The 57,209-nt window shown below is 39.0% G+C and carries 62 protein-coding genes and 5 pseudogenes (1 of these 67 cut by a window edge); 22 read left to right on the top strand and 45 right to left on the bottom strand.

Features of this window, described 5'->3' with window-relative positions; translation table 11 throughout:
• Positions 1–24: 24 nt before the first annotated feature.
• The 10 genes and pseudogenes from ltrA (BuS5_RS04480) to BuS5_RS04435 form a co-directional block, all read right to left on the bottom strand.
• Complete coding sequence (gene ltrA, locus BuS5_RS04480; protein ID WP_036019348.1) at positions 25–1,398, bottom strand: group II intron reverse transcriptase/maturase; 1,374 nt, start codon at positions 1,396–1,398, stop codon at positions 25–27.
• Positions 1,399–2,106: 708 nt separating this feature from the next.
• A complete protein-coding gene (locus tag BuS5_RS04475; RefSeq protein WP_274428029.1) occupies positions 2,107–2,298 on the bottom strand; it encodes a hypothetical protein in 192 nt (63 codons plus the stop codon).
• Entirely contained in the window at positions 2,295–3,167 is an 873-nt protein-coding gene (locus BuS5_RS04470) for a DUF4338 domain-containing protein (RefSeq protein ID WP_274427633.1), read from the bottom strand. The genes BuS5_RS04475 and BuS5_RS04470 overlap by 4 nt, the downstream gene beginning before the upstream one ends.
• 53 nt (positions 3,168–3,220) lie before the next feature.
• Positions 3,221–3,583, bottom strand: coding sequence for an IS66 family insertion sequence element accessory protein TnpB (tnpB, locus tag BuS5_RS04465; RefSeq protein ID WP_274427634.1), 363 nt, complete (start codon positions 3,581–3,583; stop codon positions 3,221–3,223).
• Positions 3,580–3,966, bottom strand: a complete 387-nt coding sequence (locus BuS5_RS04460; protein WP_274427635.1) for a hypothetical protein — start codon at positions 3,964–3,966, stop codon at positions 3,580–3,582. Before BuS5_RS04460 ends, tnpB (BuS5_RS04465) begins: the two co-directional genes overlap by 4 nt.
• A gap of 67 nt (positions 3,967–4,033) precedes the next feature.
• Positions 4,034–4,345: a hypothetical protein gene (locus BuS5_RS04455; protein WP_274428037.1), complete on the bottom strand. Its 312-nt coding sequence runs from the start codon at positions 4,343–4,345 to the stop codon at positions 4,034–4,036.
• A 53-nt stretch (positions 4,346–4,398) separates the two neighbouring features.
• Entirely contained in the window at positions 4,399–4,761 is a 363-nt protein-coding gene (gene tnpB, locus BuS5_RS04450) for an IS66 family insertion sequence element accessory protein TnpB (protein ID WP_274427634.1), read from the bottom strand.
• Positions 4,758–5,144 (bottom strand): hypothetical protein, encoded by a 387-nt coding sequence (locus tag BuS5_RS04445; RefSeq protein ID WP_274427635.1) that lies wholly within the window; start codon positions 5,142–5,144, stop codon positions 4,758–4,760. The genes tnpB (BuS5_RS04450) and BuS5_RS04445 overlap by 4 nt, the downstream gene beginning before the upstream one ends.
• A 672-nt stretch (positions 5,145–5,816) precedes the next feature.
• The gene (locus tag BuS5_RS04440) at positions 5,817–7,235 is read right to left on the bottom strand and encodes an N-6 DNA methylase (protein WP_255342841.1); all 1,419 of its coding nucleotides are present in this window, start codon (positions 7,233–7,235) and stop codon (positions 5,817–5,819) included.
• A gap of 26 nt (positions 7,236–7,261) precedes the next feature.
• Positions 7,262–8,414, bottom strand: a pseudogene (locus tag BuS5_RS04435) (IS4 family transposase).
• Positions 8,415–8,747: 333 nt separating this feature from the next.
• Between BuS5_RS04435 and BuS5_RS04430 the strand changes: the two are divergent.
• Both BuS5_RS04430 and BuS5_RS04425 read left to right on the top strand, forming a co-directional pair.
• A complete protein-coding gene (locus tag BuS5_RS04430; RefSeq protein ID WP_274428035.1) occupies positions 8,748–9,359 on the top strand; it encodes a hypothetical protein in 612 nt (203 codons plus the stop codon).
• Positions 9,360–9,580: 221 nt separating this feature from the next.
• Positions 9,581–9,814, top strand: coding sequence for a hypothetical protein (locus tag BuS5_RS04425; protein WP_274428034.1), 234 nt, complete (start codon positions 9,581–9,583; stop codon positions 9,812–9,814).
• Between the two features lie 142 nt (positions 9,815–9,956).
• Here the strand turns inward: BuS5_RS04425 and BuS5_RS04420 are convergent, their stop codons facing one another.
• The 16 genes and pseudogenes from BuS5_RS04420 to BuS5_RS04345 form a co-directional block, all read right to left on the bottom strand.
• Positions 9,957–10,247, bottom strand: a complete 291-nt coding sequence (locus BuS5_RS04420; protein WP_027355191.1) for a HigA family addiction module antitoxin — start codon at positions 10,245–10,247, stop codon at positions 9,957–9,959.
• Complete coding sequence (locus BuS5_RS04415; protein WP_027355190.1) at positions 10,247–10,525, bottom strand: type II toxin-antitoxin system RelE/ParE family toxin; 279 nt, start codon at positions 10,523–10,525, stop codon at positions 10,247–10,249. The genes BuS5_RS04420 and BuS5_RS04415 overlap by 1 nt, the downstream gene beginning before the upstream one ends.
• Positions 10,526–11,068: 543 nt before the next feature.
• Positions 11,069–11,377, bottom strand: a complete 309-nt coding sequence (locus BuS5_RS04410) for a group II intron maturase-specific domain-containing protein (protein ID WP_274427764.1) — start codon at positions 11,375–11,377, stop codon at positions 11,069–11,071.
• A 38-nt stretch (positions 11,378–11,415) separates the two neighbouring features.
• Positions 11,416–11,682, bottom strand: coding sequence for a reverse transcriptase domain-containing protein (locus BuS5_RS04405; RefSeq protein ID WP_274428033.1), 267 nt, complete (start codon positions 11,680–11,682; stop codon positions 11,416–11,418).
• Positions 11,683–11,991: 309 nt separating this feature from the next.
• Positions 11,992–13,147, bottom strand: a pseudogene (locus BuS5_RS04400) (IS4 family transposase).
• A gap of 702 nt (positions 13,148–13,849) precedes the next feature.
• Positions 13,850–14,968: pseudogene (locus BuS5_RS04395) on the bottom strand (IS3 family transposase).
• A 22-nt stretch (positions 14,969–14,990) separates the two neighbouring features.
• A complete protein-coding gene (locus BuS5_RS04390; RefSeq protein ID WP_274428032.1) occupies positions 14,991–15,422 on the bottom strand; it encodes a hypothetical protein in 432 nt (143 codons plus the stop codon).
• Between the two features lie 167 nt (positions 15,423–15,589).
• Positions 15,590–15,895: a hypothetical protein gene (locus BuS5_RS04385; RefSeq protein WP_274427721.1), complete on the bottom strand. Its 306-nt coding sequence runs from the start codon at positions 15,893–15,895 to the stop codon at positions 15,590–15,592.
• Positions 15,896–16,326: 431 nt separating this feature from the next.
• Positions 16,327–16,782: an IS66 family transposase gene (locus BuS5_RS20355; RefSeq protein ID WP_274428031.1), complete on the bottom strand. Its 456-nt coding sequence runs from the start codon at positions 16,780–16,782 to the stop codon at positions 16,327–16,329.
• The gene (locus tag BuS5_RS20350) at positions 16,731–17,741 is read right to left on the bottom strand and encodes an IS66 family transposase (RefSeq protein WP_274428030.1); all 1,011 of its coding nucleotides are present in this window, start codon (positions 17,739–17,741) and stop codon (positions 16,731–16,733) included. Before BuS5_RS20350 ends, BuS5_RS20355 begins: the two co-directional genes overlap by 52 nt.
• 137 nt (positions 17,742–17,878) lie before the next feature.
• Positions 17,879–18,187, bottom strand: a complete 309-nt coding sequence (locus BuS5_RS04370; protein ID WP_274427764.1) for a group II intron maturase-specific domain-containing protein — start codon at positions 18,185–18,187, stop codon at positions 17,879–17,881.
• A gap of 38 nt (positions 18,188–18,225) precedes the next feature.
• Positions 18,226–19,251 carry a reverse transcriptase domain-containing protein gene (locus BuS5_RS04365; protein ID WP_274427991.1) on the bottom strand — a complete coding sequence of 342 codons (1,026 nt, stop codon included), beginning with the start codon at positions 19,249–19,251 and terminating at the stop codon, positions 18,226–18,228.
• Between the two features lie 708 nt (positions 19,252–19,959).
• Positions 19,960–20,151, bottom strand: a complete 192-nt coding sequence (locus tag BuS5_RS04360; protein ID WP_274428029.1) for a hypothetical protein — start codon at positions 20,149–20,151, stop codon at positions 19,960–19,962.
• Complete coding sequence (locus BuS5_RS04355) at positions 20,087–21,019, bottom strand: DUF4338 domain-containing protein (RefSeq protein ID WP_274428028.1); 933 nt, start codon at positions 21,017–21,019, stop codon at positions 20,087–20,089. Before BuS5_RS04355 ends, BuS5_RS04360 begins: the two co-directional genes overlap by 65 nt.
• A 53-nt stretch (positions 21,020–21,072) precedes the next feature.
• Positions 21,073–21,435 (bottom strand): IS66 family insertion sequence element accessory protein TnpB, encoded by a 363-nt coding sequence (gene tnpB, locus BuS5_RS04350; RefSeq protein WP_274427634.1) that lies wholly within the window; start codon positions 21,433–21,435, stop codon positions 21,073–21,075.
• Positions 21,432–21,818 carry a hypothetical protein gene (locus BuS5_RS04345; protein WP_274427635.1) on the bottom strand — a complete coding sequence of 129 codons (387 nt, stop codon included), beginning with the start codon at positions 21,816–21,818 and terminating at the stop codon, positions 21,432–21,434. The genes tnpB (BuS5_RS04350) and BuS5_RS04345 overlap by 4 nt, the downstream gene beginning before the upstream one ends.
• 751 nt (positions 21,819–22,569) lie before the next feature.
• On the opposite strand from BuS5_RS04345, the pseudogene BuS5_RS04340 reads away from it, so the two are divergent.
• A pseudogene (locus BuS5_RS04340) lies at positions 22,570–23,689 on the top strand (IS3 family transposase).
• 866 nt (positions 23,690–24,555) lie between these two features.
• A complete protein-coding gene (locus BuS5_RS04335; protein ID WP_157487511.1) occupies positions 24,556–24,750 on the top strand; it encodes a hypothetical protein in 195 nt (64 codons plus the stop codon).
• Between the two features lie 151 nt (positions 24,751–24,901).
• Here BuS5_RS04335 and BuS5_RS04330 read toward each other — a convergent pair whose 3' ends face one another.
• The 3 genes from BuS5_RS04330 to ltrA (BuS5_RS04320) form a co-directional block, all read right to left on the bottom strand.
• Positions 24,902–25,174, bottom strand: coding sequence for a hypothetical protein (locus BuS5_RS04330; protein WP_027355186.1), 273 nt, complete (start codon positions 25,172–25,174; stop codon positions 24,902–24,904).
• Positions 25,171–25,479, bottom strand: coding sequence for a toxin (locus tag BuS5_RS04325; RefSeq protein ID WP_198012353.1), 309 nt, complete (start codon positions 25,477–25,479; stop codon positions 25,171–25,173). The genes BuS5_RS04330 and BuS5_RS04325 overlap by 4 nt, the downstream gene beginning before the upstream one ends.
• 494 nt (positions 25,480–25,973) lie before the next feature.
• On the bottom strand, positions 25,974–27,347 hold the full coding sequence (ltrA, locus tag BuS5_RS04320) for a group II intron reverse transcriptase/maturase (RefSeq protein ID WP_036019348.1): 1,374 nt from the start codon (positions 27,345–27,347) through the stop codon (positions 25,974–25,976).
• A gap of 290 nt (positions 27,348–27,637) precedes the next feature.
• Here ltrA (BuS5_RS04320) and BuS5_RS04315 point away from each other — a divergent pair.
• The 4 genes and pseudogenes from BuS5_RS04315 to BuS5_RS04300 all read left to right on the top strand — a co-directional run bounded on the left by BuS5_RS04315 (position 27,638) and on the right by BuS5_RS04300 (position 30,560).
• A protein-coding gene (locus BuS5_RS04315) for an IS3 family transposase (RefSeq protein WP_245266731.1) occupies positions 27,638–28,757 on the top strand; the annotation gives its coding sequence in 2 pieces (ribosomal slippage) (positions 27,638–27,910 and positions 27,912–28,757; 1,119 coding nt in all).
• Positions 28,758–28,991: 234 nt separating this feature from the next.
• Positions 28,992–29,189, top strand: coding sequence for a hypothetical protein (locus BuS5_RS04310; RefSeq protein WP_274427654.1), 198 nt, complete (start codon positions 28,992–28,994; stop codon positions 29,187–29,189).
• Between the two features lie 363 nt (positions 29,190–29,552).
• Positions 29,553–30,128 (top strand): annotated as a pseudogene (locus BuS5_RS04305) (IS3 family transposase); the annotation flags it as partial.
• Between the two features lie 234 nt (positions 30,129–30,362).
• Positions 30,363–30,560 (top strand): hypothetical protein, encoded by a 198-nt coding sequence (locus tag BuS5_RS04300; RefSeq protein WP_274427654.1) that lies wholly within the window; start codon positions 30,363–30,365, stop codon positions 30,558–30,560.
• Positions 30,561–31,230: 670 nt separating this feature from the next.
• Here the strand turns inward: BuS5_RS04300 and BuS5_RS04295 are convergent.
• The 4 genes from BuS5_RS04295 to BuS5_RS04280 form a co-directional block, all read right to left on the bottom strand.
• Positions 31,231–32,385 (bottom strand): IS4 family transposase, encoded by a 1,155-nt coding sequence (locus BuS5_RS04295; RefSeq protein ID WP_036019371.1) that lies wholly within the window; start codon positions 32,383–32,385, stop codon positions 31,231–31,233.
• Between the two features lie 435 nt (positions 32,386–32,820).
• Entirely contained in the window at positions 32,821–33,126 is a 306-nt protein-coding gene (locus BuS5_RS04290) for a hypothetical protein (protein ID WP_274427721.1), read from the bottom strand.
• 667 nt (positions 33,127–33,793) lie between these two features.
• On the bottom strand, positions 33,794–33,991 hold the full coding sequence (locus BuS5_RS04285; protein WP_274427654.1) for a hypothetical protein: 198 nt from the start codon (positions 33,989–33,991) through the stop codon (positions 33,794–33,796).
• A gap of 234 nt (positions 33,992–34,225) precedes the next feature.
• Positions 34,226–35,345, bottom strand: a protein-coding gene (locus tag BuS5_RS04280; RefSeq protein ID WP_245266731.1) for an IS3 family transposase whose coding sequence is annotated in 2 segments (ribosomal slippage) — positions 34,226–35,071 and positions 35,073–35,345 — 1,119 coding nt in all. Because the reading frame shifts where the segments join, the coding sequence is not laid out codon by codon here.
• Between the two features lie 15 nt (positions 35,346–35,360).
• Here BuS5_RS04280 and BuS5_RS04275 point away from each other — a divergent pair.
• From BuS5_RS04275 to BuS5_RS04260, 4 genes are all read left to right on the top strand, one after another.
• Positions 35,361–36,077, top strand: coding sequence for an AAA family ATPase (locus BuS5_RS04275; protein WP_051375187.1), 717 nt, complete (start codon positions 35,361–35,363; stop codon positions 36,075–36,077).
• A gap of 225 nt (positions 36,078–36,302) precedes the next feature.
• A complete protein-coding gene (locus BuS5_RS04270; protein ID WP_274428027.1) occupies positions 36,303–37,868 on the top strand; it encodes a DNA methyltransferase in 1,566 nt (521 codons plus the stop codon).
• 1 nt (position 37,869) lies between these two features.
• Positions 37,870–38,925, top strand: coding sequence for a TdeIII family type II restriction endonuclease (locus BuS5_RS04265; RefSeq protein ID WP_027355024.1), 1,056 nt, complete (start codon positions 37,870–37,872; stop codon positions 38,923–38,925).
• An 81-nt stretch (positions 38,926–39,006) separates the two neighbouring features.
• On the top strand, positions 39,007–39,396 hold the full coding sequence (locus tag BuS5_RS04260) for a GTPase (RefSeq protein WP_027355023.1): 390 nt from the start codon (positions 39,007–39,009) through the stop codon (positions 39,394–39,396).
• Positions 39,397–39,718: 322 nt separating this feature from the next.
• On the opposite strand, the gene BuS5_RS04255 is transcribed toward BuS5_RS04260, so the two are convergent.
• Both BuS5_RS04255 and BuS5_RS04250 read right to left on the bottom strand, forming a co-directional pair.
• A complete protein-coding gene (locus BuS5_RS04255) occupies positions 39,719–39,916 on the bottom strand; it encodes a hypothetical protein (protein ID WP_274427654.1) in 198 nt (65 codons plus the stop codon).
• Positions 39,917–40,150: 234 nt separating this feature from the next.
• Positions 40,151–41,270 (bottom strand): IS3 family transposase gene (locus tag BuS5_RS04250; RefSeq protein ID WP_198028380.1). Its coding sequence is split into 2 segments (ribosomal slippage): positions 40,151–40,997 and positions 40,996–41,270, totalling 1,122 coding nucleotides; the frame shifts between segments, so codons are not numbered across the junction.
• Between the two features lie 289 nt (positions 41,271–41,559).
• On the opposite strand from BuS5_RS04250, the gene BuS5_RS04245 reads away from it, so the two are divergent.
• On the top strand, positions 41,560–43,044 hold the full coding sequence (locus tag BuS5_RS04245) for an IS1634 family transposase (protein WP_274428026.1): 1,485 nt from the start codon (positions 41,560–41,562) through the stop codon (positions 43,042–43,044).
• Positions 43,045–43,350: 306 nt separating this feature from the next.
• On the opposite strand, the gene BuS5_RS04240 is transcribed toward BuS5_RS04245, so the two are convergent.
• The 3 genes from BuS5_RS04240 to BuS5_RS04230 all read right to left on the bottom strand — a co-directional run bounded on the left by BuS5_RS04240 (position 43,351) and on the right by BuS5_RS04230 (position 45,152).
• Positions 43,351–43,722 (bottom strand): hypothetical protein, encoded by a 372-nt coding sequence (locus BuS5_RS04240; protein WP_274428025.1) that lies wholly within the window; start codon positions 43,720–43,722, stop codon positions 43,351–43,353.
• Positions 43,723–43,828: 106 nt separating this feature from the next.
• Complete coding sequence (locus BuS5_RS04235; protein ID WP_274428024.1) at positions 43,829–44,506, bottom strand: OmpA family protein; 678 nt, start codon at positions 44,504–44,506, stop codon at positions 43,829–43,831.
• Positions 44,496–45,152, bottom strand: coding sequence for a hypothetical protein (locus BuS5_RS04230; protein WP_274428023.1), 657 nt, complete (start codon positions 45,150–45,152; stop codon positions 44,496–44,498). The genes BuS5_RS04235 and BuS5_RS04230 overlap by 11 nt, the downstream gene beginning before the upstream one ends.
• Before the next feature lie 273 nt (positions 45,153–45,425).
• On the opposite strand from BuS5_RS04230, the gene BuS5_RS04225 reads away from it, so the two are divergent.
• From BuS5_RS04225 to BuS5_RS04190, 8 genes are all read left to right on the top strand, one after another.
• Positions 45,426–46,580: an IS4 family transposase gene (locus BuS5_RS04225; RefSeq protein WP_036019371.1), complete on the top strand. Its 1,155-nt coding sequence runs from the start codon at positions 45,426–45,428 to the stop codon at positions 46,578–46,580.
• A 510-nt stretch (positions 46,581–47,090) separates the two neighbouring features.
• On the top strand, positions 47,091–47,318 hold the full coding sequence (locus BuS5_RS04220; protein WP_027355178.1) for a type II toxin-antitoxin system Y4mF family antitoxin: 228 nt from the start codon (positions 47,091–47,093) through the stop codon (positions 47,316–47,318).
• Positions 47,308–47,634 carry a HipA N-terminal domain-containing protein gene (locus tag BuS5_RS04215; RefSeq protein ID WP_027355177.1) on the top strand — a complete coding sequence of 109 codons (327 nt, stop codon included), beginning with the start codon at positions 47,308–47,310 and terminating at the stop codon, positions 47,632–47,634. The genes BuS5_RS04220 and BuS5_RS04215 overlap by 11 nt, the downstream gene beginning before the upstream one ends.
• A gap of 229 nt (positions 47,635–47,863) precedes the next feature.
• Entirely contained in the window at positions 47,864–49,735 is a 1,872-nt protein-coding gene (locus tag BuS5_RS04210) for an IS1634 family transposase (protein WP_274428022.1), read from the top strand.
• Positions 49,736–49,873: 138 nt separating this feature from the next.
• Positions 49,874–50,806 (top strand): type II toxin-antitoxin system HipA family toxin, encoded by a 933-nt coding sequence (locus tag BuS5_RS04205; RefSeq protein WP_027355137.1) that lies wholly within the window; start codon positions 49,874–49,876, stop codon positions 50,804–50,806.
• Positions 50,807–51,154: 348 nt separating this feature from the next.
• On the top strand, positions 51,155–51,373 hold the full coding sequence (locus BuS5_RS04200) for a hypothetical protein (protein ID WP_027355136.1): 219 nt from the start codon (positions 51,155–51,157) through the stop codon (positions 51,371–51,373).
• Positions 51,374–51,673: 300 nt separating this feature from the next.
• Positions 51,674–51,949: a hypothetical protein gene (locus BuS5_RS04195; RefSeq protein ID WP_274428021.1), complete on the top strand. Its 276-nt coding sequence runs from the start codon at positions 51,674–51,676 to the stop codon at positions 51,947–51,949.
• A 9-nt stretch (positions 51,950–51,958) separates the two neighbouring features.
• Positions 51,959–52,555, top strand: a complete 597-nt coding sequence (locus BuS5_RS04190) for a tyrosine-type recombinase/integrase (protein WP_274428020.1) — start codon at positions 51,959–51,961, stop codon at positions 52,553–52,555.
• Positions 52,556–52,577: 22 nt separating this feature from the next.
• Here the strand turns inward: BuS5_RS04190 and BuS5_RS04185 are convergent, their stop codons facing one another.
• The 6 genes from BuS5_RS04185 to BuS5_RS04160 all read right to left on the bottom strand — a co-directional run bounded on the left by BuS5_RS04185 (position 52,578) and on the right by BuS5_RS04160 (position 56,497).
• Positions 52,578–52,832, bottom strand: coding sequence for a hypothetical protein (locus BuS5_RS04185; RefSeq protein ID WP_027354959.1), 255 nt, complete (start codon positions 52,830–52,832; stop codon positions 52,578–52,580).
• On the bottom strand, positions 52,829–53,029 hold the full coding sequence (locus BuS5_RS04180) for a hypothetical protein (RefSeq protein ID WP_027354958.1): 201 nt from the start codon (positions 53,027–53,029) through the stop codon (positions 52,829–52,831). The genes BuS5_RS04185 and BuS5_RS04180 overlap by 4 nt, the downstream gene beginning before the upstream one ends.
• Before the next feature lie 769 nt (positions 53,030–53,798).
• Complete coding sequence (locus BuS5_RS04175; RefSeq protein ID WP_274428019.1) at positions 53,799–54,158, bottom strand: HigA family addiction module antitoxin; 360 nt, start codon at positions 54,156–54,158, stop codon at positions 53,799–53,801.
• 9 nt (positions 54,159–54,167) lie between these two features.
• Complete coding sequence (locus BuS5_RS04170) at positions 54,168–54,446, bottom strand: type II toxin-antitoxin system RelE/ParE family toxin (protein WP_274428018.1); 279 nt, start codon at positions 54,444–54,446, stop codon at positions 54,168–54,170.
• A gap of 181 nt (positions 54,447–54,627) precedes the next feature.
• The gene (locus tag BuS5_RS04165) at positions 54,628–54,957 is read right to left on the bottom strand and encodes a recombinase family protein (protein ID WP_274428017.1); all 330 of its coding nucleotides are present in this window, start codon (positions 54,955–54,957) and stop codon (positions 54,628–54,630) included.
• 169 nt (positions 54,958–55,126) lie between these two features.
• The gene (locus BuS5_RS04160) at positions 55,127–56,497 is read right to left on the bottom strand and encodes a hypothetical protein (RefSeq protein ID WP_274427912.1); all 1,371 of its coding nucleotides are present in this window, start codon (positions 56,495–56,497) and stop codon (positions 55,127–55,129) included.
• A 405-nt stretch (positions 56,498–56,902) separates the two neighbouring features.
• On the opposite strand from BuS5_RS04160, the gene BuS5_RS04155 reads away from it, so the two are divergent.
• Positions 56,903–57,208, top strand: a complete 306-nt coding sequence (locus BuS5_RS04155; protein WP_274427721.1) for a hypothetical protein — start codon at positions 56,903–56,905, stop codon at positions 57,206–57,208.
• On the opposite strand, the gene BuS5_RS20345 is transcribed toward BuS5_RS04155, so the two are convergent.
• Positions 57,165–57,209, bottom strand: partial view of a recombinase family protein gene (locus BuS5_RS20345; protein ID WP_443112703.1) — the 3' portion only. Its footprint extends 291 nt past the window's final position; the window shows 45 of its 336 coding nt (coding positions 292–336); its start codon lies beyond the right edge, outside the window; its stop codon occupies positions 57,165–57,167. The two genes, BuS5_RS04155 and BuS5_RS20345, sit on opposite strands and share 44 nt — an antisense overlap.

Below are 57,209 nucleotides of genomic sequence, written 5' to 3'. Positions count from 1 at the left end.
TATAACTTTGCAGCCCTTACGGCATCAAATATTATGGACTATTCTGGGTAATGGCAGTGGGTATGTTGTGCGCAAGTCCTCGAACATTACTTCGCCCTTGTGACTTCTTCGGCTTAACCATCGACGCCATGCTTTCTCAGTATATTCAAACACAACTTCCAGCACTTTGTAGTTACTTATTACTCCAAAGTACTGGTAAAAACCTCGCAGTTTACTGCAAAGAATCTCATACTGCTCGGCCATTGGCTTATGACGGTTATCCTTGCACCATATCCATATTCTCTTCATAAAACGGCTTGAACGCTTTCTTGCCGTCTTTTTCTTTATTACCATGTACCCTTTTAATGATTTTGACCAGTAAAATGTAAACCCTAAAAAATCAAACGTCCCGTTTCCCTTTCCGCTAATGCGTTTGGAAAATCGAATCAGTTTTGTCTTTTCCGGGTGAAGTGACAGCTCGAACTGTTCGAACCGCCTGGGTAATACATCCATGACACGCAATGCGTCTTTTTCATACTCGAACCCGAGGATGAAATCATCCGCCCAGCGTATGATGGAGCATCTCCCTTTCATCCGGGGGATCACTTCTTTCACGTACCAGTCATCTAAAACATAATGAAGAAAGATATTACTGAGCACAGGGGAAATTACTCCTCCCTGTGGAGTGCCCGTTTCAGAGTACGTCAGGTTGCCTTCCTCCATTACGCCTGCATTCAACCACTTCCCTATCAGGCGAATCATTCCGCCGTCACTTACTCTCCGACGTATCATGTCTTTAAGTAACTCGTGATTAATATTGTCAAATAGTCCTGTAATATCTGCGCTTACTATCCAGCTGATATTCTGCTTCAAGCATTGCTCACGTAAATCTTTGATTGCCATGTGTTGGCTCCGACCTTTTCTGAATGCATGGGAAAAATTGTAAAAATTCCTGTCAAATATGACATTCAATATGGCTGCTGCTGCTTTCTGGACAATTTTATCCTCAAGTACAGGTATGCCAATTGGACGCTTTTTCCCTCCTTCCTTGTCTATCCAGATACGCTTTACAGGAGACGCAACGTACTGTCCTCTCCGCAGTCGTTCATACAGATTATAGAGGTTTTGATCAAGATTTTCGGCATACTCCTTTGCCGTAACCTTGTCCACTCCTGCAGATTTGCTTTTCCGAATTTTACGAAAGGATTGTTTCAGTAAATCAAAGTCTATCCGATGGACTACTGATGTAAATACCAGTTCAGGATTACTTTGAGCAAGCAGCTCGATTTTGATAAGGGATGACCCACCTGTTAACACCGGTGGTTGTCCCCATTCTATCGGTCTGGAATTGCAAGCGACCGTTCTTGCAATTTCTCGGCTTTTTGTTGATATGGTTTGTGACATCTGTGTATCTCCCATAATTCCTGCCAAAAAAACGTTATACCCTGCTTCACCTTCCCTGCAGTGGGTCGCTTGGGCATCACTTCCCCACCTTTCCGATCAAGATAGTTCAATTCTTAATCATCGGTACTATGATCTGCTAAGACTTCCGAATGTTTATCTCAGGTTCGTTCGCTCTTCGCTATCCTCCCCTGATACCTTGTATCGCCCATCTTTTAATGTTTGTGTTTCTGCCAATGGCAGACTCGTTGCAAGGCGGGACATTCCTATGCAACGCCGGGATTTCGCTTGCGCTGGATTTCCTGTTACCGTTCTTTTTACCCAAGGAAACATCCGGGTCTCCCAAGTTCCCGAGCTACCCCTTTGAGTACATGCCCTGGTCTAAGACCCCGGTGGTGTCCTGAATACTTGCCTTAGCATATTCAGGACTGCTGCCTTCCGCTGTCTCCAAAGCGTCGGCTTTTTCCTGCAAGCAGGATTATCACAATGACCACAACCATACATTTTTCGGGGCTCAATACAGAGCCTGCAATCTTGCTCCGTCCAGCTCCAGACTCCCGTTACCGGGTTTACCTGTGGACTTCGCTACTGACCTGCTGGTTAGTCTTTAGTCAGGTGGGACTATCTTAACATCAATGCCAGAGCAAGCCCTGCAGAGATGAAGGAAACAAACCGTTTCCCGAGCACCCACTTGGTAACAATATCGAGTTTCAAAGACCTTGTGTCTTATCCCAACGATTCGGATTTATCTTGGCACGAGGAGGCGGCTTTATTGTCCACACACTGACTTAAAAGGTAGATAGTGTCAGCCATAGCCTTGATGAGTTCATAGTCCTCAGGTGGCAACAGTTCTTTAACACGCTTTAAAAGAGCATCTAACTGCTTGACGTCCAGGTCTATACGTTCCGGGGTCTTCACTGTGTGTCCCCCCGTAAAAGGCTGCGAAAATTTTTGGCTAATGGATATCCCCAAACAGCCTTTATAGATCGGTTCGGTTTAAATGTTTGATCATTTTTACCCCTGCCGGTGGTGTCTCCAAGATACTTCCAGTTCGCAGCCTTGTAACAGGTACCGGCAAAACGGGTTTTGTCCACAAAAGTTTCAAGGTACCAGATGGGATGATTGTAGATTTTACGCCAATCCAGGGCCAAGATTTTTATCATGTGACCAAGAAGATGGGAGGCCAGATGTGGTACGCGCACCCATGGTAGAATTAAAAATCGTGTATTATACGCCAAAAGGTGCAGATTTTTTTTACGCGTCTTCGCATCCCAGCCGATAAACCTGTCCCTGCAGCCTATATGCCTCGCTGCAGAAGACCAGGCAAAACATGCTATTGGCCGCCCATCAGTATAAACGATGTATTTCAGCTGTTCGCCCACTGGATGGCAGTAACCCAGATAATGGTAATACTCGATCAGGCTGTTGAACATTTTTTCATGCGGGCTTCTGCGTACCTGGCAAAATTCAAGCGGCCGTATTTTGGCTAATTTTGTTTCCAGTAAAGTTTGATTGATCTGAATTTTTTTAGGTTTTCTACGTTCTACAAATGGATTATGGGGATTACATTTTTTGTCCGGCAGACGTATGAATCCTGCACGGTGCAGTTCTAACATCATACCCCGACAGACCATATCACGCAATGCCCCATTGGCCTGGACCCAATTCCAGGCTATGCACAGTTTTCTGGAAAGCGCCCGGCGGCTGGCATCCGGATTTTGAGCAATAAGCTCCTTGATAAAAATAATATCTTTGTCAGTAACGACTCTGCCTCTATACGTAAACATGGGCATCAAATATCACATTTTTTACTGGAACGCAAGTCATTAAATATTTTTTTCTATTTTTTTACAGGAATTGGCCGCCACAATGGTGCAACATGAGCCTTTACAGGATTACCGTTCCAGATCAGAAGCTGCAGTTCATGAACGGCCAGAGGCCTGACCGCCTCACCGGATTTGTTTGGCCACCAGTTGAAACGTCCCTTAGACAGCCTTTTCTGACACATCCAGAATCCTTGGCCATCATACATAATGATCTTTATGGCAGTTGCCTTTTTATTACGAAAAATAAAAACATACCCTGAAAATGGATCGGAGCGCAGCACCTGCCGACAAACAGCATTTAGACCGTCGATACCTTTTCTGAAATCCACCGGGTCTATGGCCAGCAGGATACGCATTTGCGGAGTTATCTGAATCATGGCTGACTCCAAAACTGTTGGGTTATATTGATCAAGTCAGAACTGTCCGCAATTTGCATTGTCATCCTGGCACCGTTCTGATGTTGCATCTCGATAATGCCCTTGAAAGGCAAAGGGGCTTGGGCTACATCAAGTTCGATGAAAGATGCCGTCGGCACGGACGGATTTGGTGATATATTCTGGACGTAATGCTTTAGCTTGGTATGGTTGAGGCTCAAGGCTTTTGATATACGGTGCAGAGAATAGGCAGGGTATAACGAGGCAGCGGCTTCCCATAATGCTTCCGGAATGGCTTTACCTCTATCCCGGCTGTTACGCCATTGTTTAAATTTTTCCCGTACTTCATCCAGACTGTACTCGCCTGAAGGCTGCATAAGATTCATCGGTCATCCTCCTTATATAATATTACGTGATTTGAATGACCGATACTACCTTATTTGAATTTGTTTTTCATGCACGCTTGCCGAAAGGACACAGTAAAGTTTGATTGATCTGAATTTTTTTAGGTTTTCTACGTTCTACAAATGGATTATGGGGATTACATTTTTTGTCCGGCAGACGTATGAATCCTGCACGGTGCAGTTCTAACATCATACCCCGACAGACCATATCACGCAATGCCCCATTGGCCTGGACCCAATTCCAGGCTATGCACAGTTTTCTGGAAAGCGCCCGGCGGCTGGCATCCGGATTTTGAGCAATAAGCTCCTTGATAAAAATAATATCTTTGTCAGTAACGACTCTGCCTCTATACGTAAACATGGGCATCAAATATCACATTTTTTACTGGAACGCAAGTCATTAAATATTTTTTTTTATTTTTTTACAGGAATTGGCCGCCACAATGGTGCAACATGAGCCTTTACAGGATTACCGTTCCAGATCAGAAGCTGCAGTTCATGAACGGCCAGAGGCCTGACCGCCTCACCGGATTTGTTTGGCCACCAGTTGAAACGTCCCTTAGACAGCCTTTTCTGACACATCCAGAATCCTTGGCCATCATACATAATGATCTTTATGGCAGTTGCCTTTTTATTACGAAAAATAAAAACATACCCTGAAAATGGATCGGAGCGCAGCACCTGCCGACAAACAGCATTTAGACCGTCGATACCTTTTCTGAAATCCACCGGGTCTATGGCCAGCAGGATACGCATTTGCGGAGTTATCTGAATCATGGCTGACTCCAAAACTGTTGGGTTATATTGATCAAGTCAGAACTGTCCGCAATTTGCATTGTCATCCTGGCACCGTTCTGATGTTGCATCTCGATAATGCCCTTGAAAGGCAAAGGGGCTTGGGCTACATCAAGTTCGATGAAAGATGCCGTCGGCACGGACGGATTTGGTGATATATTCTGGACGTAATGCTTTAGCTTGGTATGGTTGAGGCTCAAGGCTTTTGATATACGGTGCAGAGAATAGGCAGGGTATAACGAGGCAGCGGCTTCCCATAATGCTTCCGGAATGGCTTTACCTCTATCCCGGCTGTTACGCCATTGTTTAAATTTTTCCCGTACTTCATCCAGACTGTACTCGCCTGAAGGCTGCATAAGATTCATCGGTCATCCTCCTTATATAATATTACGTGATTTGAATGACCGATACTACCTTATTTGAATTTGTTTTTCATGCACGCTTGCCGAAAGGACACGAATGATGCACTGTAATTTTTTCGAATTTTACCCATTAATGAGCCTCCTTTTTGTTGATCAGGATATACTCATTTTACACCTTAAACAACTGTCCAGTTTTTGGGGAGTATTATACATTCCTATGCAACGCCGGGATTTCGCTTGCGCTGGATTTCCTGTTACCGTTCTTTTTACCCAAGGAAACATCCGGGTCTCCCAAGTTCCCGAGCTACCCCTTTGAGTACATGCCCTGGTCTAAGACCCCGGTGGTGTCCTGAATACTTGCCTTAGCATATTCAGGACTGCTGCCTTCCGCTGTCTCCAAAGCGTCGGCTTTTTCCTGCAAGCAGGATTATCACAATGACCACAACCATACATTTTTCGGGGCTCAATACAGAGCCTGCAATCTTGCTCCGTCCAGCTCCAGACTCCCGTTACCGGGTTTACCTGTGGACTTCGCTACTGACCTGCTGGTTAGTCTTTAGTCAGGTGGGACTATCTTAACATCAATGCCAGAGCAAGCCCTGCAGAGATGAAGGAAACAAACCGTTTCCCGAGCACCCACTTGGTAACAATATCGAGTTTCAAAGACCTTGTGTCTTATCCCAACGATTCGGATTTATCTTGGCACGAGGAGCGCTTTGTTATGTGATTTATATTTATTGTTGCTTCTATTTTTGATAGTATTCTTTTTGCTTCATTTCTTAATTTAAAGCTTTTCTCCATACGCAAAATTATATCATCCATTTCTTTTTGTGGTGGCAAATAAACCAGTATATTGAAAAAATCTTTATCAGAAATTGCTGGAATTGCAGCACCTGTTCTATACATAAGTATTTGTTTTAAAAATAAATCACTTTGAAGGTAATACAGCAAATAATAATGATTAATTTTGACATTTCTTAATATCCTAAAACCATTTGTACAAATAGCGCTATTATATTCTTCTGTAACATAGGCTGTAGCATGTTTACGTGAACCAATAGAATTGCCAGCAACTGCCGTGATAATATCACCTGTTTTTATTTCATAACTTGCTCTGCTTGGTAATTCTGTGGTTAAAAGAGTTGTACTATTAATTATCTCAAATGTTTTTGTATAAATATCGGATAATTCTACATATTCAACAATGGTGTTCTGCTTTAGTAGTGGAGATTTTTCTCGTACAATAGTTACGATCTCTCCAAGTTTTACAGCTTTGAGTTTTCGCAAATTTTCAATTAATTCTCTGTGTTCCGGTAAGTAGTAATTGTAATCTAAACGGTTATTTAATTTTGAAGCCTCTATCGAAAACGATTTTTCAGTTTTTATATAGAAAGACTTTATGAATTTTTTATAATCATTAATTGATTTAGTAAAATCCTCGTCAATTATTTTTTTACCATTATTTATAATAATATTTCCTTGTTTGTCTTTTTTGTAAATAGGTGTGCCATTTTTATTTCCAACATAACCAAGTTTATTTATTTTGCTAAAAAATACTTGATTATTATTGATAGCCATCCCGTTCTTCTTTTGCAAAAATAGCAATGAAACTTTGACTCCAGTTCCATAAGGAATGAAAGTTTCGTGAGGTAGTAATACAATACCTGTTATAAATGCCCTTTTTTTAATATACTCTCTTACATAATCCATTGAAGGGTTTTCAAAAAATCCATTGGGTAAAACTATACCCATTCTACCACCCGGTTTTAAAAGATTTAAGCATTGTTCAATGAACAATACATCCGGCACTTGTCCTTTTAAAATTTTATTTGATTTTGAATAACCGTCTTTATACTTATTCCATTTATGGCCTAAATCATAATATTCCAATATCTTTCGATGAGTAATTTTACCTTGACTTCCAAAGGGAGGATTGGTTAAAATAATATCGAAAGAGTTTGCCAGCCCGGCTTTGCCTTTTAATAGAGTTATCTCACTTAAATCTTTTAGGGAATTTTCACATATAATATTTGGTTCTGAGTTGGTTTCAATTAAGAATTTTATCTTTGCTATCTGTGAAATTCTTCTATTTATTTCTATTCCAAATCAGTAGTGTCCGGTTAAGTTTTTGCATATAGCATTTGCTCTTTGATAATCAGATTATTAGACCATACGTTTTTTTCGTCAGTACGTAATTCGTTCTGGATGGTATTTCTAAGCTGACGAATCCTCTTTATTGATACAGGTTCATTAAACTGTTCATGGCAGTATATGGCCATAAGCAGGTAGGTTATTAACCCCGCAAGGATTTGAACCATCAGGCCATATCTACTGTGAGCAATCAAGTGGTACACTTTTAAATGTTTCTTCCACCATTTGAAAAAGTTTCGATATCCCATCTAAGCTTATAAACGGTTGCAACCTGCTCGGCTGTAAGATCATAACGATCAGTTGCCACAAAATATTTGACACCGGCAATTTTATAACCAACCAGTCGAACCGGCTTTCTGGTCTGGTTTACCCCAGGAGTGCCAAGAAGAACCACAGCATCATAAAAAATATAGCTGTCGGGATCAACAGGCTGCTCTTTGATAATAGTTCTTGTTGTTTTCGCTTTGATGCGGCAAACAAAATGTTTTTTTCATCCTGAAGAAGATCAAAATCCTTATGTGATTGATACCCCCGATCCATGATTCCTGTTTGGCCTTTTGTAAGGATAGACCTGACAAAGGGGCGTTCAGCGCCATTTCCATTTGTCAGATGAATTTTTATAGGAATCTTGCGATTGACATCAAAGCCGAAATGGCCTTTTGCTTTTTTAGCGCCTTTTCTGTAATCAGCCCAGTACATGGACAGAACTGCATCAATTAAAGATCCATCAATGGAAACGAGTTCACCGAGATCTGAATAATTTGATGGTAAAGCATTTTGTGCCTGGCTGCAAAGAGCTTGAAAAACATATTCAAGCTGTTCAAGCCCTCGAGAATTGATAATTTCGGAAAAACTGCTACGACTGATCCCTCCATCTGGAGCGACACATTCTTTGGCAAAATCGTCTTCTTTAAGGTGTTGAATAAGATCACGAGCTGATTCATGTTCTTGTAGATGGAAAAATATCAGTGCGTGAAGCTGATCTTCAAAAGTCATTTTCAATGGCCTGTGACCTCGGGATTTAAGCTGTGGCGTGTCAGGAAAAATCTTTTGCAAAGGTTTGAGAAATCGAGCATGAGATTGGGGATTAAAATTCTTTTTTGGGATATTGAATATGTCCATTTTTGTCTTAACTCCTTGTTATAATTATATTTTATAACAAAACGATAAAAAATTTTTATTTGGTTTGTCAAGTAAAAAATGAACATTTTTCTAATTTTTTTATCCCATATAACATGCAAAAACCTAACCGGACACTACTGAAATGAAAGAGGATTTTCAAGTTTCTCCATTGATGATATTTCTCATGTTGTTGCCAATCTATTAAAAAAAGAATATACAAAACATCCTTCGTATGACTGTTTTATCTCTGCTTGCGGACAAGCCTCAAAAAAATTTAAGCAAACAGTACTTGCATTTTTTGCACCCCCAAAGGTTTCGACAAAAGCTCGATTCATGAATATTCATCGAATGGTGAAATGGGCTGAAATGGTTCTTAAGCACTCACCACGGGGGCGAGTTTCAAAGGACTCTGTAGTTTCAAAACTTAGGAATTATCTTGGTAAACTTCCTGAATATAAACAGTTTATCAAGCGATTTCTTCGTGATGCATCTCCTCTTTTAAAAAGCCAGGAAATTCTTAAAGCTCAAGGCTTGAATATGAAAACCTACAAAGAGTGCAAAGGACTTTTAAAAAATATCCCTCAAAGCTCTCAAGTACGTATCGGTTTTATTACCTGGATGGAAAAACAATTAATAGTCGCTGAATCATTGGGCATGGGCAATACTGGAATGCCTATTTGTTCTGATAATATTGAATCCCTGTTTGGACTTGGTAAAACACATGGTACAGGAGAAGTAAAAGATGCAAACCGAATTGCACTTCGTTTACCGGCTTTTTGCGGATCTGTGAATAGAGAATCCGTTCGGATGGCAATGGGCGTTACAGTAAAGGAACAACAGGAAGTTGAAAATAAGTTGTTGTCTTTAACTCGGCAGCGCCGAAAAATTTTACCAACCCCGGAAGCCTTACAGATAGTTTGTCAACTGAGTTTGACTGTGGTTTAACTCTTCTACCGGTGCCAAAAAATGATGAAAATCAAAAGATGTAACTGATATTACAGCAAATTTTGAACAATTAGGTGGGCCCGTAAATAAGTTTACAAAACAACCTTATGCGCCCAATAATGCCGAATATAATAACCGTGCCGCAGCTTAATAAGCATTTGTTTAACCACATTCAAATATAAATAATGGGTATTATCAACATGTTAATGCTTTGTTTATAAATGGAGCAAATTGACATACATAACTTATATTCTGAAGGGGGGGGGCCAAATCCTGAGCAAGCTAATTATGGGGATTTAGACACCCCACCTTTAAACCATGGTGATTTAATGATTCCACCTATAATTATCAGCGGAATTAAATACCAGAAAACATGGAACATCTGGTTAATTATTGGTGAAATATCCATGATAAATTTCTTTTTTGTATTGTTGCGTCATGGTTTCGGCACATAACGACCGAGCTGAGGGGCTGGGCAGAGCCGACCCAACAGCGCTGATTAAATTGTAAAATCCCGTTAAAAATTGCTTTTCCGGAATGCCGAGCTCCTGTCCAGTCCCTTCCAGCGTTTTGTTCTGTGCAATTTTAAATTGGAGGCTAAGCTGGGATTGCCAAAGGTTCTATGTCTGAGAGATCAACATTTTGTTTAGCTTTCCATAAATCATAACTATCCTGCATAAGAAGCCAGCTTTCCGGGCTGCGACCCAAACATTTGGATAGGCGCAGAGCCATGCCAGGGCTAATTGAACTCTGTCCTTTTATAAGTCTGGAAAAAGTCGAAGGTGCAACTTTAAGCCGTAATGCAACACCTCTTGGGGTCACTCCCAACGGCTCCAAATATACATCTTTGATAAATTCCCCTGGATGGGGTGGGTTATACATAGCCATTAGTGATAATCCTCATAGTCTACAATATAGGCATTACCATCTTTAAATTTAAAAACGATACGCCAGTTTCGATTGACATCAATCGCCCATAATCCTTTGTGATCACCTTTCAAACTGTGAAGCCGCCATCCTGGAATATTCATATCTTCAATACAGGTAGCAGTGTCAAGAGCTATAAGTCGAAGTCTAAGTTTTTGCCGGTGCCCGGGCTTAATGCCAGCCAAATTACCATTTTCAAAGAATTTCCGCAGTCCTTTGTGCTTGAAAGTTTTTATCATAGATATATTATACAGCATGGTGCGCAATACGCAATGCTGTTTTTATTAATTCTCTGTTATCAAAATTTTGTAGCAAGTACAGAACGCGGCTGTTGAGCCGCGAGAATCGCAGGCACTGGCTGAAAAAGGCATTTTTTTTTCAGCCAGTGCTGAGAATCGCAGTCGGCTCCAACGTCCTTGATAGGTGGAGCGTGAGCGGGAACCTATCAAGGACGTTGGAGGAACTCGACAGCCGCGATAAGTGGACCGTGTGCGTAGCGCAGCGGAGCTCACGGTCCACTTATCGATGAACTCACCGGCCGCCAACATGCGGGGCAAGACCTTCCGCAAACGACAACATTTATGCGGAAGAGAGCGTTTCAAAAAAGCACCGCTGTTGGCGGTCGGGTTCCAGGTAGGAGCATCGGTTACCCGACGCCCCCCCTACAGACCCGTACGTGAAGATTTCCCTCATACGGTTCCTCGGTTCAAATCCTTTTTACCGGATTATCAACCAAACAGGCGACACCCCGTTTGGCGTATAACTTTGCAGCCCTTACGGCATCAAATATTATGGACTATTCTGGGTAATGGCAGTGGGTATGTTGTGCGCAAGTCCTCGAACATTACTTCGCCCTTGTGACTTCTTCGGCTTAACCATCGACGCCATGCTTTCTCAGTATATTCAAACACAACTTCCAGCACTTTGTAGTTACTTATTACTCCAAAGTACTGGTAAAAACCTCGCAGTTTACTGCAAAGAATCTCATACTGCTCGGCCATTGGCTTATGACGGTTATCCTTGCACCATATCCATATTCTCTTCATAAAACGGCTTGAACGCTTTCTTGCCGTCTTTTTCTTTATTACCATGTACCCTTTTAATGATTTTGACCAGTAAAATGTAAACCCTAAAAATCAAACGTCCCGTTTCCCTTTCCGCTAATGCGTTTGGAAAATCGAATCAGTTTTGTCTTTTCCGGGTGAAGTGACAGCTCGAACTGTTCGAACCGCCTGGGTAATACATCCATGACACGCAATGCGTCTTTTTCATACTCGAACCCGAGGATGAAATCATCCGCCCAGCGTATGATGGAGCATCTCCCTTTCATCCGGGGGATCACTTCTTTCACGTACCAGTCATCTAAAACATAATGAAGAAAGATATTACTGAGCACAGGGGAAATTACTCCTCCCTGTGGAGTGCCCGTTTCAGAGTAAGGTACTCCCCATTGTCAAGACAAAAAACAAGGTTTTTTAAGGTGCGCTTTTGAGCTATAAATAATCCTGAAAATTAAAAAAATAATAGTAAATAAAAAAAATATGTTTCTGTTTATCATAAAAATGTTCATAAACAACTTAACTAATTGATTTAATAAATAATAATACCATTCTAAAATGTTCATAACTTATTGATAAAATGTTTATAACTTTTTTGTATCTCATTAACATACTGTTAAAATTCAATATTAATCAGTAGTGTCCGGTTAAGTTTTTGCATATAGCATTTGCTCTTTGATAATCAGATTATTAGACCATACGTTTTTTTCGTCAGTACGTAATTCGTTCTGGATGGTATTTCTAAGCTGACGAATCCTCTTTATTGATACAGGTTCATTAAACTGTTCATGGCAGTATATGGCCATAAGCAGGTAGGTTATTAACCCCGCAAGGATTTGAACCATCAGGCCATATCTACTGTGAGCAATCAAGTGGTACACTTTTAAATGTTTCTTCCACCATTTGAAAAAAAGTTTCGATATCCCATCTAAGCTTATAAACGGTTGCAACCTGCTCGGCTGTAAGATCATAACGATCAGTTGCCACAAAATATTTGACACCGGCAATTTTATAACCAACCAGTCGAACCGGCTTTCTGGTCTGGTTTACCCCAGGAGTGCCAAGAAGAACCACAGCATCATAAAAAATATAGCTGTCGGGATCAACAGGCTGCTCTTTGATAATAGTTCTTGTTGTTTTCGCTTTGATGCGGCAAACAAAATGTTTTTTTTCATCCTGAAGAAGATCAAAATCCTTATGTGATTGATACCCCCGATCCATGATTCCTGTTTGGCCTTTTGTAAGGATAGACCTGACAAAGGGGCGTTCAGCGCCATTTCCATTTGTCAGATGAATTTTTATAGGAATCTTGCGATTGACATCAAAGCCGAAATGGCCTTTTGCTTTTTTAGCGCCTTTTCTGTAATCAGCCCAGTACATGGACAGAACTGCATCAATTAAAGATCCATCAATGGAAACGAGTTCACCGAGATCTGAATAATTTGATGGTAAAGCATTTTGTGCCTGGCTGCAAAGAGCTTGAAAAACATATTCAAGCTGTTCAAGCCCTCGAGAATTGATAATTTCGGAAAAACTGCTACGACTGATCCCTCCATCTGGAGCGACACATTCTTTGGCAAAATCGTCTTCTTTAAGGTGTTGAATAAGATCACGAGCTGATTCATGTTCTTGTAGATGGAAAAATATCAGTGCGTGAAGCTGATCTTCAAAAGTCATTTTCAATGGCCTGTGACCTCGGGATTTAAGCTGTGGCGTGTCAGGAAAAATCTTTTGCAAAGGTTTGAGAAATCGAGCATGAGATTGGGGATTAAAATTCTTTTTTGGGATATTGAATATGTCCATTTTTGTCTTAACTCCTTGTTATAATTATATTTTATAACAAAACGATAAAAAATTTTTATTTGGTTTGTCAAGTAAAAAATGAACATTTTTCTAATTTTTTTATCCCATATAACATGCAAAAACCTAACCGGACACTACTGAATATTAATATGTTTATAACTTATGCCGCACGTTGAATAGGGCATTCACCAAAATATATTATTTTTACAACCTCACATTGATCACCATTGCTGATAAATCTTGCCTGTTACTTCCTTTAATTTGTCCGATCTTAACTATCAATTTCGTAATCATCCGGCAAATTCAAAAAATCTTTTTTCGCCAATTGACTCTCAATTAAATAACCAATTTGACCATTCCTCTTGAGCTGTGAAATCATCCACTGTGGTAATCTAATTGTCACAAGCTCTCGTTTCAAATGGTCTGGTTTCTTTTTCGACCAGCCCCTGCACGTTTTCCTCCTCTCATTTTTTTACCTCCAAAACATATAGTATGTTGAATTAAGTGCAACGCTATTCAAAAAATCATCCTAAAAATACGCTATATATTTGATTAGCGTTATGCAATATTCAAACAAACTCTACTACCAACTGATTATGTGTTGGATAGTACGCTTTTATCTTGTTTGCAGCAGGAAACATTTTTTATAATATCAATACGACTTAATGGTATTCTAATTAATTATACAAAGTGGTTCTGAAATTACCCTGGAAAAGTTTTAAAATATATCTCTGCCGGGGTCTGGTAATCCAAAGATTGATGGAGTCGTTCATTATTGTAAAAGCCAAAATATTCTCCAATGTTTTGAATAGCCTCCCTGACGGTCTCATAATTGTGAAGATAAACACGTTCATATTTCACGGTACGCCAAAGGCGCTCTACGAAAATGTTATCCAGAGCACGGCCCCGGCCGTCCATGCTGATCTTCACATCGGCTTTTTTAAAACGCCGGTAAAGGCATCACTGGTAAACTGACTGCCTTGATCCGTGTTAAAAATCTTAGGTTTTGCAATTTTTAAGGCACCCTGTAAGGCTTTTATACAAAAATCCTTATCCAATGTGGTTGAAAATTCGTAGCTCAGGACATACCGACTAAACCAGTCTATCACTGCTACAAGATAGATAAAACCTGAATTCAAACGGATATAGGTAATATCCGTTGACCACACCTGGTCAACTTGCTCAATGGAAACGCCTCGCAGCAAGTATGGATAAATTTTATGCTCTTTTGATGCTTTGCTCAAATTTGGTTTTGGATATATAGCTTCAAGTCCCATAAGCCGCATCAAACGTCTTATTCGTTTAGGATTAACAGTGTGCCCTTGTCGCTTTAATACGGCCGTCATTTTTTCAACACCGTAGAACGGATATCGGGTATATTCTTCGTCTATCAATCGCATGAGAGCCAGGTTATAGCTCTCATCTTTGCAGGATTGATAGTAATAGGTTGATCTGTTTATTCCCAAAAGATCACACTGGCGCATTACCGGTATCAAAGAATGATTCGGCTCAATGTATTGACGCTTTATATCAATTGAGAAGGTTAGATTTTTTTTTTAGCCAGTCCAATTCGACCTTTAATTGGCCGATTTGTTGGTAAAGCTCCGCCTGGAATTCTTCAGCGTCTTTTTCTTTTTTTTGACGCTTTTTTGAAAATATATCGGGCAATTCTTCTAATAGACGCTTTCGCCATTGATTTATTTGATTTGAATGAACTCCATATTCACTAGATAGTTGAGAAATCGTCTTTTCCTTTTTAACCGTTTCAAGCGCTACTTTAGCTTTGAATGATGCACTGTAATTTTTTCGAATTTTACCCATTAATGAGCCTCCTTTTTGTTGATCAGGATATACTCATTTTACACCTTAAACAACTGTCCAGTTTTTGGGGAGTATTATATTCCTTGTCTATCCAGATACGCTTTACAGGAGACGCAACGTACTGTCCTCTCCGCAGTCGTTCATACAGATTATAGAGGTTTTGATCAAGATTTTCGGCATACTCCTTTGCCGTAACCTTGTCCACTCCTGCAGATTTGCTTTTCCGAATTTTACGAAAGGATTGTTTCAGTAAATCAAAGTCTATCCGATGGACTACTGATGTAAATACCAGTTCAGGATTACTTTGAGCAAGCAGCTCGATTTTGATAAGGGATGACCCACCTGTTAACACCGGTGGTTGTCCCCATTCTATCGGTCTGGAATTGCAAGCGACCGTTCTTGCAATTTCTCGGCTTTTTGTTGATATGGTTTGTGACATCTGTGTATCTCCCATAATTCCTGCCAAAAAAACGTTATACCCTGCTTCACCTTCCCTGCAGTGGGTCGCTTGGGCATCACTTCCCCACCTTTCCGATCAAGATAGTTCAATTCTGGGGTGTCCAAAAACTCAGTTTTGTGGCTACTTTTTTTGCTCAACTTTTGGCCCTATCATGAGTGCGATTAATATCTTGGCACATTGTTGGGGTCATGAAATGCAGCATTAAAATTATCTTCCCCAACCAAATCCCGGCATTCTTTGCACTCCTGCCATATCCCTGAATGGCTGTTATTGTAATGAAAATGGCAGAGACCCTCGTGCTCGTGATGATATTGGCAATAATCTCCACCTTTTATAGATGCAAAAGAAGTGTCACAGCAAATCCATTGGTCACAACATTTTGTTTTTATTAAAGGAACAGAATCGTTTCCACAAAAGCTACAATGTTTGCCAGGGATTATTTTTGCTTGCAATCTATCATATGTCATTCAGGCACCTTCAATATTTTCAGTAAAATTTGCGTAGACCATAACAAAATGCCGTCAATAATTCAAAATTGCTGATTGAAAAAAATTATTATTCCCTATATATTCAAATATTTTAACCAAAAAGATGGTTATTGCTATGAGTAAAGTTTCAAAATTAAAAAAAGTAGAACTGCCTGGAAAGACAAAGCAGTTGATCGTACTCGTATAATTAAGTATCAGAAAGCTGAGCTGAAACGTACTAAAAATGAACGAAATAAATACAAGTCTGAACTCCGGAAAAATAGACAAGAATTAGAACAAGAACGTGTCCTTTCGGCAAGCGTGCATAGCGCAAAAAAAAATTTAGCGTAGGTAAGCAGTCAGCAGTTAGGTGCCTGTTTTTTTGCAGGCACCCGGCTGATTAATCAGGATGGAAATATTAAAAAGTGATTTTATGCTTCAGGATTGTCCGGTTCAATCAGTGCGGATTTATAATTCCACGGCATCCATTTGTCTGGGGATTCTGACAACTCAGAGGCATGTTCCAGCAGTGCTGTCAGGTAATCAAAAGGATTGGTACCGGATAAATTACAGGTATGAATCAGACTCATGAACAGATCACCTACCATGGCACCATGCTCAGTTTTATAAAACAGAGCATTCTTGCGATGCAGAACGACCTTTTTCAAAGCCTGTTCGCAAATATTGTTGTCCAAAGGTACACCTGGTTCCCTGAGAAAAAGGGTCAACGCCTCCCAATGTTTGAGCATGTAGCCAATAGCCTGGCCCAGCCCGCTGTTGGGCTCCACCAAATGTTGGTCTATTTGTTTGTGAAACCAGGTGTTGAGCTTTTTCATCAGCGGACCGCTGTTGTCCTGATGAAACCGTAGCCGTTCTTCAGCTTCCATGTTCTGTTCTTTGGTAATCTTATCATTTTTATATACCTCTGCGAGGATTTCAGTACATAACTGCACTCTTCCGGGAAGCTTTGCAGTACGTCAACAAACTGTCTTCGTCCATGTGTAAGACAATTTGCCAGCAGAGTTTCGAATTCTTTGGGAACATTTCTGGACAGAGCATCACACATCTGAATGGGTGGGCTCAGACCAATACGACGCTTAAGTAAATCCATCAAGTTTTCTCCGGCATGCTGACGGCCGGTAAAAAACAGTGCAATTTTATGATCATCGGTTTTTGACAGTATACCCGTGGTAAATATACCTTTACGTTCCGGGTTATTTTCTTTGTTTTCCTTCATCAGGGACAAAACCTTCATAGTGGTGTCATCATTATGAATGATATCGCCCTGAGCGCCCTGACGGATAAATTCCTGATAAATCGGAGTAAGTTCCATTGCCATTTGATCGACAATCTCGAACTGTGTCGATGCAGGCAATGGTATGCCAAGACTTTGCTGAAGATCTTTAAGTCTGTTAAATGGCATACCGGTACCATATTTCAAAAGAGCAATCATGGCCTTGGCTTTTGCATCATATTTGTCTTCACCCACATTTTCAGGTGTCGATGCGGTGAAAATTGCTCCACAGAGATTACAGCGTAAACGATGCATTTCATAGACAGTTCCACTTAATGGAGCGTTTCCGGTGATGCGTATGATTCGCTGCGGCTCCTTTAATTCATATACCTTGCCCTTTAAACATTCAGGGCAGTTGTCTCCAGGTTTAAGAGTATCATGGAAGACTCTGACTTTTTTTGCCCCGGTATAATCTTTAGCAGGTTTGCGGCCATGACCTTTTTTAGCTTTAACAGAATTCTTCTTTTTTGGGGTGAGCCTTTGTTTTTCCAGTTTTTCGGTAGTTGCACCAAACAGCATGCGCAACAGCCGTCGTATTCCAGGTAGGAGCATCGGTTACCCGACGCCCCCTACAGACCCGTACGTGAAGATTTCCCTCATACGGTTCCTCGGTTCAAATCCTTTTTACCGGATTATCAACCAAACAGGCGACACCCCGTTTGGCGTATAACTTTGCAGCCCTTACGGCATCAAATATTATGGACTATTCTGGGTAATGGCAGTGGGTATGTTGTGCGCAAGTCCTCGAACATTACTTCGCCCTTGTGACTTCTTCGGCTTAACCATCGACGCCATGCTTTCTCAGTATATTCAAACACAACTTCCAGCACTTTGTAGTTACTTATTACTCCAAAGTACTGGTAAAAACCTCGCAGTTTACTGCAAAGAATCTCATACTGCTCGGCCATTGGCTTATGACGGTTATCCTTGCACCATATCCATATTCTCTTCATAAAACGGCTTGAACGCTTTCTTGCCGTCTTTTTCTTTATTACCATGTACCCTTTTAATGATTTTGACCAGTAAAATGTAAACCCTAAAAATCAAACGTCCCGTTTCCCTTTCCGCTAATGCGTTTGGAAAATCGAATCAGTTTTGTCTTTTCCGGGTGAAGTGACAGCTCGAACTGTTCGAACCGCCTGGGTAATACATCCATGACACGCAATGCGTCTTTTTCATACTCGAACCCGAGGATGAAATCATCCGCCCAGCGTATGATGGAGCATCTCCCTTTCATCCGGGGGATCACTTCTTTCACGTACCAGTCATCTAAAACATAATGAAGAAAGATATTACTGAGCACAGGGGAAATTACTCCTCCCTGTGGAGTGCCCGTTTCAGAGTACGTCAGGTTGCCTTCCTCCATTACGCCTGCATTCAACCACTTCCCTATCAGGCGAATCATTCCGCCGTCACTTACTCTCCGACGTATCATGTCTTTAAGTAACTCGTGATTAATATTGTCAAATAGTCCTGTAATATCTGCGCTTACTATCCAGCTGATATTCTGCTTCAAGCATTGCTCACGTAAATCTTTGATTGCCATGTGTTGGCTCCGACCTTTTCTGAATGCATGGGAAAAATTGTAAAAATTCCTGTCAAATATGACATTCAATATGGCTGCTGCTGCTTTCTGGACAATTTTATCCTCAAGTACAGGTATGCCAATTGGACGCTTTTTCCCTCCTTCCTTGTCTATCCAGATACGCTTTACAGGAGACGCAACGTACTGTCCTCTCCGCAGTCGTTCATACAGATTATAGAGGTTTTGATCAAGATTTTCGGCATACTCCTTTGCCGTAACCTTGTCCACTCCTGCAGATTTGCTTTTCCGAATTTTACGAAAGGATTGTTTCAGTAAATCAAAGTCTATCCGATGGACTACTGATGTAAATACCAGTTCAGGATTACTTTGAGCAAGCAGCTCGATTTTGATAAGGGATGACCCACCTGTTAACACCGGTGGTTGTCCCCATTCTATCGGTCTGGAATTGCAAGCGACCGTTCTTGCAATTTCTCGGCTTTTTGTTGATATGGTTTGTGACATCTGTGTATCTCCCATAATTCCTGCCAAAAAAACGTTATACCCTGCTTCACCTTCCCTGCAGTGGGTCGCTTGGGCATCACTTCCCCACCTTTCCGATCAAGATAGTTCAATTCTTAATCATCGGTACTATGATCTGCTAAGACTTCCGAATGTTTATCTCAGGTTCGTTCGCTCTTCGCTATCCTCCCCTGATACCTTGTATCGCCCATCTTTTAATGTTTGTGTTTCTGCCAATGGCAGACTCGTTGCAAGGCGGGACATTCCTATGCAACGCCGGGATTTCGCTTGCGCTGGATTTCCTGTTACCGTTCTTTTTACCCAAGGAAACATCCGGGTCTCCCAAGTTCCCGAGCTACCCCTTTGAGTACATGCCCTGGTCTAAGACCCCGGTGGTGTCCTGAATACTTGCCTTAGCATATTCAGGACTGCTGCCTTCCGCTGTCTCCAAAGCGTCGGCTTTTTCCTGCAAGCAGGATTATCACAATGACCACAACCATACATTTTTCGGGGCTCAATACAGAGCCTGCAATCTTGCTCCGTCCAGCTCCAGACTCCCGTTACCGGGTTTACCTGTGGACTTCGCTACTGACCTGCTGGTTAGTCTTTAGTCAGGTGGGACTATCTTAACATCAATGCCAGAGCAAGCCCTGCAGAGATGAAGGAAACAAACCGTTTCCCGAGCACCCACTTGGTAACAATATCGAGTTTCAAAGACCTTGTGTCTTATCCCAACGATTCGGATTTATCTTGGCACGAGGAGGCGGCTTTATTGTCCACACACTGACTTAAAAGGTAGATAGTGTCAGCCATAGCCTTGATGAGTTCATAGTCCTCAGGTGGCAACAGTTCTTTAACACGCTTTAAAAGAGCATCTAACTGCTTGACGTCCAGGTCTATACGTTCCGGGGTCTTCACTGTGTGTCCCCCGTAAAAGGCTGCGAAAATTTTTGGCTAATGGATATCCCCAAACAGCCTTTATAGATCGGTTCGGTTTAAATGTTTGATCATTTTTACCCCTGCCGGTGGTGTCTCCAAGATACTTCCAGTTCGCAGCCTTGTAACAGGTACCGGCAAAACGGGTTTTGTCCACAAAAGTTTCAAGGTACCAGATGGGATGATTGTAGATTTTACGCCAATCCAGGGCCAAGATTTTTATCATGTGACCAAGAAGATGGGAGGCCAGATGTGGTACGCGCACCCATGGTAGAATTAAAAATCGTGTATTATACGCCAAAAGGTGCAGATTTTTTTTACGCGTCTTCGCATCCCAGCCGATAAACCTGTCCCTGTAGCCTATATGCCTCGCTGCAGAAGACCAGGCAAAACATGCTATTGGCCGCCCATCAGTATAAACGATGTATTTCAGCTGTTCGCCCACTGAATGGCAGTAACCCAGATAATGGTAATACTCGATCAGGCTGTTGAACATTTTTTCATGCGGGCTTCTGCGTACCTGGCAAAATTCAAGCGGCCGTATTTTGGCTAATTTTGTTTCCAGTAAAGTTTGATTGATCTGAATTTTTTTAGGTTTTCTACGTTCTACAAATGGATTATGGGGATTACATTTTTTGTCCGGCAGACGTATGAATCCTGCACGGTGCAGTTCTAACATCATACCCCGACAGACCATATCACGCAATGCCCCATTGGCCTGGACCCAATTCCAGGCTATGCACAGTTTTCTGGAAAGCGCCCGGCGGCTGGCATCCGGATTTTGAGCAATAAGCTCCTTGATAAAAATAATATCTTTGTCAGTAACGACTCTGCCTCTATACGTAAACATGGGCATCAAATATCACATTTTTTACTGGAACGCAAGTCATTAAATATTTTTTTCTATTTTTTTACAGGAATTGGCCGCCACAATGGTGCAACATGAGCCTTTACAGGATTACCGTTCCAGATCAGAAGCTGCAGTTCATGAACGGCCAGAGGCCTGACCGCCTCACCGGATTTGTTTGGCCACCAGTTGAAACGTCCCTTAGACAGCCTTTTCTGACACATCCAGAATCCTTGGCCATCATACATAATGATCTTTATGGCAGTTGCCTTTTTATTACGAAAAATAAAAACATACCCTGAAAATGGATCGGAGCGCAGCACCTGCCGACAAACAGCATTTAGACCGTCGATACCTTTTCTGAAATCCACCGGGTCTATGGCCAGCAGGATACGCATTTGCGGAGTTATCTGAATCATGGCTGACTCCAAAACTGTTGGGTTATATTGATCAAGTCAGAACTGTCCGCAATTTGCATTGTCATCCTGGCACCGTTCTGATGTTGCATCTCGATAATGCCCTTGAAAGGCAAAGGGGCTTGGGCTACATCAAGTTCGATGAAAGATGCCGTCGGCACGGACGGATTTGGTGATATATTCTGGACGTAATGCTTTAGCTTGGTATGGTTGAGGCTCAAGGCTTTTGATATACGGTGCAGAGAATAGGCAGGGTATAACGAGGCAGCGGCTTCCCATAATGCTTCCGGAATGGCTTTACCTCTATCCCGGCTGTTACGCCATTGTTTAAATTTTTCCCGTACTTCATCCAGACTGTACTCGCCTGAAGGCTGCATAAGATTCATCGGTCATCCTCCTTATATAATATTACGTGATTTGAATGACCGATACTACCTTATTTGAATTTGTTTTTCATGCACGCTTGCCGAAAGGACACTGAATACTTGCCTTAGCATATTCAGGACTGCTGCCTTCCGCTGTCTCCAAAGCGTCGGCTTTTTCCTGCAAGCAGGATTATCACAATGACCACAACCATACATTTTTCGGGGCTCAATACAGAGCCTGCAATCTTGCTCCGTCCAGCTCCAGACTCCCGTTACCGGGTTTACCTGTGGACTTCGCTACTGACCTGCTGGTTAGTCTTTAGTCAGGTGGGACTATCTTAACATCAATGCCAGAGCAAGCCCTGCAGAGATGAAGGAAACAAACCGTTTCCCGAGCACCCACTTGGTAACAATATCGAGTTTCAAAGACCTTGTGTCTTATCCCAACGATTCGGATTTATCTTGGCACGAGTAGTGTTTTGTTGTAAACCCCTACCGGATACGACGACCTGCTTTTTGTAAGGCTGCCGGATTTGCGAAAGCGTAATTAAACGTTTGCAAATAATACAAAGTTGGCAAACTCACCGTTGTTTGGTGGCGCTTGCAACAGAACCAGTTAAAACAATAAGCAACGCCTTGAGAAATAGTCACAGAAAACGAGACGAGATGCAGCCGGATGCTGGAATAATGAAATATAATACTCCCCAAAAACTGGACAGTTGTTTAAGGTGTAAAATGAGTATATCCTGATCAACAAAAAGGAGGCTCATTAATGGGTAAAATTCGAAAAAATTACAGTGCATCATTCAAAGCTAAAGTAGCGCTTGAAACGGTTAAAAAGGAAAAGACGATTTCTCAACTATCTAGTGAATATGGAGTTCATTCAAATCAAATAAATCAATGGCGAAAGCGTCTATTAGAAGAATTGCCCGATATATTTTCAAAAAGCGTCAAAAAAAAAAAAAAAGACGCTGAAGAATTCCAGGCGGAGCTTTACCAACAAATCGGCCAATTAAAGGTCGAATTGGACTGGCTAAAAAAAAAAATCTAACCTTCTCAATTGATATAAAGCGTCAATACATTGAGCCGAATCATTCTTTGATACCGGTAATGCGCCAGTGTGATCTTTTGGGAATAAACAGATCAACCTATTACTATCAATCCTGCAAAGATGAGAGCTATAACCTGGCTCTCATGCGATTGATAGACGAAGAATATACCCGATATCCGTTCTACGGTGTTGAAAAAATGACGGCCGTATTAAAGCGACAAGGGCACACTGTTAATCCTAAACGAATAAGACGTTTGATGCGGCTTATGGGACTTGAAGCTATATATCCAAAACCAAATTTGAGCAAAGCATCAAAAGAGCATAAAATTTATCCATACTTGCTGCGAGGCGTTTCCATTGAGCAAGTTGACCAGGTGTGGTCAACGGATATTACCTATATCCGTTTGAATTCAGGTTTTATCTATCTTGTAGCAGTGATAGACTGGTTTAGTCGGTATGTCCTGAGCTACGAATTTTCAACCACATTGGATAAGGATTTTTGTATAAAAGCCTTACAGGGTGCCTTAAAAATTGCAAAACCTAAGATTTTTAACACGGATCAAGGCAGTCAGTTTACCAGTGATGCCTTTACCGGCGTTTTAAAAAAGCCGATGTGAAGATCAGCATGGACGGCCGGGGCCGTGCTCTGGATAACATTTTCGTAGAGCGCCTTTGGCGTACCGTGAAATATGAACGTGTTTATCTTCACAATTATGAGACCGTCAGGGAGGCTATTCAAAACATTGGAGAATATTTTGGCTTTTACAATAATGAACGACTCCATCAATCTTTGGATTACCAGACCCCGGCAGAGATATATTTTAAAACTTTTCCAGGGTAATTTCAGAACCACTTTGTATAATTAATTAGAATACCATTAAGTCGTATTGATATTATAAAAAATGTTTCCTGCTGCAAACAAGATAAAAGCGTACTATCCAACACATAATCAGTTGGTAGTAGAGTTTGTTTGAATATTGCATAACGCTAATCAAATATATAGCGTATTTTTAGGATGATTTTTTGAATAGCGTTGCACTTAATTCAACATACTATATGTTTTGGAGGTAAAAAAATGAGAGGAGGAAAACGTGCAGGGGCTGGTCGAAAAAAAGAAACCAGACCATTTGAAACGAGAGCTTGTGACAATTAGATTACCACAGTGGATGATTTCACAGCTCAAGAGGAATGGTCAAATTGGTTATTTAATTGAGAGTCAATTGGCGAAAAAGATTTTTGAATTTGCCGGATGATTACGAAATTGATAGTTAAGATCGGACAAATTAAAGGAAGTAACAGGCAAGATTTATCAGCAATGGTGATCAATGTGAGGTTGTAAAAATAATATATTTTGGTGAATGCCCTATTCAACGTGCGGCATAAGTTATAAACATATTAATATTGAATTTTAACAGTATGTTAATGAGATACAAAAAAGTTATAAACATTTTATCAATAAGTTATGAACATTTTAGAATGGTATTATTATTTATTAAATCAATTAGTTAAGTTGTTTATGAACATTTTTATGATAAACAGAAACATATTTTTTTTATTTACTATTATTTTTTTAATTTTCAGGATTATTTATAGCTCAAAAGCGCACCTTAAAAAACCTTGTTTTTTGTCTTGACAATGGGGAGTACCTTAAAAATAAAAAACAACGGTTGCCAAAGCGTAAATCGCTGTTTGCGGCATTCTGCAACAATGATTGTTGATGCGATGCTGACTTTACCCAAAAACCACAAAAAGCAAGGCGAGATGTCGCCGAGTGCTGAAACAGTGAAACTTATAAAATGCTTGCCGAAGCTGACGTTCAAAAAAGCAACAAGAAACACCGGCAAAAGCGATAACCGGCAAATATCGGCAACGGCTGTTAGCAAAACAGGCGATGGGAAATAAGCCTCAAAATTAAGCCTGAGAGAAGGTTTACAACGGTTGAGTTCAGGGGCAAGCGGGATTTACAGCTATGAATTTTGAGTAACCTGAGATTTGGCCAGTAAGACTGAATTTCAAAAAAACACGCTGTCCGCTTGTCCCTTGAAACGATTGGTTATCCATTCTCTGAGGTCAATTCCCCTTCAACGTATCTGTGAATTAAGCCGGAAATAAGAGTTTGATAGGGAATACCCATTTCCAATGCTTTTTTTTGGATTCCTTTGTAATCGTGAGCGTAAAGTCTTATTGTAATTCTTTTATCTTTTTTAAAAGTATTTTTAGCTATAACTTTAATATTTTCTAATTTTTTTTTCGATGGTGTAGAAAGTTTCATTTTTCCACTTTCATAAGCATCTATGATATTTTTTTCTTCTTCATCATATTTCATTTTTCCTCTCCCTGTTCTTTTTGATAAGCCTTTGTGGCTTTTCTGCTCGGGATAATTGTTTTTAAAAATATGTATTCTTTTTGGATAATATGCGGAATCATATAGATATAATCTTCAATGATTACAAAATATATCTTTTGACCGGGATATTTTTGTTGGTCTGGATGATCCGCAACTTTCCATACATCACCTTGGGACAAATGGAAAATTACCTGTTCAAAAGATAGTTGTCTTTCTTTTTTTAACCATTCATTTTTTTCTGGGTTCCAATCGTATTTCATATTTGTAATGTACATCTTTTCCATGTACAAGTCAATAATTCATTGCATCTTGCATAACGCGGCTGTTGAGCCGCGAGAATCGCAAGCACTGGCTGAAAAAGGCAATTTTTTTTCAGCCAGTGCTGAGAATCGCAGTCGGCTCCAACGTCCTTGATAGGTGGAGCGTGAGCGGGAACCTATCAAGGACGTTGGAGGAACTCGACAGCCGCGATAAGTGGACCGTGTGCGTAGCGCAGCGGAGCTCACGGTCCACTTATCGATGAACTCACCGGCCGCCAACATGCGGGGCAAGACCTTCCGCAAACGACAACATTTATGCGGAAGACAACATTTCAAAAAAAAGCACCGCTGTTGACGGTCGGGTTCCAGGTAGGAGCATCGGTTACCCGACGCCCCCCCTACAGACCCGTACGTGAAGATTTCCCTCATACGGTTCCTCGGTTCAAATCCTTTTTACCGGATTATCAACCAAACAGGCGACACCCCGTTTGGCGTATAACTTTGCAGCCCTTACGGCATCAAATATTATGGACTATTCTGGGTAATGGCAGTGGGTATGTTGTGCGCAAGTCCTCGAACATTACTTCGCCCTTGTGACTTCTTCGGCTTAACCATCGACGCCATGCTTTCTCAGTATATTCAAACACAACTTCCAGCACTTTGTAGTTACTTATTACTCCAAAGTACTGGTAAAAACCTCGCAGTTTACTGCAAAGAATCTCATACTGCTCGGCCATTGGCTTATGACGGTTATCCTTGCACCATATCCATATTCTCTTCATAAAACGGCTTGAACGCTTTCTTGCCGTCTTTTTCTTTATTACCATGTACCCTTTTAATGATTTTGACCAGTAAAATGTAAACCCTAAAAAATCAAACGTCCCGTTTCCCTTTCCGCTAATGCGTTTGGAAAATCGAATCAGTTTTGTCTTTTCCGGGTGAAGTGACAGCTCGAACTGTTCGAACCGCCTGGGTAATACATCCATGACACGCAATGCGTCTTTTTCATACTCGAACCCGAGGATGAAATCATCCGCCCAGCGTATGATGGAGCATCTCCCTTTCATCCGGGGGATCACTTCTTTCACGTACCAGTCATCTAAAACATAATGAAGAAAGATATTACTGAGCACAGGGGAAATTACTCCTCCCTGTGGAGTGCCCGTTTCAGAGTACGTCAGGTTGCCTTCCTCCATTACGCCTGCATTCAACCACTTCCCTATCAGGCGAATCATTCCGCCGTCACTTACTCTCCGACGTATCATGTCTTTAAGTAACTCGTGATTAATATTGTCAAATAGTCCTGTAATATCTGCGCTTACTATCCAGCTGATATTCTGCTTCAAGCATTGCTCACGTAAATCTTTGATTGCCATGTGTTGGCTCCGACCTTTTCTGAATGCATGGGAAAAATTGTAAAAATTCCTGTCAAATATGACATTCAATATGGCTGCTGCTGCTTTCTGGACAATTTTATCCTCAAGTACAGGTATGCCAATTGGACGCTTTTTCCCTCCTTCCTTGTCTATCCAGATACGCTTTACAGGAGACGCAACGTACTGTCCTCTCCGCAGTCGTTCATACAGATTATAGAGGTTTTGATCAAGATTTTCGGCATACTCCTTTGCCGTAACCTTGTCCACTCCTGCAGATTTGCTTTTCCGAATTTTACGAAAGGATTGTTTCAGTAAATCAAAGTCTATCCGATGGACTACTGATGTAAATACCAGTTCAGGATTACTTTGAGCAAGCAGCTCGATTTTGATAAGGGATGACCCACCTGTTAACACCGGTGGTTGTCCCCATTCTATCGGTCTGGAATTGCAAGCGACCGTTCTTGCAATTTCTCGGCTTTTTGTTGATATGGTTTGTGACATCTGTGTATCTCCCATAATTCCTGCCAAAAAAACGTTATACCCTGCTTCACCTTCCCTGCAGTGGGTCGCTTGGGCATCACTTCCCCACCTTTCCGATCAAGATAGTTCAATTCTTAATCATCGGTACTATGATCTGCTAAGACTTCCGAATGTTTATCTCAGGTTCGTTCGCTCTTCGCTATCCTCCCCTGATACCTTGTATCGCCCATCTTTTAATGTTTGTGTTTATAATACTCCCCAAAAACTGGACAGTTGTTTAAGGTGTAAAATGAGTATATCCTGATCAACAAAAAGGAGGCTCATTAATGGGTAAAATTCGAAAAAATTACAGTGCATCATTCAAAGCTAAAGTAGCGCTTGAAACGGTTAAAAAGGAAAAGACGATTTCTCAACTATCTAGTGAATATGGAGTTCATTCAAATCAAATAAATCAATGGCGAAAGCGTCTATTAGAAGAATTGCCCGATATATTTTCAAAAAAGCGTCAAAAAAAAGAAAAAGACGCTGAAGAATTCCAGGCGGAGCTTTACCAACAAATCGGCCAATTAAAGGTCGAATTGGACTGGCTAAAAAAAAAATCTAACCTTCTCAATTGATATAAAGCGTCAATACATTGAGCCGAATCATTCTTTGATACCGGTAATGCGCCAGTGTGATCTTTTGGGAATAAACAGATCAACCTATTACTATCAATCCTGCAAAGATGAGAGCTATAACCTGGCTCTCATGCGATTGATAGACGAAGAATATACCCGATATCCGTTCTACGGTGTTGAAAAAATGACGGCCGTATTAAAGCGACAAGGGCACACTGTTAATCCTAAACGAATAAGACGTTTGATGCGGCTTATGGGACTTGAAGCTATATATCCAAAACCAAATTTGAGCAAAGCATCAAAAGAGCATAAAATTTATCCATACTTGCTGCGAGGCGTTTCCATTGAGCAAGTTGACCAGGTGTGGTCAACGGATATTACCTATATCCGTTTGAATTCAGGTTTTATCTATCTTGTAGCAGTGATAGACTGGTTTAGTCGGTATGTCCTGAGCTACGAATTTTCAACCACATTGGATAAGGATTTTTGTATAAAAGCCTTACAGGGTGCCTTAAAAATTGCAAAACCTAAGATTTTTAACACGGATCAAGGCAGTCAGTTTACCAGTGATGCCTTTACCGGCGTTTTAAAAAAAGCCGATGTGAAGATCAGCATGGACGGCCGGGGCCGTGCTCTGGATAACATTTTCGTAGAGCGCCTTTGGCGTACCGTGAAATATGAACGTGTTTATCTTCACAATTATGAGACCGTCAGGGAGGCTATTCAAAACATTGGAGAATATTTTGGCTTTTACAATAATGAACGACTCCATCAATCTTTGGATTACCAGACCCCGGCAGAGATATATTTTAAAACTTTTCCAGGGTAATTTCAGAACCACTTTGTATAATTAATTAGAATACCATTAAGTCGTATTGATATTATAAAAAATGTTTCCTGCTGCAAACAAGATAAAAGCGTACTATCCAACACATAATCAGTTGGTAGTAGAGTTTGTTTGAATATTGCATAACGCTAATCAAATATATAGCGTATTTTTAGGATGATTTTTTGAATAGCGTTGCACTTAATTCAACATACTATATGTTTTGGAGGTAAAAAAATGAGAGGAGGAAAACGTGCAGGGGCTGGTCGAAAAAAGAAACCAGACCATTTGAAACGAGAGCTTGTGACAATTAGATTACCACAGTGGATGATTTCACAGCTCAAGAGGAATGGTCAAATTGGTTATTTAATTGAGAGTCAATTGGCGAAAAAAGATTTTTTGAATTTGCCGGATGATTACGAAATTGATAGTTAAGATCGGACAAATTAAAGGAAGTAACAGGCAAGATTTATCAGCAATGGTGATCAATGTGAGGTTGTAAAAATAATATATTTTGGTGAATGCCCTATTCAACGTGCGGCATAAGTTATAAACATATTAATATTGAATTTTAACAGTATGTTAATGAGATACAAAAAAGTTATAAACATTTTATCAATAAGTTATGAACATTTTAGAATGGTATTATTATTTATTAAATCAATTAGTTAAGTTGTTTATGAACATTTTTATGATAAACAGAAACATATTTTTTTTATTTACTATTATTTTTTTAATTTTCAGGATTATTTATAGCTCAAAAGCGCACCTTAAAAAACCTTGTTTTTTGTCTTGACAATGGGGAGTACCTTAATATATCCAAAACCAAATTTGAGCAAAGCATCAAAAGAGCATAAAATTTATCCATACTTGCTGCGAGGCGTTTCCATTGAGCAAGTTGACCAGGTGTGGTCAACGGATATTACCTATATCCGTTTGAATTCAGGTTTTATCTATCTTGTAGCAGTGATAGACTGGTTTAGTCGGTATGTCCTGAGCTACGAATTTTCAACCACATTGGATAAGGATTTTTGTATAAAAGCCTTACAGGGTGCCTTAAAAATTGCAAAACCTAAGATTTTTAACACGGATCAAGGCAGTCAGTTTACCAGTGATGCCTTTACCGGCGTTTTAAAAAAAGCCGATGTGAAGATCAGCATGGACGGCCGGGGCCGTGCTCTGGATAACATTTTCGTAGAGCGCCTTTGGCGTACCGTGAAATATGAACGTGTTTATCTTCACAATTATGAGACCGTCAGGGAGGCTATTCAAAACATTGGAGAATATTTTGGCTTTTACAATAATGAACGACTCCATCAATCTTTGGATTACCAGACCCCGGCAGAGATATATTTTAAAACTTTTCCAGGGTAATTTCAGAACCACTTTGTATAATTAATTAGAATACCATTAAGTCGTATTGATATTATAAAAAATGTTTCCTGCTGCAAACAAGATAAAAGCGTACTATCCAACACATAATCAGTTGGTAGTAGAGTTTGTTTGAATATTGCATAACGCTAATCAAATATATAGCGTATTTTTAGGATGATTTTTTGAATAGCGTTGCACTTAATTCAACATACTATATGTTTTGGAGGTAAAAAAATGAGAGGAGGAAAACGTGCAGGGGCTGGTCGAAAAAAGAAACCAGACCATTTGAAACGAGAGCTTGTGACAATTAGATTACCACAGTGGATGATTTCACAGCTCAAGAGGAATGGTCAAATTGGTTATTTAATTGAGAGTCAATTGGCGAAAAAAGATTTTTTGAATTTGCCGGATGATTACGAAATTGATAGTTAAGATCGGACAAATTAAAGGAAGTAACAGGCAAGATTTATCAGCAATGGTGATCAATGTGAGGTTGTAAAAATAATATATTTTGGTGAATGCCCTATTCAACGTGCGGCATAAGTTATAAACATATTAATATTGAATTTTAACAGTATGTTAATGAGATACAAAAAAGTTATAAACATTTTATCAATAAGTTATGAACATTTTAGAATGGTATTATTATTTATTAAATCAATTAGTTAAGTTGTTTATGAACATTTTTATGATAAACAGAAACATATTTTTTTTATTTACTATTATTTTTTTAATTTTCAGGATTATTTATAGCTCAAAAGCGCACCTTAAAAAACCTTGTTTTTTGTCTTGACAATGGGGAGTACCTTACACATAACGACTTGGTGTAACCTGCGCTTTACCCGTAGCAAAGCGTAGGGTAAAGCGTCTGGTTGACACAATTGTTATGGTTTTTAAATTTACAGCTCATTTTTTTATTTCCTACATCCACTACTGCCGGATCAAGGAAAAAAATTATTAGTAACAATGAACAACCTTTCAAAGATCTAATAAGTTTTATAAAAGTAGCATAAACCCACATATGCTTGACACCCTTGTCAGCGTATTAATTTTCAATCAACTTTTTCTAGTGAAAATACAATTCCTACTCAGTAGTGTCCGGTTAAGTTTTTGCATATAGCATTTGCTCTTTGATAATCAGATTATTAGACCATACGTTTTTTTCGTCAGTACGTAATTCGTTCTGGATGGTATTTCTAAGCTGACGAATCCTCTTTATTGATACAGGTTCATTAAACTGTTCATGGCAGTATATGGCCATAAGCAGGTAGGTTATTAACCCCGCAAGGATTTGAACCATCAGGCCATATCTACTGTGAGCAATCAAGTGGTACACTTTTAAATGTTTCTTCCACCATTTGAAAAAAGTTTCGATATCCCATCTAAGCTTATAAACGGTTGCAACCTGCTCGGCTGTAAGATCATAACGATCAGTTGCCACAAAATATTTGACACCGGCAATTTTATAACCAACCAGTCGAACCGGCTTTCTGGTCTGGTTTACCCCAGGAGTGCCAAGAAGAACCACAGCATCATAAAAAATATAGCTGTCGGGATCAACAGGCTGCTCTTTGATAATAGTTCTTGTTGTTTTCGCTTTGATGCGGCAAACAAAATGTTTTTTTTCATCCTGAAGAAGATCAAAATCCTTATGTGATTGATACCCCCGATCCATGATTCCTGTTTGGCCTTTTGTAAGGATAGACCTGACAAAGGGGCGTTCAGCGCCATTTCCATTTGTCAGATGAATTTTTATAGGAATCTTGCGATTGACATCAAAGCCGAAATGGCCTTTTGCTTTTTTAGCGCCTTTTCTGTAATCAGCCCAGTACATGGACAGAACTGCATCAATTAAAGATCCATCAATGGAAACGAGTTCACCGAGATCTGAATAATTTGATGGTAAAGCATTTTGTGCCTGGCTGCAAAGAGCTTGAAAAACATATTCAAGCTGTTCAAGCCCTCGAGAATTGATAATTTCGGAAAAACTGCTACGACTGATCCCTCCATCTGGAGCGACACATTCTTTGGCAAAATCGTCTTCTTTAAGGTGTTGAATAAGATCACGAGCTGATTCATGTTCTTGTAGATGGAAAAATATCAGTGCGTGAAGCTGATCTTCAAAAGTCATTTTCAATGGCCTGTGACCTCGGGATTTAAGCTGTGGCGTGTCAGGAAAAATCTTTTGCAAAGGTTTGAGAAATCGAGCATGAGATTGGGGATTAAAATTCTTTTTTGGGATATTGAATATGTCCATTTTTGTCTTAACTCCTTGTTATAATTATATTTTATAACAAAACGATAAAAAATTTTTATTTGGTTTGTCAAGTAAAAAATGAACATTTTTCTAATTTTTTTATCCCATATAACATGCAAAAACCTAACCGGACACTACTGATTCCTACTACCAAAATCTAAAAAGTGTGGGCTTTTGATCCTTAAAAAATTGTTTTTAATTTAGGCATATAATTTTGCTGAGATTTCTTATCAAGAATAAAAGACTTAATTGTTTGATATTTACTATCACTTACAACTACTAAAATTCTATTATTTTTTTTAGCATATTGATACTCATCGTTTAATAGTAATTGAGATTCCTCATTTATTAAACCCTGTTTAAAATTGGGGTGTCCAAAAACTCAGTTTTGTGGCTACTTTTTTTGCTCAACTTTTGGCCCTATCATGAGTGCGATTAATATCTTGGCACATTGTTGGGGTCATGAAATGCAGCATTAAAATTATCTTCCCCAACCAAATCCCGGCATTCTTTGCACTCCTGCCATATCCCTGAATGGCTGTTATTGTAATGAAAATGGCAGAGACCCTCGTGCTCGTGATGATATTGGCAATAATCTCCACCTTTTATAGATGCAAAAGAAGTGTCACAGCAAATCCATTGGTCACAACATTTTGTTTTTATTAAAGGAACAGAATCGTTTCCACAAAAGCTACAATGTTTGCCAGGGATTATTTTTGCTTGCAATCTATCATATGTCATTCAGGCACCTTCAATATTTTCAGTAAAATTTGCGTAGACCATAACAAAATGCCGTCAATAATTCAAAATTGCTGATTGAAAAAAATTATTATTCCCTATATATTCAAATATTTTAACCAAAAAGATGGTTATTGCTATGAGTAAAGTTTCAAAATTAAAAAAAGTAGAACTGCCTGGAAAGACAAAGCAGTTGATCGTACTCGTATAATTAAGTATCAGAAAGCTGAGCTGAAACGTACTAAAAATGAACGAAATAAATACAAGTCTGAACTCCGGAAAAATAGACAAGTAAGGTACTCCCCATTGTCAAGACAAAAAACAAGGTTTTTTAAGGTGCGCTTTTGAGCTATAAATAATCCTGAAAATTAAAAAAATAATAGTAAATAAAAAAAATATGTTTCTGTTTATCATAAAAATGTTCATAAACAACTTAACTAATTGATTTAATAAATAATAATACCATTCTAAAATGTTCATAACTTATTGATAAAATGTTTATAACTTTTTTGTATCTCATTAACATACTGTTAAAATTCAATATTAATATGTTTATAACTTATGCCGCACGTTGAATAGGGCATTCACCAAAATATATTATTTTTACAACCTCACATTGATCACCATTGCTGATAAATCTTGCCTGTTACTTCCTTTAATTTGTCCGATCTTAACTATCAATTTCGTAATCATCCGGCAAATTCAAAAAATCTTTTTTCGCCAATTGACTCTCAATTAAATAACCAATTTGACCATTCCTCTTGAGCTGTGAAATCATCCACTGTGGTAATCTAATTGTCACAAGCTCTCGTTTCAAATGGTCTGGTTTCTTTTTTCGACCAGCCCCTGCACGTTTTCCTCCTCTCATTTTTTTACCTCCAAAACATATAGCATGTTGAATTAAGTGTAACGCTATTCAAAAAATCATCCTAAAAATACGCTATATATTTGATTAGCGTTATGCAATATTCAAATAAACTCTACTACCAACTGATTATGTGTTGGATAGTACGCTTTTATCTTGTTTGCAGCAGGAAACATTTTTTATAATATCAATACGACTTAATGGTATTCTAATTAATTATACAAAGTGGTTCTGAAATTACCCTGGAAAAGTTTTAAAATATATCTCTGCCGGGGTCTGGTAATCCAAAGATTGATGGAGTCGTTCATTATTGTAAAAGCCAAAATATTCTCCAATGTTTTGAATAGCCTCCCTGACGGTCTCATAATTGTGAAGATAAACACGTTCATATTTCACGGTACGCCAAAGGCGCTCTACGAAAATGTTATCCAGAGCACGGCCCCGGCCGTCCATGCTGATCTTCACATCGGCTTTTTTTAAAACGCCGGTAAAGGCATCACTGGTAAACTGACTGCCTTGATCCGTGTTAAAAATCTTAGGTTTTGCAATTTTTAAGGCACCCTGTAAGGCTTTTATACAAAAATCCTTATCCAATGTGGTTGAAAATTCGTAGCTCAGGACATACCGACTAAACCAGTCTATCACTGCTACAAGATAGATAAAACCTGAATTCAAACGGATATAGGTAATATCCGTTGACCACACCTGGTCAACTTGCTCAATGGAAACGCCTCGCAGCAAGTATGGATAAATTTTATGCTCTTTTGATGCTTTGCTCAAATTTGGTTTTGGATATATAGCTTCAAGTCCCATAAGCCGCATCAAACGTCTTATTCGTTTAGGATTAACAGTGTGCCCTTGTCGCTTTAATACGGCCGTCATTTTTTCAACACCGTAGAACGGATATCGGGTATATTCTTCGTCTATCAATCGCATGAGAGCCAGGTTATAGCTCTCATCTTTGCAGGATTGATAGTAATAGGTTGATCTGTTTATTCCCAAAAGATCACACTGGCGCATTACCGGTATCAAAGAATGATTCGGCTCAATGTATTGACGCTTTATATCAATTGAGAAGGTTAGATTTTTTTTTTAGCCAGTCCAATTCGACCTTTAATTGGCCGATTTGCTGGTAAAGCTCCGCCTGGAATTCTTCAGCGTCTTTTTCTTTTTTTTGACGCTTTTTTGAAAATATATCGGGCAATTCTTCTAATAGACGCTTTCGCCATTGATTTATTTGATTTGAATGAACTCCATATTCACTAGATAGTTGAGAAATCGTCTTTTCCTTTTTAACCGTTTCAAGCGCTACTTTAGCTTTGAATGATGCACTGTAATTTTTTCGAATTTTACCCATTGATGAGCCTCCTTTTTGTTGATCAGGATATACTCATTTTACACCTTAAACAACTGTCCAGTTTTTGGGGAGTATTATAGTATTTCAATAACAGGAGATGAGGATATTCCAATCAACAAAAGGGAAAGTGGCGTTAAAAGACTAATACTTTTGAATTTTTTCAGAGCAGAAGCAGAGCGAAGACAACAAGACAAAAATGTTCCAGATATAATTTATGCAATTGAAGAGCCTGAAACATCACAACATCCAAGTCATCAAAGAAAAATGATTGAAGCCTTTTTTGAATTATCAAAAACAGATAATACTCAAATAATATTAACAACACACAGTCCTTCTATTGTAAAACTATTAAAATTTGAATATATAAAACTAATTAAAGATGATGATGGTTTAAAAATAGTAAACGTTGAACAAGCAAATTTACCCTATCCATCTTTGAATGAAGTTAATTACTTGGCTTTTGACGAGTCTAATGAAGAATATCACAATGAATTATATGGTTATATTGAAAGTAAACAGCTACTGAATGATTATAAATCAGGAAAAACACCTATTCTTTATAAAAAGGAATTTAGGGGAAAAACTTCTGAAACTCAAATAATACAGAGTGAGTATATTCGTCATCAAATTCATCATCCTGAAAATACTCAAAATTCAAGATTTACAAATGACAAACTGCAAGAATCTATTGGTGAGATGAGAACATTTATTACGGAAAATATTAACACATAACACGATTTACTGGATTGCAGGGGGCTGAGTCGCTTTGAAAAGTTTTAATTTAACAAGTTTTATTACCACGAACAAGTTTATTGGAAACCCATGCAGCCAGTGTTCTTGGCGACAGGATGGACAGCTCCGCGCCCCATCCTGTCGGCCTGCTGTTGAGTAGGCCGTTATTTATAAAAACAGAAATAGAATCTCACAATTGAGGAAAAATCAAAGATGCAAGATTTTATGACAATAAAAGAAGCAAGTATTTGGGCATCTAAATACATAAGTAAAAATGTTACTCCATCAAATATATCATATTTAATCCAATATGGAAGAATACATAGAAACGGAGACAATGGAAATGCTTTTGTCAATAGGTATGATTTAGAAAAATATTACAATTCACATTATGAGACAAAAGAAAACCGATGGAAAAAACAGTTGGGGAATGATTTAAACTGGAATTTGTCCTTTTCTGAATATAAAGAATCTGAAACAACAAAACATGTTCATAGATTGCATTCATATAAAGGAAAATTTATTCCGCAGCTCGTTGAATACTTTTTGGATCAGCATACTGACGATTTTAAAAATAAATCATTTTTTAATGCAGGTGATATTATTTTAGACCCTTTTTGTGGCAGTGGTACAACTCTTGTGCAGGCAAGTGAATTAAATTTACATTCGATTGGAATTGATGTTTCTGCATTTAATGCCTTTATAAGTAACGTTAAAGTTGGGAAATATGACATTAATGATGTCAAAAACACAGCTGATATAATTACGCAAAGCCTAAAAAGTTTTCAGAAAGAAAGAAACAATGTGAATTTTGAGAATAGATTATTAAATGAATTAAAAAAATTTAATAGCAATTTTTTTCCATCACCAGAGTTTAAGTATAAAGTCAGACAAAAAAAAATAAATGAAAAATTATATGGCAAGCAAAAATCCGATGAATTTTTAAAAATATACCATACGCTTATAGATAATTACAAAATTTCATTGAAACAGAAAAAAAATGACTCATTTTTGGACAAATGGTTTCTGCAAGTTGTTAGAGATGAAATTGATTTTGTCTTTAAACAAATAAAATCCATTAAAAACCTGGAAACCAAAAAAATTCTTGCTTTAGTTTTGAGTCGTACTGTCCGTTCGTGCCGTGCAACAACTCATGCTGACTTGGCAACACTAAAAGAGCCTGTAACCACGACGTATTATTGTAAAAAACACGGCAAGATATGTAAGCCATTATTTTCAATATTAAGCTGGTGGCAAAGATATACACAAGATACAGTTAAACGAATTATTCAATTTAATAAACTTAGGACAGATACTTTCCAGAAATGTTTAGTGGGAGATAGTAGAACAATTAATATAATACAAGAGTTAGAGGAGAAATATCCTAAATTTGGCAAATTAATTAATGACAACAAGATAGATGGAATCTTTTCAAGTCCGCCATATGTTGGTTTAATAAACTATCATGAACAACATGCTTATGCTTATGACTTGTTTGGTTTTGAAAAAAAGGAAGACTTGGAAATAGGGCCTTTATCTAAAGGCCAGGGAATAGAAGCGCGAAAGTCTTATATTAAAGGTATTTCTGATGTTTTGAATAACTGTAAACAGTTTTTGAAACAAGATTATGATGTGTTTTTGGTAGCCAATGATAAATATGGTCTATACCCGCAAATTGTTGAACTATCTAACATGAAAATTGTTAATGAATATAAAAGACCGGTTTTGAATCGTGTTGAAAAAGACAGGTCTGCTTATGCAGAAATAATATTTCACCTGAAGGAAAAGTAAAATGGCATTAACTAATAAAATAAAAGAGAAAATTTCGATAGAAGTAATAAAAACATTAGTTACTCGATTTGAAAATTTTCCAGAGGATGCTTCCAATAATCGTAATGCTCCATTTCACGAAGCATTTTTAAATGCTTTCTCTGATAAGTTGGAAGGAAAAGTTTCGGATATTCCATTTTTTATAAGTTTAAGCAGTTGGCTGCATGGGTTGAATACAACTCTTGGACAAACTTTTTTTGAAAATGTAGCTCATCATTTAAGCCAAGGGGAAAAAAGGGAGTATACATCAAAAAGATTGGGCAATCTTTTTATTACACAATCTCAAAGAGATAACATAGCTCAAATAATTGCAGATCTAAGCACCTCTACGAAAATTCCTGATCTCGAGTATGAGAATAAAAAAATATTTTCCAACTTTGATACTCCTTTGATCAATGCAAATGATTTTTCTACCGATGTATTTATTGAAGATGCAAAGACAATAACTGCTATCGAGTTGAAATCAGTGAAACCTAATTCTGGAGAAATGAAAGGTGAAAAGTTAAAGATATTGGAAGGTAAGGCTGCATTATTTAGAGAATTCCCCAATAAACGAATTGAGTTCTACATAGGATTTCCTTTTGACCCAACAATCAATCCAGAAATAGAATCCACAATTAGTCACAACAAAACAAAATTTTTAGGATCAATCATAAATATGAATAAATATTTTGCATCAAATGAAACTTTAATCGCCGATGAATTATGGGATTTGTTATCACAACAAAATAATACAATGGAGCAAATTCTGGATGTTATAAATTTTATTTCTACAACAGAATTTTTGACAAAATTTCAGTATTTAAACAATAATAAGAACCGAAATTGTCAAAAGTATTTGGATCTTTTGAATGCATGGAATTTATTTTCAGAGGTTGAATTGGAAAAAAATAATGATATTATCCGCAAAAAAATGAATAGAGATAGATTTTTAACGAGAGTTTACAATAAGCATGCTTTTGATGCTAAAGGAAACTATAATCATGATAGATATTTACAACTTAGAAAGTTAATATGATAAAATACATAACCAGTAAATTCAGCGGACGCAAAAAGCCGCGCCACTGATTAATTCGTTAGCCCCTTAAGTAAGGAATATATGGAATCTAAGTACAAACAAGATATTACAAATACTGTTTCTGGTTTAATGGAATCGTTGAATAGTATTGAAGACCTATCATTGGATAATGTCACAGATGAGCAGTTGACTGAATCTTTTGAAAACATTAGAGGAGCCATATTTAAAGGTGTTTCAAGTATCAAATTTCATCTTGAACTACTATCTAAAGTTGCTGAGTGGGATAAACTGAATATTTCATTTTTTGGGGAAACAAATGCAGGCAAAAGCACGATCATAGAAGCGTTAATAAGTGGTGATGGTAGAAGCATTGGAGAAGGATATAAAGATTTCACAAAAACTATTAATAAAATATTAAGGTACTCCCCATTGTCAAGACAAAAAACAAGGTTTTTTAAGGTGCGCTTTTGAGCTATAAATAATCCTGAAAATTAAAAAAATAATAGTAAATAAAAAAAATATGTTTCTGTTTATCATAAAAATGTTCATAAACAACTTAACTAATTGATTTAATAAATAATAATACCATTCTAAAATGTTCATAACTTATTGATAAAATGTTTATAACTTTTTTGTATCTCATTAACATACTGTTAAAATTCAATATTAATATGTTTATAACTTATGCCGCACGTTGAATAGGGCATTCACCAAAATATATTATTTTTACAACCTCACATTGATCACCATTGCTGATAAATCTTGCCTGTTACTTCCTTTAATTTGTCCGATCTTAACTATCAATTTCGTAATCATCCGGCAAATTCAAAAAATCTTTTTTCGCCAATTGACTCTCAATTAAATAACCAATTTGACCATTCCTCTTGAGCTGTGAAATCATCCACTGTGGTAATCTAATTGTCACAAGCTCTCGTTTCAAATGGTCTGGTTTCTTTTTTCGACCAGCCCCTGCACGTTTTCCTCCTCTCATTTTTTTACCTCCAAAACATATAGTATGTTGAATTAAGTGCAACGCTATTCAAAAAATCATCCTAAAAATACGCTATATATTTGATTAGCGTTATGCAATATTCAAACAAACTCTACTACCAACTGATTATGTGTTGGATAGTACGCTTTTATCTTGTTTGCAGCAGGAAACATTTTTTATAATATCAATACGACTTAATGGTATTCTAATTAATTATACAAAGTGGTTCTGAAATTACCCTGGAAAAGTTTTAAAATATATCTCTGCCGGGGTCTGGTAATCCAAAGATTGATGGAGTCGTTCATTATTGTAAAAGCCAAAATATTCTCCAATGTTTTGAATAGCCTCCCTGACGGTCTCATAATTGTGAAGATAAACACGTTCATATTTCACGGTACGCCAAAGGCGCTCTACGAAAATGTTATCCAGAGCACGGCCCCGGCCGTCCATGCTGATCTTCACATCGGCTTTTTTTAAAACGCCGGTAAAGGCATCACTGGTAAACTGACTGCCTTGATCCGTGTTAAAAATCTTAGGTTTTGCAATTTTTAAGGCACCCTGTAAGGCTTTTATACAAAAATCCTTATCCAATGTGGTTGAAAATTCGTAGCTCAGGACATACCGACTAAACCAGTCTATCACTGCTACAAGATAGATAAAACCTGAATTCAAACGGATATAGGTAATATCCGTTGACCACACCTGGTCAACTTGCTCAATGGAAACGCCTCGCAGCAAGTATGGATAAATTTTATGCTCTTTTGATGCTTTGCTCAAATTTGGTTTTGGATATATAGCTTCAAGTCCCATAAGCCGCATCAAACGTCTTATTCGTTTAGGATTAACAGTGTGCCCTTGTCGCTTTAATACGGCCGTCATTTTTTCAACACCGTAGAACGGATATCGGGTATATTCTTCGTCTATCAATCGCATGAGAGCCAGGTTATAGCTCTCATCTTTGCAGGATTGATAGTAATAGGTTGATCTGTTTATTCCCAAAAGATCACACTGGCGCATTACCGGTATCAAAGAATGATTCGGCTCAATGTATTGACGCTTTATATCAATTGAGAAGGTTAGATTTTTTTTTTAGCCAGTCCAATTCGACCTTTAATTGGCCGATTTGTTGGTAAAGCTCCGCCTGGAATTCTTCAGCGTCTTTTTCTTTTTTTTGACGCTTTTTTGAAAATATATCGGGCAATTCTTCTAATAGACGCTTTCGCCATTGATTTATTTGATTTGAATGAACTCCATATTCACTAGATAGTTGAGAAATCGTCTTTTCCTTTTTAACCGTTTCAAGCGCTACTTTAGCTTTGAATGATGCACTGTAATTTTTTCGAATTTTACCCATTAATGAGCCTCCTTTTTGTTGATCAGGATATACTCATTTTACACCTTAAACAACTGTCCAGTTTTTGGGGAGTATTATACTGCTGGAACATGCCTCTGAGTTGTCAGAATCCCCAGATAAATGGATGCCGTGGAATTATAAATCCGCACTGATTGAACCGGACAATCCTGAAGCATAAAATCACTTTTTAATATTTCCATCCTGATTGATCAGCCGGGTGCCTGCAAAAAACAGGCACCTAACCGCTGACTGCTTACCTACGCCAAATTTTTTTTTGCGCTATGCACGCTTGCCGAAAGGACACGAAGAACTAAAAGCCCTGGGATTCAATGGCCCTCAGCTCGCAGCAGCAACCGGTACAATAATAGGTCGTATGTGTCAACCAGGTAGTGAACTGGCAACTCATTACTGGCTCCAGAATGTTTCAGGCTTGGGTGAATTAATTGATTATGATTTCAACAAGATTAATCTATACAAAATGTATAAAATCTCTGATCAGCTTCTCAATAATAAGGAAGCCATAGAAAATCATCTATACTTACAAGAAAAGAATTTATTTGAATTTCAAGAGACAATAACCCTTTATGATCTTACCAACACTTATTTTGAAGGCAGCAGTAAAGCAAACAAGCTGGGGAAACGCGGACATTCCAAAGAGAAACGTTCTGATTGTCCACTGGTAACTTTGGCTTTGGTGCTGGACAGCAGTGGCTTTCCCAAGCGCAGCAAAGTATTTGAGGGTAATGTAAGTGAACCGTCAACATTAAAAAAAATGATTGTTGGTTTGGAAAGAAAGAATTTATCCCAAGAGCTGTTTAAGCCCTCAAAAGCGACTATAGTAATGGATGCCGGAATTGCCACTGAAGATAATATTAAATGGCTCAGGGAAAACAGTTATCCATATATTGTAGTTAGCCGAAAACATCATCGCGAATTTAATGAAGATGAAGCAGTTGTGGTAAAACAAGACAATGACTGCACAGTAAAAGTGCAAAAAATTATTGACTCAGAAAATGATGAGGTTTTGTTGTATTGTCACTCTACAAAGCGGGAAAAAAAAGAACAGGCTATTAATGATCGCTTTACCATTCGCTTTGAAAAGGCTGTCAGCAAACTTGAGTCAGGCTTGCATAAAAAAGGATGTCTAAAAAAATACGATAAAGTCCTGGAAAAAATAGGTCGTCTGAAACAGCAATATTCCAAGGCTGCAAAGCATTATAAAATAGAAGTATCTAAAAACGAAAAAAATGGCAATGCTGTTAAGATCCTTTGGACACGTCAAACGCTTGCGGACACAAAAGATAGTTTGCCGGGAGTATATTGTCTCAGAACAACCCATATGGAATTTGATGAAGCTACTCTATGGCATACATATACAATGTTAACGGATCTGGAGGCTGTTTTTCGTTCACTGAAATCCGAGCTTGGGATGCGGCCGGTTTTTCACCAAATCACAAAACGGGTGACAGGTCATATTTTTATCAGTGTCATAGCTTACCATTTGATACATAGTATCCGTTACCGATTGAAAAAGACGGGGATAAACAGTAGCTGGTCTGACTTGAGAAAGCAACTGGCAGGCCAAAGTCGAGTAACAGCTTCCATGCAGTGCCGAAATGATAATGTTATGCATGTAAGAAAAAGCACACGCCCGGAATTACGACAACAGAAAATATATTCTGCTTTAGGGTTATGCCCTCTCCCTGGCAGAACGATCAAAACAACTATCAAAAAAAATAAAAGTAGTGCCATAACTAAGATTTTAAAAAAGTAACCTACTGTAATTATAGTGTTTGTTTTTTCTATTCAAAAAGATGGGTTAAAAATAGATGCAATCATAAAACTGATTATGCAGACCGCCAGATCGTCAGGCTCAAACCACAAAACCTGCAAAGGCGCTGATAAATATTGAGGAATGCGTGGGAATTTGGTTTCCAATATAATTTTTCCTTTCTTTTCCTGTTAACCGCCTGGCAAAAGATTTCGGCAACAGGAAAAAAAGATTGCTCTTTCAGCCAGGATTTGTTTGGCGTCCTGCATGTTTTAGCAGGACGCCGGGAGAATATTATTTGAAAAAAAGTTAAAAAATTGCTCCAAGGGTTTGTGTCATGGTATCGGCAGTCATTATTAATGCGCCACCTAAAATACAGGGGATCGCCAGGCTAATTTTTTGCTGAATAGCCATTGCGCCGCCAAACACCATAGCTCCAACGCCGGCTGTAAAACCTATTGGACCATTTAAGAGCTGATTTACTGCTACATCGTAGACATCAAAAGCAAAAGAACCTGCGGCCGGTACCGGTATAAACGCAGCAGCTGTCCCTGCTATCAGGAGCGTTGCGCCGGCAGCGACGATACCCAGGCCAAACTTGCGTGATTTGTCGGGGTCACTGAAAATTTTTGATAGTTTGGTTTTTAATTTAATTATTTTCTCCTTTATCTGTTGGATCATATTATTTTCTCCTTTATTTGATGATTGAGACTTACGTTTGGTGCCACAATTTATCCCGGCATTGAAATATCGGGATAAATTGTGGCAGGAACTTAATTTTTTCAAGTTATAGGCATCCCCCCTTTCTTTTGATAGAAACAACCGCCTTGCGGCTTAGTTTTGATTGAGGCGCTTCAATTTCTCCCCGGCCGATGACCGTTGTGACCTGAACGCCTTGATTGATCAGATACTTTTCAACAGCCATGGCACGTTTCAAAGAAAGCTGCCTGTTATGGGCTGTTGATCCGGGCGGACTGGCATAGCCGTCAATCCGGATCGGCTGCCGGTTAAACTTTTTGATAAATTTGTTAAGCTTCACCGTCTCTTTTTGCTGAATTGCGTATGAATCAAAATCAAAATAGATGGTCAATGTTTCCGATTTTTGTTTTTTTGTTGAGACGGCTTCCTGTTTAACAACAGGTTTATTTTTTATTTTTTCCTGCAAGGCTGCTTTAATTTTCCCCTTGAGGATTTTTGATGAGAATACCGACCTGCCTGCTTTATCAGTTTTTAAAGGGGGCACTGATCCGGAAGACAGGTCGGTAATGACGAACATCCCTGTCGGGATGGCATCAGCCGGTTTATAGTTTTGTGTAATATTTGCCGCTCTTATCCGGGCCGGCTTGCCGCCGGTGTTAAGGACAAGACGGACAGCAGGGGATGGTGTTTTTGTTGTCGGCGGCGCAGAAGCGCAGGCTGATAAAAAAATCAGCAGAGCTGCAGAAAATATCAATTCAGTTTTCAATGATTGCTTCCTCCATTTTCCGGGCGGCATGATCGGCCATGCTCAATATTTTGGCCTGCTTCAGCCTGGGTGAATTTTTATAGGTTTTGATCGTCTGCATGGCCGTTTTTTTCAAAGGCAGGTTCTTGAGAAAATGCTCGGCCACTATTGCGCTTTTAGAAGGCAAATCGACCGGCATATCCTGGCCGGGTAGTTTGCCTAAATTGTGAGCCAGGGAGACGATCAGCATTTCTCCGGCGAGCAATTCATGATCTCTGATTTTGCCCTTAATGGTATCCAGTACCTTTCCGGCAACATTCAGAGTATGCTCCACCAGGGTGATCTCTAAAAACTTTAAGTCCGTGGTTTCGGTCGGATCATTTTCTGCAACCGAAGGATAATCTCCTGCTTTATCCAGGAGGGTCATAATTTTCAGGATAGATTCAAGCGCATCCCCCAGATTATTTTTATATGGCTGAATATAAATTTTATAAAAAATTTTTAGCTTGGGATTAGTCCATAAGTCAGCCACGGTATCTTCGGAGTCCTCTTGGGCGATTTTAGCTTTTTTTTGATCTGCATTCGTCCAGAGGTTCGAAAGTTGATCCAGGCTGATCTCTGTTTTTTTGTGTTTGCGTTTTAGATATCGAATAAAATTTATGATCATAAAAAAATTCTCGCTTAAAAAAAGTTTCCCTCTACCTTATATAATAGAATGGCCGTCAAATTTTATGGTCTGCCTTCAGGTCGTAAAATCGAAAAGTTTTTGGTTTGTGGGATATGAAGTTTTATTCTGGATCAGTAGTGTCCGGTTAGGTTTTTGCATGTTATATGGGATAAAAAAATTAGAAAAATGTTCATTTTTTACTTGACAAACCAAATAAAAATTTTTTATCGTTTTGTTATAAAATTATAATTATAACAAGGAGTTAAGACAAAAATGGACATATTCAATATCCCAAAAAAGAATTTTAATCCCCAATCTCATGCTCGATTTCTCAAACCTTTGCAAAAGATTTTTCCTGACACGCCACAGCTTAAATCCCGAGGTCACAGGCCATTGAAAATGACTTTTGAAGATCAGCTTCACGCACTGATATTTTTCCATCTACAAGAACATGAATCAGCTCGTGATCTTATTCAACACCTTAAAGAAGACGATTTTGCCAAAGAATGTGTCGCTCCAGATGGAGGGATCAGTCGTAGCAGTTTTTCCGAAATTATCAATTCTCGAGGGCTTGAACAGCTTGAATATGTTTTTCAAGCTCTTTGCAGCCAGGCACAAAATGCTTTACCATCAAATTATTCAGATCTCGGTGAACTCGTTTCCATTGATGGATCTTTAATTGATGCAGTTCTGTCCATGTACTGGGCTGATTACAGAAAAGGCGCTAAAAAAGCAAAAGGCCATTTCGGCTTTGATGTCAATCGCAAGATTCCTATAAAAATTCATCTGACAAATGGAAATGGCGCTGAACGCCCCTTTGTCAGGTCTATCCTTACAAAAGGCCAAACAGGAATCATGGATCGGGGGTATCAATCACATAAGGATTTTGATCTTCTTCAGGATGAAAAAAAACATTTTGTTTGCCGCATCAAAGCGAAAACAACAAGAACTATTATCAAAGAGCAGCCTGTTGATCCCGACAGCTATATTTTTTATGATGCTGTGGTTCTTCTTGGCACTCCTGGGGTAAACCAGACCAGAAAGCCGGTTCGACTGGTTGGTTATAAAATTGCCGGTGTCAAATATTTTGTGGCAACTGATCGTTATGACCTTACAGCCGAGCAGGTTGCAACCGTTTATAAGCTTAGATGGGATATCGAAACTTTTTTCAAATGGTGGAAGAAACATTTAAAAGTGTACCACTTGATTGCTCACAGTAGATATGGCCTGATGGTTCAAATCCTTGCGGGGTTAATAACCTACCTGCTTATGGCCATATACTGCCATGAACAGTTTAATGAACCTGTATCAATAAAGAGGATTCGTCAGCTTAGAAATACCATCCAGAACGAATTACGTACTGACGAAAAAAACGTATGGTCTAATAATCTGATTATCAAAGAGCAAATGCTATATGCCAAAACTTAACCGGACACTACTGATTCTGGATGTTTTGTGTTTTTTTTTAGCGGATTAGATTTGGCACAAAATCAACGACATGTCATTATGATGTCATAAAATATATATTTTATTGTGGCACCAAATTAACGAGGTAGAGGAAATTGTGTCTGTTGGAAGAATAGAAAAGCTGAAATAGCTTTTAGATTTATTGGATGTGAAAAAAGCATCTTCGGAGTATTACAATACGCCTTCCTCCCTCTGGCCTTGTGCCAAATTTTAAAATCAGGTTATTATCTGACAATCTATAAAAGCACATTTGTTCAACAATTGGACGTTGTGCCAAAATACCCTATATACAATATCCAAACCCTATTTTACACTTGACATTATACCCTATAGGTATTATTTTCTTGTTAAGAAATTAAAAATATACCCATAGGGGTATAATAAATCGCTATATTTTTAGCAAAGTACCCGAAAGGGTATAACAAACAGACAATAACGGAAGCATGTTTTCTGTCGGGTATGGTATAAATAATGACATTGCGTGATTTTGTAAAAAAGCAGCGTAAGATCCACCGGTTGACCCAAGCCGATCTGGCCAGTAAGGCCGGAGTAGGGTTGAGATTTATAAGGGAGCTGGAACAGGATAAATCGACATTAAGAATAGACAAGGTGAATCAGGTGCTTCAATTGTTTGGAAAAACGCTTGGCCCTGTTGATCTGCGACCGAAATCTGAAGTAAACGCACCGAATGAAAAATAAAAGAAACAGCGCAGACGTATATCTAAGGGATACAAAAGCTGCCCTGCTGGAAAAAAACAACAGGGGGTATCGCTTCAGTTACCACGAAGACTATCTTTCTTTGCCAGATGCTCAACCTGTGAGCCTTACTCTTCCTTTGGCAGATAAGCCGTATGAAAGTGAGTCTCTTTTCCCCTTTTTCCTTGGCCTCATCCCGGAAGGCTGGCTGCTGGATATTACAAGCCGTACTCTGAAAATAGACCCGGAAAACGTCTTTGATATTCTTCTTGCCACTTGCGGAGACTGCATAGGGGCGGTAAAGATAATTCCGCTATAGACCGTCATATTAATAATTCCATTGCGTTATCGGTCGAAGATATACGATTAGCCCATCTTTTTGAGTTATATGGGCAAATGCTCAAAATAAGCCTTATTTTAGAATTTTCAAAAATTTAATTTGAATGATTTTAATAGGTTAAAAATAATTTGCTCTGGCTTTACCAATGTAGTGCCATAAAATAAAAAATATCTTGACTTTTTATTGACATCCGCCTATATTGGGCAACATGTATATTAGAAGAACCACAATAAAAAGTCGAAAAGATGGCAAACAATATTACACCTATAGATTGGTTCAATCCGAACGAACTGCAAAGGGAGTCAGCCAGCACACATTAATTAATCTCGGTACGGCTTTTTCTCTGCCACGGGATCAATGGCCAGAATTATCTTCACGCATTCAGGAGATTATCAGTGGCCAGCAGAGTTTTTTCAAAATTTCTGAAGAAATAGAGGAGCTTGCTCAAAATTATGCAGCCCGGATTATTCACGCGCAACACAAAAATAAAGCTGAAAATAATAAGCCGGATTATCGCGAGGTAGATGTAGACAGCCTGGAAATGTTCAGGCCACGCAGTGTAAGCTGTGAACATGTGGCGCTGGAAGCGTTTGTTTTTTTAAAACTTGGTGAAGAACTAAAAGCCCTGGGATTCAATGGCCCTCAGCTCGCAGCAGCAACCGGTACAATAATAGGTCGTATGTGTCAACCAGGTAGTGAACTGGCAACTCATTACTGGCTCCAGAATGTTTCAGGCTTGGGTGAATTAATTGATTATGATTTCAACAAAATTAATCTATACAAAATGTATAAAATCTCTGATCAGCTTCTCAATAATAAGGAAGCCATAGAAAATCATCTATACTTACAAGAAAAGAATTTATTTGAATTTCAAGAGACAATAACCCTTTATGATCTTACCAACACTTATTTTGAAGGCAGCAGTAAAGCAAACAAGCTGGGGAAACGCGGACATTCCAAAGAGAAACGTTCTGATTGTCCACTGGTAACTTTGGCTTTGGTGCTGGACAGCAGTGGCTTTCCCAAGCGCAGCAAAGTATTTGAGGGTAATGTAAGTGAACCGTCAACATTAAAAAAAATGATTGTTGGTTTGGAAAGAAAGAATTTATCCCAAGAGCTGTTTAAGCCCTCAAAAGCGACTATAGTAATGGATGCCGGAATTGCCACTGAAGATAATATTAAATGGCTCAGGGAAAACAGTTATCCATATATTGTAGTTAGCCGAAAACATCATCGCGAATTTAATGAAGATGAAGCAGTTGTGGTAAAACAAGACAATGACTGCACAGTAAAAGTGCAAAAAATTATTGACTCAGAAAATGATGAGGTTTTGTTGTATTGTCACTCTACAAAGCGGGAAAAAAAAGAACAGGCTATTAATGATCGCTTTACCATTCGCTTTGAAAAGGCTGTCAGCAAACTTGAGTCAGGCTTGCATAAAAAAGGATGTCTAAAAAAATACGATAAAGTCCTGGAAAAAATAGGTCGTCTGAAACAGCAATATTCCAAGGCTGCAAAGCATTATAAAATAGAAGTATCTAAAAACGAAAAAAATGGCAATGCTGTTAAGATCCTTTGGACACGTCAAACGCTTGCGGACACAAAAGATAGTTTGCCGGGAGTATATTGTCTCAGAACAACCCATATGGAATTTGATGAAGCTACTCTATGGCATACATATACAATGTTAACGGATCTGGAGGCTGTTTTTCGTTCACTGAAATCCGAGCTTGGGATGCGGCCGGTTTTTCACCAAATCACAAAACGGGTGACAGGTCATATTTTTATCAGTGTCATAGCTTACCATTTGATACATAGTATCCGTTACCGATTGAAAAAGACGGGGATAAACAGTAGCTGGTCTGACTTGAGAAAGCAACTGGCAGGCCAAAGTCGAGTAACAGCTTCCATGCAGTGCCGAAATGATAATGTTATGCATGTAAGAAAAAGCACACGCCCGGAATTACGACAACAGAAAATATATTCTGCTTTAGGGTTATGCCCTCTCCCTGGCAGAACGATCAAAACAACTATCAAAAAAAATAAAAGTAGTGCCATAACTAAGATTTTAAAAAAGTAACCTACTGTAATTATAGTGTTTGTTTTTTCTATTCAAAAAGATGGGTTAGTATTATCGTCTCATTCTATTTTTTGTACCAAATTTTAAAATCGGGTAATTATCTGACGGTCTATAGACTATAGATGAGGAAAATAATTTATGAACGATCAATGCTTATCCTGCCAAAAGATTGAGACCGACCTGAAACTAACTGGTGACTATCATCCTCGATGCTCCCGAAAACTCTTTGGAACGGCAAGATCCCCGAAAGTGCCTTTCAGCACCCCTGATATTGCAGGTGAGGCACAAAAGATGGTCGGCAGAATGTCTATTTCCGGTATCCAACCGAAACTTTCCCTTATCCATAAACGTAAAAGTCATCAACTGACTGTGATTGAAAGAGGAGGGTCTTACATACTAAAACCTCAAACAGAACGATTTGAGTCGCTTCCCGAAAATGAGAATCTTTGTATGTGCAGCGCATCCGCATACGGTATTGCGGTTCCATCACATGCTCTTATTCCGCTTTCAGACGGCAAACTTGCCTATCTCGTGAAACGATTTGACCGGTTAGAAGACGGAACAAAACTTCAACAGGAGGATTTTCAGCAGCTCCTTCAAACCAATGATAAATATGATGGATCATACGAAAAAATTGCGAACGTCATCAGAAAATACTCAAACGTTCCCGGTCTCGACCTGCTTGAGCTTTTTGAAAGGGCGCTTCTGAATTATGTATTGGGTAACGGTGACGCGCATTTAAAGAATTTTTCCCTCATTAAAGAGGAAAGCATCGGTTATCACCTCTCACCTGTATATGACCTTGTCAACTCAAGGCTTGTACTGCCGGAAGAACGTGAGGAAATGTGCCTTAGTTTACAGGGGAAAAAAAACCGGTTTTCAAGAAAAAACTTCATAAAACTGGCGGAGCATTTTGGACTTACCAACAAACAGTCCGCCAACTCCCTGGTACGTTTGCATAATATTACGCCTGCTATTGAAAAAATGATAGAAGAAAGCTTTCTGAATGAGTGCTTGAAGGACAGGTTTCTTGAGATTTATCGAAAAAGATTGGAACGAATTTTTAGATAAACAGGGGGGGGTATCTATGACTATTGTATGCCTATCCGATTGGCACAGGTTGACATTTTGGGGTATGATCCGGCGTGTGTCAGATTACCCCCCCGGACTCTAAAGAGCGTGGGCACATACGATCCTACAAAATCAGACGAGCCTGTGCTAACCGGATAGGCATGGAAGTTTTTATCCTAAAAATCTTGTTACGGGCGATGTTATTCTCTCGCGTAAACCGGGATCTTGGGATGATTTTTTTGAGTTGATGGAAACCCTCGATATTCTGGAAAATTTTATGGCTGATCGAGACTTGGATCTGTTTTTTTTGGATGGTAAAATTTGGATTAATCATAAGGAGGAAAAACTATGCTCATAGCCGTAGAAGCAATTATCGAAAAAAATGGGAAAGTTCGCCTGCAGAAACCTATCCGCCTGAATTCACCTTGTCGAGCGATAGTTACGATTCTTGATGAAAAATCGGACGTCATCAGTAAAACAGCTCTCCTAAGCGAGGCAGTTCTTTCTGAAGACTGGAATCGTCCAGAGGAGGAGAAAGCATGGTCTCACCTTCAGAAAGTTCGGTAGTACTCGTCAAGTTCCCTTTTTCAGATCTTTCATTCTCAAAGCTCCTTTTTTCCTGTTTTGTAAAGTTGGTTTCACCCTCTCCAATCAAATCAGGCAATTTTGTATTTTCATAAAATCCATTGCAATTTTCAGCATATTCAAAGATTTACCAATCTTAACTTTTGGGTAAAAGTTAAGATTGGGGGAAAACCTGCATCTTTAATGATTTCGATAATTTAACCTCTATTTTTTCATTTACGGAAAAATTTGTTAAAAAAATATCTTAACTTTATATCATTTTTATGCTATATAGTTAAGATTATGATTCAATTGAATCTTTTTGAACCAAGCATCATTAAATTTGATCATCTTGTGGCCGATACTCCGAGGCAGGCATATTATAAGGTGTGGCTGGAGTCGCTGATGGGAAAATATTTGGTAAGAAAAGAAAGCGGGACAAAAAAACATACCCTGGATAAACGGATTTGGAAGTTTGACGATTTTGTGCAGGCTGAAAAATTTTATATCAGGAAAGTAAAGGAGAAAACCAATCCAAACCGGAAATCGAAACGCAAATATAATTTTGCAAAAAAGTAAGGAAGAGCGTTGAACATAAAAAACCCCAATCATCCGGCAAAAGGAAGCCGGATCACTGTTGAGCCGATCAGGAGGCTGGCGGATATCAAATCCATTAAAAAATTAATAATGGATAATCCGAGGAATCATCTTCTTTTTGTTTTGGGAATTAATAACGGGCTCAGGGCAGGGGATCTTCTCAAACTGAAGGTTAGGGATGTTAAAAATTTAAGGCCGGGCCAGTCGATTGTGATCCGGGAGAGCAAAACAGGGAAGAATAATATCCTGATGATTAACAAAACTGTTTACAAAGCCTTGCAGATATTTTTGGAGGATGCCGGGATAGATAACGGGGAATATCTTTTTGCCAGCCGGAAGACAAAAAAGCCGCTTACGATTCAGTCGGTCAATGCCCTGGTAAAAAAATGGGCCAGGGAAATTAATCTTTCCGGTAATTACGGTGCACATACCTTGCGGAAAACATTTGGGTATATCCAGAGGACAGAGTTCGGGGTGGGGTTTGAGATTTTGGCCAAACGGTTTAATCATACCAGCCCGGCTGTTACTATGCGGTATCTGGGGTTGACGAGTGATGAGGTTAATGAGGTTTTAATGAATGAGATTTGAAGGACGATTCCGTTTTTGTAGTTTATTTCAGCAACTTATCATATCCAGCGTGAGTCCCAATCCAGAACCATAACAACCCCTCTTCCATTTCGATGGCAACGGCACGATGCTTTTTCCCTACTCGCACTGATCTGTAATTTCCAACTTTTTTAAAATGTAATGATGGATGCATCGAGTTTTCTTTGAGAATCTCAAAACTTTTATCTGCTAATTCTTTGATATGTTTTGGGAGCTTTTCGTATTCTTTCCAAAAAGAAGGGGAGCTGAAATGATTCATAGCTTTTTAAAATTCCCTTTCATGAAATCCGACACGGCTTTGTTGGCAATGCCGTCAAGTTCCCCTGAAGCCACATCTTTCTCAAATTGCCTGTCCCATTCTGATGCATCAAACTTTTCAAACCATGATCGAAATTCTTTAAGTTGCACTTCAGGTAATTCAGCTATTTCTTTTTTTATTTGTTGAACCAACATCATAATTTCACCTCACTTTCTTTCTGCCATAATCGCTTCTTTTCAGCGGGCGCGCGCGTTTTGCGCTCCGCTGCAAAAGCCTTGTTGTGTGCCGGGCACGGCACATGTTCTTAAAAGTGAGTCAAACGTATCATGCAGTAAATCGTTTGACAAGTCTTAGACCCAGCCGGATGGAGGCGAAGGGTGTAGCGGTATTACAACGGGGTATCGGTGACGGTGCTTCGGAAGGCAGTAGCCCTGCTGAGGCAGGGTACCGCGAAAGTACGGGGTGACGAACAGAAATCGAGTCAGGCGTGCATGAGTGGGACGAGCCTGCAACACAAGGCAAAGTCCTCTATCCATTATAAGCTCTGTCCGTATACTCGGCGCCCACGTATTGAAAGACATGTGTTTACCCCGGGAGGTCTTCCATATGCCTTTTGAGAAGTCGCGTGCGACGGAATTTTGGCTGAGAACAGGGCAACCTGCTCTGACCGCATGGGAGAAGTCAGCAGAGGGCATAGTAGCCGTAGGAGAAACGAGCCGTGGATACCACGAAGGACTCACCCCGGCGAAGGCCTGAACGGTGCCCGCACCGAATGGTACGGGTAAATGGTTGTGGTGAGTATGGATGAGTTACTTATTTGCATACTGCAGCAGGAGCTGAAATGCCAATAGCGTACGAATTCTGAAAACCCGGTAAAATCGGTGGGATTTCTCACACCCGATTTTATCTTTACCAGCCGAACCGCCGTATACGCGATCCGTATGTACGGTGCTGTGGGAGGGCTCCTCAATGATGGGGAGTCCTATCCCTATATGCCATAGATTCATGCGCTTTTATTACCTGTATATCTTGCGCTGGTAAGATGCGACGTTCAATATCAGACCAAATTTTGCGTTTAATCATTCTTAAGTCATGTTCAGACTGGAGATTCAGCCAAAATTGCGCCTCAATTTTAAAGTAGAGTTGCAATCTCAAGGCGGTATCCGCTGTAATGGCACGTTTGCCATTGACGATTCCGCTTATCCTATTGGGCGGAACAACAAGATCTCGTGCAAGTCTATTTATACTAAGACCCATCGGTTCCATAAAATCTTCTCGCAAAATTTCACCTGGGGTAATAGGATCAAGAAATTTCTTTGTACTCATCTTTACACCTCAATGATAATCCACAATTTTAGCGTGATAAGCATTATTGTCATGCCACTTGAAACAAACACGCCATTGTTTGTTAATACTGATAGCATATTGTCCTTTTCTGTTTCCTCCCAAGGCATGGAATTTGTTCCCTGGATTTAGCTTTAAGGCATCCAGGCTTGGAGCAGCATGCAAAACCATTAACCGCTTTCTTGCCTGCCGTTCAAAAGATTGGAAACGTCTCACTCGTTTGTCATTAAATAGCTTTTCAGTATCTCGGCAGGAAAATGATTTAATCATGAACAACTACTATTACGGAGAAGGTAATATGTCAAGCGGATTGTATTGATGGTGGCATAATGGGAATTTTTGACCAACGCCGCAAAAAGGTAAAATAAGGAATTTATGGTCAAAATTCCCTAATTGATAGTTGGTAAGTCCTTGCTATCGTTCCGGTCATATGACTGGCACTATAATCCAGCTAAGCTCTTTCTGAAGCTGGACACCACCGGTAAAGGGTGGGAATTGATACCCCTAAATTTTGTGCAACCTCCCGAGGTGGCATTCTTTCAGCCAAAAGCTTTTTAGCCGCTTCGACTTTACTTGGAGTCATTGTGCGTCGGCGTCCCCCCACCCGGCCTCGTTTCTTTGCAGCCATTAACCCTGCTTTGGTCCGCTCTATTAGCAGCTCCCGCTCCATCTGAGCAAGGGAGGCCATTACGTGAAAAAAAAACCTGCCCGCTGGCGAGGTGGTATCAATTCCATCGGTAATGCTCTGAAAGTGAATACCGCCCTCCTCAAGCTTTCCCACCAAGTCTATTAGTCTGGGGTGTCTAAATCCCCATAATTAGCTTGCTCAGGATTTGGCCCCCCCTTCAGAATATAAGTTATGTATGTCAATTTGCTCCATTTATAAACAAAGCATTAACATGTTGATAATACCCATTATTTATATTTGAATGTGGTTAAACAAATGCTTATTAAGCTGCGGCACGGTTATTATATTCGGCATTATTGAGCGCGTAAGGTTGTTTTGTAAACTTATTTACGGGCCCACCTAATTGTTCAAAATTTGCTGTAATATCAGTTACATCTTTTGATTTTTCATCATTTTTTGGCACCGGTAGAAGAGTTAAACCACAGTCAAACTCAGTTGACAAACTATCTGTAAGGCTTCCGGGGGTTGGTAAAATTTTTCGGCGCTGCCGAGTTAAAGACAACAACTTATTTTCAACTTCCTGTTGTTCCTTTACTGTAACGCCCATTGCCATCCGAACGGATTCTCTATTCACAGATCCGCAAAAAGCCGGTAAACGAAGTGCAATTCGGTTTGCATCTTTTACTTCTCCTGTACCATGTGTTTTACCAAGTCCAAACAGGGATTCAATATTATCAGAACAAATAGGCATTCCAGTATTGCCCATGCCCAATGATTCAGCGACTATTAATTGTTTTTCCATCCAGGTAATAAAACCGATACGTACTTGAGAGCTTTGAGGGATATTTTTTAAAAGTTCTTTGCACTCTTTGTAGGTTTTCATATTCAAGCCTTGAGCTTTAAGAATTTCCTGGCTTTTTAAAAGAGGAGATGCATCACGAAGAAATCGCTTGATAAACTGTTTATATTCAGGAAGTTTACCAAGATAATTCCTAAGTTTTGAAACTACAGAGTCCTTTGAAACTCGCCCCCGTGGTGAGTGCTTAAGAACCATTTCAGCCCATTTCACCATTCGATGAATATTCATGAATCGAGCTTTTGTCGAAACCTTTGGGGGTGCAAAAAATGCAAGTACTGTTTGCTTAAATTTTTTTGAGGCTTGTCCGCAAGCAGAGATAAAACAGTCATACGAAGGATGTTTTGTATATTCTTTTTTTAATAGATTGGCAACAACATGAGAAATATCATCAATGGAGAAACTTGAAAATCCTCTTTCATTTAGGAGTCTGACACCTTTCATGAGGTCCATTCCTCCGTCTTTCAAATATGCAGCAGGTTTTCCGGTGATGAGAATCACCTTTTGTAAAAAATTTGCAATGGATTCTCCAGTCCATGATTTCGCCACTGAAATTGCTACACAATTGATGTTTTCAAGAGTTGGAGCACCTTCATGATTTTTAAAATGATCAGTTCTAAGCTCCAAAATAGCAAGAATTTTACCAGCTCCCAATGCTATTGAGGTATCTATCATCCAAATAGCACCATTTACAATCTTATCCATATCAAAAGAAACAGAAGAAAGCCCTTTATAGTTCCAGATTTTTGATAGTGAATATCTGGTGACCCAGTTAATGATCGTTTGAGGGCACGGTATTTTGGTTATCCCAAGGTATGCTTGTAAAATGCCAAACATTCTTGATATTGCTCTGAATCCAACGTGTCCGACCAAAAATAGGCGTAAAGAAATAAAAATCAATTCCTCCTTACTATTAACCGACAATGTGTTCTTTTTACGTTCTTGTTCTAATTCTTGTCTATTTTTCCGGAGTTCAGACTTGTATTTATTTCGTTCATTTTTAGTACGTTTCAGCTCAGCTTTCTGATACTTAATTATACGAGTACGATCAACTGCTTTGTCTTTCCAGGCAGTTCTACTTTTTTTAATTTTGAAACTTTACTCATAGCAATAACCATCTTTTTGGTTAAAATATTTGAATATATAGGGAATAATAATTTTTTTCAATCAGCAATTTTGAATTATTGACGGCATTTTGTTATGGTCTACGCAAATTTTACTGAAAATATTGAAGGTGCCTGAATGACATATGATAGATTGCAAGCAAAAATAATCCCTGGCAAACATTGTAGCTTTTGTGGAAACGATTCTGTTCCTTTAATAAAAACAAAATGTTGTGACCAATGGATTTGCTGTGACACTTCTTTTGCATCTATAAAAGGTGGAGATTATTGCCAATATCATCACGAGCACGAGGGTCTCTGCCATTTTCATTACAATAACAGCCATTCAGGGATATGGCAGGAGTGCAAAGAATGCCGGGATTTGGTTGGGGAAGATAATTTTAATGCTGCATTTCATGACCCCAACAATGTGCCAAGATATTAAT

Source organism: Desulfosarcina sp. BuS5 (assembly GCF_028752835.1).
Classification (GTDB): Bacteria; Desulfobacterota; Desulfobacteria; order Desulfobacterales; family BuS5; genus BuS5.
Note: the sequence above shows the minus strand (reverse complement) of the source record. Positions and strands in the feature narration are given on the sequence as shown.

Excerpts from the sequence above, each read along its gene's own strand:
- ltrA (WP_036019348.1), bottom strand. The coding sequence starts at position 1,398 with ATGGGAGATACACAGATGTCACAAACCATATCAACAAAAAGCCGAGAA.
- BuS5_RS04470 (WP_274427633.1), bottom strand. The coding sequence starts at position 3,167 with ATGTTTACGTATAGAGGCAGAGTCGTTACTGACAAAGATATTATTTTT.
- tnpB (WP_274427634.1), bottom strand. The coding sequence starts at position 3,583 with ATGATTCAGATAACTCCGCAAATGCGTATCCTGCTGGCCATAGACCCG.
- BuS5_RS04460 (WP_274427635.1), bottom strand. The coding sequence starts at position 3,966 with ATGAATCTTATGCAGCCTTCAGGCGAGTACAGTCTGGATGAAGTACGG.
- BuS5_RS04455 (WP_274428037.1), bottom strand. The coding sequence starts at position 4,345 with ATGTTTACGTATAGAGGCAGAGTCGTTACTGACAAAGATATTATTTTT.
- tnpB (WP_274427634.1), bottom strand. The coding sequence starts at position 4,761 with ATGATTCAGATAACTCCGCAAATGCGTATCCTGCTGGCCATAGACCCG.
- BuS5_RS04445 (WP_274427635.1), bottom strand. The coding sequence starts at position 5,144 with ATGAATCTTATGCAGCCTTCAGGCGAGTACAGTCTGGATGAAGTACGG.
- BuS5_RS04430 (WP_274428035.1), top strand. The coding sequence starts at position 8,748 with ATGAATATTCATCGAATGGTGAAATGGGCTGAAATGGTTCTTAAGCAC.
- BuS5_RS04425 (WP_274428034.1), top strand. The coding sequence starts at position 9,581 with ATGGAGCAAATTGACATACATAACTTATATTCTGAAGGGGGGGGGCCA.
- BuS5_RS04420 (WP_027355191.1), bottom strand. The coding sequence starts at position 10,247 with ATGGCTATGTATAACCCACCCCATCCAGGGGAATTTATCAAAGATGTA.
- BuS5_RS04415 (WP_027355190.1), bottom strand. The coding sequence starts at position 10,525 with ATGATAAAAACTTTCAAGCACAAAGGACTGCGGAAATTCTTTGAAAAT.
- BuS5_RS04410 (WP_274427764.1), bottom strand. The coding sequence starts at position 11,377 with ATGGTAATAAAGAAAAAGACGGCAAGAAAGCGTTCAAGCCGTTTTATG.
- BuS5_RS04390 (WP_274428032.1), bottom strand. The coding sequence starts at position 15,422 with ATGGGAGATACACAGATGTCACAAACCATATCAACAAAAAGCCGAGAA.
- BuS5_RS04385 (WP_274427721.1), bottom strand. The coding sequence starts at position 15,895 with ATGACATATGATAGATTGCAAGCAAAAATAATCCCTGGCAAACATTGT.
- BuS5_RS20355 (WP_274428031.1), bottom strand. The coding sequence starts at position 16,782 with ATGGAAGCTGAAGAACGGCTACGGTTTCATCAGGACAACAGCGGTCCG.
- BuS5_RS20350 (WP_274428030.1), bottom strand. The coding sequence starts at position 17,741 with ATGCTCCTACCTGGAATACGACGGCTGTTGCGCATGCTGTTTGGTGCA.
- BuS5_RS04370 (WP_274427764.1), bottom strand. The coding sequence starts at position 18,187 with ATGGTAATAAAGAAAAAGACGGCAAGAAAGCGTTCAAGCCGTTTTATG.
- BuS5_RS04365 (WP_274427991.1), bottom strand. The coding sequence starts at position 19,251 with ATGGGAGATACACAGATGTCACAAACCATATCAACAAAAAGCCGAGAA.
- BuS5_RS04355 (WP_274428028.1), bottom strand. The coding sequence starts at position 21,019 with ATGTTTACGTATAGAGGCAGAGTCGTTACTGACAAAGATATTATTTTT.
- tnpB (WP_274427634.1), bottom strand. The coding sequence starts at position 21,435 with ATGATTCAGATAACTCCGCAAATGCGTATCCTGCTGGCCATAGACCCG.
- BuS5_RS04345 (WP_274427635.1), bottom strand. The coding sequence starts at position 21,818 with ATGAATCTTATGCAGCCTTCAGGCGAGTACAGTCTGGATGAAGTACGG.
- BuS5_RS04335 (WP_157487511.1), top strand. The coding sequence starts at position 24,556 with ATGATTGTTGATGCGATGCTGACTTTACCCAAAAACCACAAAAAGCAA.
- BuS5_RS04330 (WP_027355186.1), bottom strand. The coding sequence starts at position 25,174 with ATGAAATATGATGAAGAAGAAAAAAATATCATAGATGCTTATGAAAGT.
- BuS5_RS04325 (WP_198012353.1), bottom strand. The coding sequence starts at position 25,479 with ATGGAAAAGATGTACATTACAAATATGAAATACGATTGGAACCCAGAA.
- ltrA (WP_036019348.1), bottom strand. The coding sequence starts at position 27,347 with ATGGGAGATACACAGATGTCACAAACCATATCAACAAAAAGCCGAGAA.
- BuS5_RS04310 (WP_274427654.1), top strand. The coding sequence starts at position 28,992 with ATGAGAGGAGGAAAACGTGCAGGGGCTGGTCGAAAAAAGAAACCAGAC.
- BuS5_RS04300 (WP_274427654.1), top strand. The coding sequence starts at position 30,363 with ATGAGAGGAGGAAAACGTGCAGGGGCTGGTCGAAAAAAGAAACCAGAC.
- BuS5_RS04295 (WP_036019371.1), bottom strand. The coding sequence starts at position 32,385 with ATGGACATATTCAATATCCCAAAAAAGAATTTTAATCCCCAATCTCAT.
- BuS5_RS04290 (WP_274427721.1), bottom strand. The coding sequence starts at position 33,126 with ATGACATATGATAGATTGCAAGCAAAAATAATCCCTGGCAAACATTGT.
- BuS5_RS04285 (WP_274427654.1), bottom strand. The coding sequence starts at position 33,991 with ATGAGAGGAGGAAAACGTGCAGGGGCTGGTCGAAAAAAGAAACCAGAC.
- BuS5_RS04270 (WP_274428027.1), top strand. The coding sequence starts at position 36,303 with ATGACAATAAAAGAAGCAAGTATTTGGGCATCTAAATACATAAGTAAA.
- BuS5_RS04265 (WP_027355024.1), top strand. The coding sequence starts at position 37,870 with ATGGCATTAACTAATAAAATAAAAGAGAAAATTTCGATAGAAGTAATA.
- BuS5_RS04260 (WP_027355023.1), top strand. The coding sequence starts at position 39,007 with ATGGAATCTAAGTACAAACAAGATATTACAAATACTGTTTCTGGTTTA.
- BuS5_RS04255 (WP_274427654.1), bottom strand. The coding sequence starts at position 39,916 with ATGAGAGGAGGAAAACGTGCAGGGGCTGGTCGAAAAAAGAAACCAGAC.
- BuS5_RS04240 (WP_274428025.1), bottom strand. The coding sequence starts at position 43,722 with ATGATCCAACAGATAAAGGAGAAAATAATTAAATTAAAAACCAAACTA.
- BuS5_RS04230 (WP_274428023.1), bottom strand. The coding sequence starts at position 45,152 with ATGATCATAAATTTTATTCGATATCTAAAACGCAAACACAAAAAAACA.
- BuS5_RS04225 (WP_036019371.1), top strand. The coding sequence starts at position 45,426 with ATGGACATATTCAATATCCCAAAAAAGAATTTTAATCCCCAATCTCAT.
- BuS5_RS04220 (WP_027355178.1), top strand. The coding sequence starts at position 47,091 with ATGACATTGCGTGATTTTGTAAAAAAGCAGCGTAAGATCCACCGGTTG.
- BuS5_RS04215 (WP_027355177.1), top strand. The coding sequence starts at position 47,308 with ATGAAAAATAAAAGAAACAGCGCAGACGTATATCTAAGGGATACAAAA.
- BuS5_RS04210 (WP_274428022.1), top strand. The coding sequence starts at position 47,864 with ATGTATATTAGAAGAACCACAATAAAAAGTCGAAAAGATGGCAAACAA.
- BuS5_RS04205 (WP_027355137.1), top strand. The coding sequence starts at position 49,874 with ATGAACGATCAATGCTTATCCTGCCAAAAGATTGAGACCGACCTGAAA.
- BuS5_RS04200 (WP_027355136.1), top strand. The coding sequence starts at position 51,155 with ATGCTCATAGCCGTAGAAGCAATTATCGAAAAAAATGGGAAAGTTCGC.
- BuS5_RS04195 (WP_274428021.1), top strand. The coding sequence starts at position 51,674 with ATGATTCAATTGAATCTTTTTGAACCAAGCATCATTAAATTTGATCAT.
- BuS5_RS04185 (WP_027354959.1), bottom strand. The coding sequence starts at position 52,832 with ATGAATCATTTCAGCTCCCCTTCTTTTTGGAAAGAATACGAAAAGCTC.
- BuS5_RS04180 (WP_027354958.1), bottom strand. The coding sequence starts at position 53,029 with ATGATGTTGGTTCAACAAATAAAAAAAGAAATAGCTGAATTACCTGAA.
- BuS5_RS04175 (WP_274428019.1), bottom strand. The coding sequence starts at position 54,158 with ATGAGTACAAAGAAATTTCTTGATCCTATTACCCCAGGTGAAATTTTG.
- BuS5_RS04170 (WP_274428018.1), bottom strand. The coding sequence starts at position 54,446 with ATGATTAAATCATTTTCCTGCCGAGATACTGAAAAGCTATTTAATGAC.
- BuS5_RS04160 (WP_274427912.1), bottom strand. The coding sequence starts at position 56,497 with ATGTTTGGCATTTTACAAGCATACCTTGGGATAACCAAAATACCGTGC.
- BuS5_RS04155 (WP_274427721.1), top strand. The coding sequence starts at position 56,903 with ATGACATATGATAGATTGCAAGCAAAAATAATCCCTGGCAAACATTGT.